The 56,860-nt window shown below is 62.4% G+C and carries 52 protein-coding genes and 1 pseudogene (1 of these 53 cut by a window edge); 31 read left to right on the top strand and 22 right to left on the bottom strand.

Annotation, left to right across the window (positions count from 1 at the left end; all coding sequences use genetic code 11):
• Positions 1–651, bottom strand: the beginning of a protein-coding gene (locus BMX59_RS07760; RefSeq protein WP_071488432.1) for an LPS O-antigen chain length determinant protein WzzB. Its footprint begins 693 nt before the window's first position; only the first 651 of its 1,344 coding nucleotides appear in the window; it begins with the start codon at positions 649–651; its stop codon lies off the left edge, out of view.
• Between the two features lie 283 nt (positions 652–934).
• On the opposite strand from BMX59_RS07760, the gene BMX59_RS07755 reads away from it, so the two are divergent.
• Complete coding sequence (locus tag BMX59_RS07755; protein ID WP_071488433.1) at positions 935–1,324, top strand: TIGR03067 domain-containing protein; 390 nt, start codon at positions 935–937, stop codon at positions 1,322–1,324.
• A 31-nt stretch (positions 1,325–1,355) separates the two neighbouring features.
• On the opposite strand, the gene BMX59_RS07750 is transcribed toward BMX59_RS07755, so the two are convergent.
• Positions 1,356–2,168 (bottom strand): class I SAM-dependent methyltransferase, encoded by an 813-nt coding sequence (locus BMX59_RS07750; protein ID WP_092250181.1) that lies wholly within the window; start codon positions 2,166–2,168, stop codon positions 1,356–1,358.
• 154 nt (positions 2,169–2,322) lie between these two features.
• Between BMX59_RS07750 and BMX59_RS07745 the strand changes: the two genes are divergently transcribed.
• The 3 genes from BMX59_RS07745 to BMX59_RS07735 all read left to right on the top strand — a co-directional run bounded on the left by BMX59_RS07745 (position 2,323) and on the right by BMX59_RS07735 (position 6,660).
• The gene (locus tag BMX59_RS07745) at positions 2,323–3,561 is read left to right on the top strand and encodes an MFS transporter (protein WP_092250282.1); all 1,239 of its coding nucleotides are present in this window, start codon (positions 2,323–2,325) and stop codon (positions 3,559–3,561) included.
• Between the two features lie 142 nt (positions 3,562–3,703).
• Entirely contained in the window at positions 3,704–5,290 is a 1,587-nt protein-coding gene (locus BMX59_RS07740; RefSeq protein ID WP_083351449.1) for an ABC-F family ATPase, read from the top strand.
• Positions 5,291–5,484: 194 nt separating this feature from the next.
• Complete coding sequence (locus BMX59_RS07735) at positions 5,485–6,660, top strand: MFS transporter (protein ID WP_093120939.1); 1,176 nt, start codon at positions 5,485–5,487, stop codon at positions 6,658–6,660.
• Here BMX59_RS07735 and BMX59_RS07730 read toward each other — a convergent pair.
• The 3 genes from BMX59_RS07730 to BMX59_RS07720 form a co-directional block, all read right to left on the bottom strand.
• Complete coding sequence (locus BMX59_RS07730) at positions 6,654–7,691, bottom strand: alpha/beta hydrolase family protein (protein WP_071488437.1); 1,038 nt, start codon at positions 7,689–7,691, stop codon at positions 6,654–6,656. The two genes, BMX59_RS07735 and BMX59_RS07730, sit on opposite strands and share 7 nt — an antisense overlap.
• A 206-nt stretch (positions 7,692–7,897) precedes the next feature.
• Entirely contained in the window at positions 7,898–8,509 is a 612-nt protein-coding gene (locus tag BMX59_RS07725) for an FMN-dependent NADH-azoreductase (protein ID WP_092250187.1), read from the bottom strand.
• 119 nt (positions 8,510–8,628) lie between these two features.
• Entirely contained in the window at positions 8,629–9,555 is a 927-nt protein-coding gene (locus BMX59_RS07720; protein ID WP_093120938.1) for an AraC family transcriptional regulator, read from the bottom strand.
• A gap of 157 nt (positions 9,556–9,712) precedes the next feature.
• On the opposite strand from BMX59_RS07720, the gene BMX59_RS07715 reads away from it, so the two are divergent.
• From BMX59_RS07715 to BMX59_RS07705, 3 genes are read left to right on the top strand one after another with little or no spacing between them, the layout of a single operon-like run.
• Complete coding sequence (locus BMX59_RS07715) at positions 9,713–11,092, top strand: NAD-dependent succinate-semialdehyde dehydrogenase (protein WP_093120937.1); 1,380 nt, start codon at positions 9,713–9,715, stop codon at positions 11,090–11,092.
• Between the two features lie 59 nt (positions 11,093–11,151).
• On the top strand, positions 11,152–12,060 hold the full coding sequence (locus tag BMX59_RS07710) for a LysR substrate-binding domain-containing protein (protein WP_092250195.1): 909 nt from the start codon (positions 11,152–11,154) through the stop codon (positions 12,058–12,060).
• Positions 12,057–12,413 (top strand): MmcQ/YjbR family DNA-binding protein, encoded by a 357-nt coding sequence (locus BMX59_RS07705; protein ID WP_093120936.1) that lies wholly within the window; start codon positions 12,057–12,059, stop codon positions 12,411–12,413. Before BMX59_RS07710 ends, BMX59_RS07705 begins: the two co-directional genes overlap by 4 nt.
• Here BMX59_RS07705 and BMX59_RS07700 read toward each other — a convergent pair.
• Positions 12,402–12,785 (bottom strand): DUF1294 domain-containing protein, encoded by a 384-nt coding sequence (locus tag BMX59_RS07700; protein WP_092250201.1) that lies wholly within the window; start codon positions 12,783–12,785, stop codon positions 12,402–12,404. The genes BMX59_RS07705 and BMX59_RS07700 overlap by 12 nt on opposite strands.
• The gene (locus BMX59_RS07695; protein WP_071488443.1) at positions 12,782–13,612 is read right to left on the bottom strand and encodes an undecaprenyl-diphosphate phosphatase; all 831 of its coding nucleotides are present in this window, start codon (positions 13,610–13,612) and stop codon (positions 12,782–12,784) included. Before BMX59_RS07695 ends, BMX59_RS07700 begins: the two co-directional genes overlap by 4 nt.
• Positions 13,613–13,831: 219 nt before the next feature.
• Here BMX59_RS07695 and BMX59_RS07690 point away from each other — a divergent pair, with 219 nt between their 5' ends.
• From BMX59_RS07690 to BMX59_RS07680, 3 genes are all read left to right on the top strand, one after another.
• Entirely contained in the window at positions 13,832–15,466 is a 1,635-nt protein-coding gene (locus BMX59_RS07690; protein WP_093120935.1) for a methyl-accepting chemotaxis protein, read from the top strand.
• A 228-nt stretch (positions 15,467–15,694) separates the two neighbouring features.
• On the top strand, positions 15,695–16,258 hold the full coding sequence (gene pnuC, locus BMX59_RS07685; protein WP_010210641.1) for a nicotinamide riboside transporter PnuC: 564 nt from the start codon (positions 15,695–15,697) through the stop codon (positions 16,256–16,258).
• Positions 16,255–16,803 (top strand): AAA family ATPase, encoded by a 549-nt coding sequence (locus tag BMX59_RS07680; protein ID WP_092250208.1) that lies wholly within the window; start codon positions 16,255–16,257, stop codon positions 16,801–16,803. The genes pnuC and BMX59_RS07680 overlap by 4 nt, the downstream gene beginning before the upstream one ends.
• On the opposite strand, the gene BMX59_RS07675 is transcribed toward BMX59_RS07680, so the two are convergent.
• Entirely contained in the window at positions 16,765–17,205 is a 441-nt protein-coding gene (locus BMX59_RS07675; protein ID WP_093120934.1) for a MarR family winged helix-turn-helix transcriptional regulator, read from the bottom strand. The genes BMX59_RS07680 and BMX59_RS07675 overlap by 39 nt on opposite strands.
• A gap of 74 nt (positions 17,206–17,279) precedes the next feature.
• Between BMX59_RS07675 and BMX59_RS07670 the strand changes: the two genes are divergently transcribed.
• Positions 17,280–18,401 carry an FAD-dependent oxidoreductase gene (locus tag BMX59_RS07670; RefSeq protein WP_093120933.1) on the top strand — a complete coding sequence of 374 codons (1,122 nt, stop codon included), beginning with the start codon at positions 17,280–17,282 and terminating at the stop codon, positions 18,399–18,401.
• Here the strand turns inward: BMX59_RS07670 and ggt are convergent.
• Positions 18,395–20,119: a gamma-glutamyltransferase gene (gene ggt, locus BMX59_RS07665; protein WP_071488448.1), complete on the bottom strand. Its 1,725-nt coding sequence runs from the start codon at positions 20,117–20,119 to the stop codon at positions 18,395–18,397. The two genes, BMX59_RS07670 and ggt, sit on opposite strands and share 7 nt — an antisense overlap.
• A gap of 160 nt (positions 20,120–20,279) precedes the next feature.
• On the opposite strand from ggt, the gene BMX59_RS07660 reads away from it, so the two are divergent.
• Positions 20,280–20,927 carry a TetR/AcrR family transcriptional regulator gene (locus tag BMX59_RS07660; protein WP_093120932.1) on the top strand — a complete coding sequence of 216 codons (648 nt, stop codon included), beginning with the start codon at positions 20,280–20,282 and terminating at the stop codon, positions 20,925–20,927.
• A gap of 120 nt (positions 20,928–21,047) precedes the next feature.
• Here BMX59_RS07660 and BMX59_RS07655 read toward each other — a convergent pair whose 3' ends face one another.
• The 4 genes from BMX59_RS07655 to BMX59_RS07640 all read right to left on the bottom strand — a co-directional run bounded on the left by BMX59_RS07655 (position 21,048) and on the right by BMX59_RS07640 (position 26,912).
• The gene (locus tag BMX59_RS07655) at positions 21,048–24,581 is read right to left on the bottom strand and encodes a molybdopterin cofactor-binding domain-containing protein (protein WP_093120931.1); all 3,534 of its coding nucleotides are present in this window, start codon (positions 24,579–24,581) and stop codon (positions 21,048–21,050) included.
• Positions 24,581–25,063, bottom strand: a complete 483-nt coding sequence (locus BMX59_RS07650; RefSeq protein ID WP_071488450.1) for a (2Fe-2S)-binding protein — start codon at positions 25,061–25,063, stop codon at positions 24,581–24,583. Before BMX59_RS07650 ends, BMX59_RS07655 begins: the two co-directional genes overlap by 1 nt.
• A gap of 173 nt (positions 25,064–25,236) precedes the next feature.
• Positions 25,237–25,671 carry a MarR family winged helix-turn-helix transcriptional regulator gene (locus BMX59_RS07645; protein WP_092250227.1) on the bottom strand — a complete coding sequence of 145 codons (435 nt, stop codon included), beginning with the start codon at positions 25,669–25,671 and terminating at the stop codon, positions 25,237–25,239.
• Positions 25,672–25,859: 188 nt separating this feature from the next.
• Positions 25,860–26,912 (bottom strand): 2,5-dihydroxypyridine 5,6-dioxygenase, encoded by a 1,053-nt coding sequence (locus BMX59_RS07640; RefSeq protein ID WP_093120930.1) that lies wholly within the window; start codon positions 26,910–26,912, stop codon positions 25,860–25,862.
• 307 nt (positions 26,913–27,219) lie between these two features.
• Here BMX59_RS07640 and BMX59_RS07635 point away from each other — a divergent pair, with 307 nt between their 5' ends.
• The 6 genes and pseudogenes from BMX59_RS07635 to BMX59_RS30055 form a co-directional block, all read left to right on the top strand.
• On the top strand, positions 27,220–28,353 hold the full coding sequence (locus BMX59_RS07635) for an FAD-dependent monooxygenase (protein ID WP_092250233.1): 1,134 nt from the start codon (positions 27,220–27,222) through the stop codon (positions 28,351–28,353).
• Positions 28,350–29,147: an alpha/beta fold hydrolase gene (locus BMX59_RS07630; RefSeq protein ID WP_093120929.1), complete on the top strand. Its 798-nt coding sequence runs from the start codon at positions 28,350–28,352 to the stop codon at positions 29,145–29,147. Before BMX59_RS07635 ends, BMX59_RS07630 begins: the two co-directional genes overlap by 4 nt.
• Before the next feature lie 14 nt (positions 29,148–29,161).
• A complete protein-coding gene (locus BMX59_RS07625) occupies positions 29,162–29,914 on the top strand; it encodes a maleate cis-trans isomerase family protein (protein ID WP_016977977.1) in 753 nt (250 codons plus the stop codon).
• 171 nt (positions 29,915–30,085) lie between these two features.
• Entirely contained in the window at positions 30,086–30,718 is a 633-nt protein-coding gene (locus tag BMX59_RS07620; RefSeq protein WP_058426134.1) for an N-carbamoylsarcosine amidohydrolase, read from the top strand.
• Positions 30,719–30,879: 161 nt separating this feature from the next.
• On the top strand, positions 30,880–32,190 hold the full coding sequence (locus BMX59_RS07615; RefSeq protein WP_071489532.1) for an MFS transporter: 1,311 nt from the start codon (positions 30,880–30,882) through the stop codon (positions 32,188–32,190).
• A 31-nt stretch (positions 32,191–32,221) separates the two neighbouring features.
• A pseudogene (locus BMX59_RS30055) lies at positions 32,222–32,335 on the top strand (nucleoside hydrolase); the annotation flags it as partial.
• Between the two features lie 70 nt (positions 32,336–32,405).
• Here BMX59_RS30055 and BMX59_RS07610 read toward each other — a convergent pair.
• Positions 32,406–33,782 carry a MocR-like pyridoxine biosynthesis transcription factor PdxR gene (locus BMX59_RS07610; RefSeq protein ID WP_093120928.1) on the bottom strand — a complete coding sequence of 459 codons (1,377 nt, stop codon included), beginning with the start codon at positions 33,780–33,782 and terminating at the stop codon, positions 32,406–32,408.
• Between the two features lie 131 nt (positions 33,783–33,913).
• Between BMX59_RS07610 and BMX59_RS07605 the strand changes: the two genes are divergently transcribed.
• From BMX59_RS07605 to BMX59_RS07585, 5 genes are all read left to right on the top strand, one after another.
• Positions 33,914–34,390, top strand: a complete 477-nt coding sequence (locus BMX59_RS07605; protein WP_093120927.1) for a carboxymuconolactone decarboxylase family protein — start codon at positions 33,914–33,916, stop codon at positions 34,388–34,390.
• Positions 34,383–34,823 (top strand): GNAT family N-acetyltransferase, encoded by a 441-nt coding sequence (locus BMX59_RS07600; RefSeq protein ID WP_093120926.1) that lies wholly within the window; start codon positions 34,383–34,385, stop codon positions 34,821–34,823. The genes BMX59_RS07605 and BMX59_RS07600 overlap by 8 nt, the downstream gene beginning before the upstream one ends.
• Positions 34,820–35,413: an FMN-dependent NADH-azoreductase gene (locus BMX59_RS07595; protein WP_078048273.1), complete on the top strand. Its 594-nt coding sequence runs from the start codon at positions 34,820–34,822 to the stop codon at positions 35,411–35,413. Before BMX59_RS07600 ends, BMX59_RS07595 begins: the two co-directional genes overlap by 4 nt.
• Positions 35,414–35,472: 59 nt before the next feature.
• Positions 35,473–36,624, top strand: a complete 1,152-nt coding sequence (locus tag BMX59_RS07590) for a MalY/PatB family protein (protein WP_093120925.1) — start codon at positions 35,473–35,475, stop codon at positions 36,622–36,624.
• An 87-nt stretch (positions 36,625–36,711) separates the two neighbouring features.
• On the top strand, positions 36,712–40,062 hold the full coding sequence (locus BMX59_RS07585) for a hypothetical protein (protein ID WP_092250248.1): 3,351 nt from the start codon (positions 36,712–36,714) through the stop codon (positions 40,060–40,062).
• Positions 40,063–40,099: 37 nt separating this feature from the next.
• Here the strand turns inward: BMX59_RS07585 and BMX59_RS07580 are convergent, their stop codons facing one another.
• The gene (locus BMX59_RS07580; RefSeq protein WP_060752785.1) at positions 40,100–40,315 is read right to left on the bottom strand and encodes a TOBE domain-containing protein; all 216 of its coding nucleotides are present in this window, start codon (positions 40,313–40,315) and stop codon (positions 40,100–40,102) included.
• Positions 40,316–40,634: 319 nt separating this feature from the next.
• Here BMX59_RS07580 and BMX59_RS07575 point away from each other — a divergent pair, with 319 nt between their 5' ends.
• From BMX59_RS07575 to BMX59_RS07565, 3 genes are read left to right on the top strand one after another with little or no spacing between them, the layout of a single operon-like run.
• The gene (locus tag BMX59_RS07575; protein ID WP_093120924.1) at positions 40,635–41,591 is read left to right on the top strand and encodes an aliphatic sulfonate ABC transporter substrate-binding protein; all 957 of its coding nucleotides are present in this window, start codon (positions 40,635–40,637) and stop codon (positions 41,589–41,591) included.
• Positions 41,592–41,601: 10 nt separating this feature from the next.
• Complete coding sequence (locus BMX59_RS07570; protein WP_093120923.1) at positions 41,602–42,423, top strand: ABC transporter permease; 822 nt, start codon at positions 41,602–41,604, stop codon at positions 42,421–42,423.
• On the top strand, positions 42,420–43,136 hold the full coding sequence (locus BMX59_RS07565; RefSeq protein ID WP_092250256.1) for an ABC transporter ATP-binding protein: 717 nt from the start codon (positions 42,420–42,422) through the stop codon (positions 43,134–43,136). Before BMX59_RS07570 ends, BMX59_RS07565 begins: the two co-directional genes overlap by 4 nt.
• Here the strand turns inward: BMX59_RS07565 and BMX59_RS07560 are convergent.
• The 3 genes from BMX59_RS07560 to BMX59_RS07550 form a co-directional block, all read right to left on the bottom strand.
• Positions 43,133–44,050 carry a FecR domain-containing protein gene (locus tag BMX59_RS07560; protein WP_093120922.1) on the bottom strand — a complete coding sequence of 306 codons (918 nt, stop codon included), beginning with the start codon at positions 44,048–44,050 and terminating at the stop codon, positions 43,133–43,135. The two genes, BMX59_RS07565 and BMX59_RS07560, sit on opposite strands and share 4 nt — an antisense overlap.
• On the bottom strand, positions 44,047–44,565 hold the full coding sequence (locus tag BMX59_RS07555) for a sigma-70 family RNA polymerase sigma factor (RefSeq protein WP_093120921.1): 519 nt from the start codon (positions 44,563–44,565) through the stop codon (positions 44,047–44,049). The genes BMX59_RS07560 and BMX59_RS07555 overlap by 4 nt, the downstream gene beginning before the upstream one ends.
• Positions 44,566–44,657: 92 nt before the next feature.
• The gene (locus BMX59_RS07550; protein ID WP_093120920.1) at positions 44,658–45,275 is read right to left on the bottom strand and encodes an LbetaH domain-containing protein; all 618 of its coding nucleotides are present in this window, start codon (positions 45,273–45,275) and stop codon (positions 44,658–44,660) included.
• Positions 45,276–45,388: 113 nt separating this feature from the next.
• Between BMX59_RS07550 and BMX59_RS07545 the strand changes: the two genes are divergently transcribed.
• Both BMX59_RS07545 and BMX59_RS07540 read left to right on the top strand, forming a co-directional pair.
• Positions 45,389–46,354 carry a threo-3-hydroxy-L-aspartate ammonia-lyase gene (locus tag BMX59_RS07545; RefSeq protein ID WP_093120919.1) on the top strand — a complete coding sequence of 322 codons (966 nt, stop codon included), beginning with the start codon at positions 45,389–45,391 and terminating at the stop codon, positions 46,352–46,354.
• The gene (locus BMX59_RS07540) at positions 46,351–46,731 is read left to right on the top strand and encodes a RidA family protein (RefSeq protein WP_071489547.1); all 381 of its coding nucleotides are present in this window, start codon (positions 46,351–46,353) and stop codon (positions 46,729–46,731) included. The genes BMX59_RS07545 and BMX59_RS07540 overlap by 4 nt, the downstream gene beginning before the upstream one ends.
• Here the strand turns inward: BMX59_RS07540 and BMX59_RS07535 are convergent.
• From BMX59_RS07535 to BMX59_RS07520, 4 genes are all read right to left on the bottom strand, one after another.
• Positions 46,719–47,345 (bottom strand): helix-turn-helix transcriptional regulator, encoded by a 627-nt coding sequence (locus BMX59_RS07535; protein WP_071489548.1) that lies wholly within the window; start codon positions 47,343–47,345, stop codon positions 46,719–46,721. The two genes, BMX59_RS07540 and BMX59_RS07535, sit on opposite strands and share 13 nt — an antisense overlap.
• An 82-nt stretch (positions 47,346–47,427) precedes the next feature.
• Positions 47,428–48,873 carry a mechanosensitive ion channel family protein gene (locus tag BMX59_RS07530; protein ID WP_092250268.1) on the bottom strand — a complete coding sequence of 482 codons (1,446 nt, stop codon included), beginning with the start codon at positions 48,871–48,873 and terminating at the stop codon, positions 47,428–47,430.
• Positions 48,874–48,941: 68 nt separating this feature from the next.
• A complete protein-coding gene (locus BMX59_RS07525) occupies positions 48,942–49,802 on the bottom strand; it encodes a pirin family protein (protein WP_071489550.1) in 861 nt (286 codons plus the stop codon).
• A gap of 76 nt (positions 49,803–49,878) precedes the next feature.
• Positions 49,879–51,084: a multidrug effflux MFS transporter gene (locus BMX59_RS07520; protein WP_093120918.1), complete on the bottom strand. Its 1,206-nt coding sequence runs from the start codon at positions 51,082–51,084 to the stop codon at positions 49,879–49,881.
• Positions 51,085–51,184: 100 nt separating this feature from the next.
• Here BMX59_RS07520 and BMX59_RS07515 point away from each other — a divergent pair, with 100 nt between their 5' ends.
• From BMX59_RS07515 to BMX59_RS07505, 3 genes are all read left to right on the top strand, one after another.
• Positions 51,185–52,291 (top strand): efflux RND transporter periplasmic adaptor subunit, encoded by a 1,107-nt coding sequence (locus BMX59_RS07515; RefSeq protein WP_093120917.1) that lies wholly within the window; start codon positions 51,185–51,187, stop codon positions 52,289–52,291.
• A 2-nt stretch (positions 52,292–52,293) separates the two neighbouring features.
• Positions 52,294–55,377: an efflux RND transporter permease subunit gene (locus tag BMX59_RS07510; RefSeq protein WP_093120916.1), complete on the top strand. Its 3,084-nt coding sequence runs from the start codon at positions 52,294–52,296 to the stop codon at positions 55,375–55,377.
• Positions 55,378–55,475: 98 nt separating this feature from the next.
• Positions 55,476–56,860, top strand: a 1,385-nt coding sequence (locus BMX59_RS07505; RefSeq protein ID WP_371914366.1) for a DUF6531 domain-containing protein, incomplete at its 3' end; no start/stop codon positions are given.

Below are 56,860 nucleotides of genomic sequence, written 5' to 3'. Positions count from 1 at the left end.
CAGCAGTGAGGCGATCTTCGACTCTTTCTCGTTCTCATAATTGGCGCGAGCGGCATCAATCTTGCCCTTGAGCTCGTTCAAGCGGTTATTGACGATCACCTTGAGGTCCGCGCCCACTTGCTCGCGCTCGGCGCCAATAGCGTAATCGACAAACCCGTTGAGAATCGCCACACCATCGACATCGGCGGGGTACTGCAACTCCAGGCGGATGTAACTGCTCAACGAGTCAGCCTTTTTGGGGTCAGGCAGAATGAGGTTGACCGCGTTGCGATTGAAGTCTTCGAAAGACTGCTCCAGGCTTTGGCCTGGTTTCTGAAATGCCTTGAACAATTGCTGGTGCGACTTGAAAAATTCCAGCCGTGTTTCGTAAGAGTCCAATTGCGACCCCACCTTTGACAGCGCATCGGCGGGCGGTAGCTTATAAACCTCGGAACGGTTCAACGCGTCCAGCTCATTCAGCGCGGCAGGACGCAATACACTACTGACCTCATAAGTCCGGGGCGCCAAAAGCGCGTAACCGCCCCCCAAAACCCCCGCAATGATCGCACACCCAAGGACCAGTCTTTTTTGCCGCCAGATCGAATGAAAGAGGTCGTACAGGTCAATTTCATCTGAAGAAGGAGTCACATGAAGCGGGACGTTTCGATTCAAAATTAGCTCACCTAAAAAAATGACATTAAACGGCCATCACCGCAAATGTTTGGAAAGCCCGTTGAAGGGCCAGGGGCAACGCCCTGCGACACCGATGTACAAGTCTTCGGAGCAATCTGACAACTCAGGGTAATGAAAAATCCCAACCCATTAAACTATGTTCGCCGCGCGTTGCGTAAATATTCCTACAGACATCAACGACTGGAAATATGCTTGTCATAAGAATAGACAACTTCAGTTGAATAATTGCCTTGAAACCGAAATAAACCCGAAAGGACTCTCTATGCCGATTACTCGCGATCCGGATTACCAACTGCTCCAAGGCGTCTGGGAGCAAATCGCCCTTGAAGACAACGGCGTGCCAAACCCCGTTGACGATGCCCATAGCGCGCCCGGTGCACTGACCACCATCAGCGGTGACCAATTTGAAGTGCTTACGGTCAATGGTGAAGTGCTCCTGGCTGGCCAGTTTTTCCTCGACAGCCGCACACTTCCTAAAAGCATCACTTGGATCGATTCCATCGGCGAAGATGCCGGCAAGCGATTGCCCGCAAGCTATCGCCTGGAAGGGGATGAATTCGTTTTTATCGCTGCAGATGAAGGCATGCCCAGGCCAATCATATTCAATACCGGCCCAGGTCAAACCATGCGTACTTTCGTGCGTCGCGCCTGACCAGCGCGTTTTTGCTTTTGGAAAAGCCCTCTCACTCAAGACGCCTGGTGGCGGTCAAGGTAAAGCACATCGGCAATTGTGCGGGCTGGTGCTCGTACTGGTCGTACAGTTCTTCGCGATTGGAATGGGGATATTCCTGCAGGTGGCCGATCTGCAACTGCGCGCCGATCGCGGCACTGACTATGTCGCCTAAGGTATGCACGTACCAATAGGAGGTCGGTCCGGCCACTTCACCCTGGCCTTCATAGACAATCGACTCCTGCAGCACGAACGGCTCGCGCTGAAAGTAGGAACTGGCCGGCAGGAATGGGTTTTGCGCCCGGGGATCGAACACCTCCAGAAACGGGTGGGTTTCATACATCACCAACGTGCCCCCCGGCTTGAGGGTGCGCGCAACATGCTGCATGAACAGCGCTGCATCCGGCATCCAGCCCAACACCCCAATCGTAACCAGGGCAATATCGAAGCGCCCGTGCAACGCTGGCGGCAGATGATGGATGTCACTCTCGATGAACTCAGGGTTGTGCGGCGAGACATCGGCCAACTCCCGGGCCTGCTGGAGGAACGCCGGGGATTGATCCACCCCTACCACCGAACGTGCGCCCAGGCCAAACAGCGACAGGCTTTCGCGGCCATTGTTGCAGCACAGCTGCACCACGTCCTTGCCGGCCACGCCAATGTCTTGCAGCAGCCCGGTAATCGTGGGGTCCAGGCAGGAAAAGTCCGCCTGGCCGACGCTGTTGAGCAACGCGTTCCAGGTGTCGGTGGTCTTGTGCAGGCCGGCCGATTGATCCCAGGCGTCTTTGTTGCAGGCAATTGCCTGTTGAGCTGAGGGCATGTCCATTGCGTCTCCAGGTAATCCATAAAAAGGGGCTCAGAAAATAAGCCATGTCCCCACGGAATAAAACCCAGCTAATGCACGAAACTTAACGCAAGGCCAACGGGTCACTAACGCAATGCGTGTTCAGTCCTTGAACACCGCTTGCGAAGTGCTCGCCGTGGCCAACCATTCCGACCTGCGTAATACCTTGTCCCTCGACAGCCTGAATTTCTTCCTCGCGGATGTGCGCGACGGCCTCGGTCCCTACCTGGCCATTTACCTGCTGGCCGTGCACAAATGGGACCCGGCCAGCATCGGCGTGGTCATGACCCTGGCAGGCATCGCGGCATTGATCACCCAAGGCCCGGCGGGCGCGTTGATCGACCGCACCCGCAGCAAGCGCGCGGTGATTGCGCTGGCCGCCATTGTGGTAACCGTCAGTTGCCTGATGCTGCCCTTTGTCAGCTCGTTCAGCCTGGTGGCATTGACACAGGCAGCCAGCGCTGTCGCTGCCTCGGTGTTCGCGCCGGCGATTTCCGCGATTTCCCTGGGAATCACCGGACCGCGCGCGTTCACCCGCCGCACCGGACGCAACGAAACCTTCAACCACGCCGGCAATGCCGTGGCTGCCCTGTTGGCCGGCGGCCTGGCCTACTTGTTTGGTCCGGTGGTGGTGTTTTACCTGATGGCGTTCATGGCGCTCGCCAGCATCATTGCGATCAGCTGTGTGTCCGCCGAGGCCATCGACCATGAAGTGGCCCGCGGCTTCGACCCGGAACATCACACCGACCATGAACAACCATCCGGGATGAAAGTGCTGCTGGCCAATCGTCCGCTGTTGCTGTTTGCCATTTGCTGCGCCCTGTTTCACTTGGCCAACGCCGCCATGCTGCCGCTGGTCAGCCAGAAACTGTCGCAGATCAACCTGCAGATGGCCACGCCGCTGACCTCGGCGTGCATCGTCGCCGCGCAGTTGGTGATGGTACCGATGGCCTGGCTGGTCGGACTCAAGGCTGACCTGTGGGGGCGCAAACCGTTGTTGATGATCGGCTTCATGATCCTGCCGCTGCGCGGCGTGCTCTACACCTTGTCCAATGATCCTTACTGGCTGGTGGCCGTGCAAATGCTCGACGGCATTGGCGCGGGGATCTTCGGCGCGCTGTTCCCGGTGATCGTCAAGGACCTGACCCAAGGCACCGGCCGCTTCAACGTCAGCCTGGGCGCCCTCTCCACCGTGTTTGGCCTGGGCGCGGCGTTGAGCAGCAGCCTGGCGGGTTTCGTGGTGCAGCAAGCCGGCTACAACGCTGCCTTCCTGACGCTTGCCGGCGTTGCGGCGCTGGCCTTGGCGTTGTTATGGCTGGCGATGCCGGAGACCTTGGAGAAACCTTCCTTCGCCGGACATACAACTGTCGCCTGACATATGCGACAATGCGCGCCAAATTCCAACACACATCCCCCATTTTCTGCTCAGCGACCGGGTTTCGCGCCTTGATGTCGCTGTTGACGCATGCCTGAAGGCTCTTGCCAACACGCTCGCAACCCATTGATAGGTAAAGTAATTGATCTCCACAGCTAACATCACCATGCAGTTCGGCGCCAAGCCGCTCTTCGAGAATGTCTCGGTCAAGTTCGGCGCTGGCAACCGTTATGGCTTGATCGGTGCCAACGGTTGCGGCAAGTCGACCTTCATGAAAATCCTCGGCGGCGACCTCGACCCGTCCGGCGGCCAGGTCATGCTGGAACCGAACGTACGCCTGGGTAAACTGCGCCAGGACCAGTTCGCGTACGAAGAATTCACCGTGCTCGACACCGTGATCATGGGCCATGAAGAGCTGTGGAAGGTCAAGGCCGAGCGCGACCGCATCTACTCGTTGCCGGAAATGAGCGAAGAAGACGGCATGGCCGTGGCCGAGCTGGAAACCGAGTTCGCCGAGATGGACGGCTACACCGCCGAATCCCGCGCCGGTGAGCTGCTGCTGGGCCTGGGCATTCCCCTGGAACAGCACTTCGGCCCGATGAGCGAAGTGTCTCCAGGCTGGAAACTGCGCGTATTGCTGGCCCAGGCGCTGTTCTCCGATCCTGAAGTGCTGTTGCTCGACGAACCGACCAACCACCTGGACATCAACACCATCCGCTGGCTGGAAAACATCCTGACCCAGCGCTCCAGCCTGATGATCATCATCTCTCACGACCGTCACTTTCTGAACAGCGTGTGCACCCACATGGCTGACCTGGACTACGGCGAGCTGCGCCTGTTCCCGGGCAACTACGACGAGTACATGACCGTGGCGACCCAGTCCCGCGAGCAACTGCTGTCGGACAACGCCAAGAAGAAGGCGCAGATCTCCGAACTGCAATCCTTCGTCAGCCGCTTCTCGGCCAACGCCTCCAAAGCCAAGCAGGCCACCTCCCGTGCCAAGGCGATCGACAAGATCCAGCTGGCCGAAGTCAAGCCGTCGAGCCGGGTCAGCCCGTTCATCCGTTTCGAGCAGAACAAGAAGCTGCACCGCCAGGCAGTCATGGTCGAAAAAATGGCCAAGGGCTTCGACGGCAAGCCGCTGTTCAAGGACTTCAGCTTCCAGGTCGAAGCTGGCGAACGCGTGGCGATCATCGGCCCGAACGGTATCGGCAAGACCACCCTGCTGCGCACCCTGGTCAACGAACTGACCCCGGACGCCGGCAGCATCAAGTGGACCGACGCCGCGGAACTGGGCTACTACGCCCAGGACCATGCGCATGACTTCGAAGACGACGTGACCCTGTTCGACTGGATGGGCCAGTGGACCCAGGGCGAGCAAATGATCCGTGGCACCCTGGGCCGTATGCTGTTCTCCAACGACGAGATCCAGAAGTCGGTCAAGGTGATTTCCGGTGGTGAGCAAGGCCGCATGTTGTTCGGCAAGCTGATCCTGCAAAAGCCGAACGTACTGATCATGGACGAACCGACCAACCACTTGGACATGGAATCCATCGAAGCGCTGAACCTGGCGCTGGAGAACTACCCGGGCACGCTGATCTTCGTCAGCCACGACCGTGAGTTCGTCTCGTCCCTGGCCACCCGTATCATCGAGTTGAGCGCCACCGGCGTGATCGACTTCAGCGGCAGCTATGACGACTACCTGCGTAGCCAGGGTGTGGTGTTCTAAAGCACTCCGCCAAAAAGCCGTGCCAAGCGGGCCCGTTGTGATTGAACGGGCCCGCTCGCCACAACAAGCCCGCTCGCCACAACAGCATCGTTTACCGCACAAAGCCTATTCATCAGACAAAGTCGTTAGCCAGCTTCCTTTTCCCCCGCGCCCTTGCCATCATGCCCGCACCGCCCGCCCGCGAACGAGTGCCCATGCCTGCCGCCGCCCCCAGCTCGATATCGATCACCCTGCAGATCGTTTCCATTGTCTTCTACACCTTCATCGCATTTATCTGCATCGGCCTGCCGATTGCGGTGATTCCTGGCTATGTACACGAACAACTGGGTTTCAGCGCGGTAGTGGCCGGGATCACCATCGGCTCGCAGTACCTGGCGACGCTGCTCAGCCGCCCCATGGCCGGGCGCATGTCAGACAACGTCGGCACCAAGCGTGCGATCGTGCTGGGCCTGGCCGGGATTCTAGTGAGTGGCGTACTGACGTTCTTCGCCACGCTGGTGGCAAGCCTGCCATCGTTGAGCCTGGGCATCCTGATCGTCGCGCGGCTGCTGCTGGGGGTGGCCCAGGGGCTGATCGGCGTGGGCACCATCAGTTGGTGCATGGGCGCGGTGGGTGCGGAACACACCGCACGGTCGATCTCGTGGAATGGTATTGCCTCCTACGGTGCCATCGCGATTGGGGCACCGCTTGGCGTGGTGATGGTCGCGGAATATGGCTACCACAGCCTCGGCATCGCACTGACGGTATTGTCCGCGCTAGGGCTGGTGCTGATCCGCAATAAACCCTCGGTGCCGGTGGTACGTGGCGAACGGCTGCCGTTCTGGGCGGTATTCGGACGTATCGCGCCGTTTGGCGCCAGCCTGTGCCTGGCTTCGATTGGCTACGGCACCCTCACCACCTTTATCACCCTGTACTACCTCAATCGTGGCTGGGCCGGCGCGGCTTACTGCCTCACGGTATTCGGCGTGTGCTTTATCCTGTCGCGACTGGTGTTTATCTCTGCCATCAGCCGTTTCGGCGGTTTTCGCGCAGCCGTTGCCTGCATGACCATCGAGACCCTCGGCCTGACCCTGCTGTGGCTGGCGCCGTCCACCGGGGTGGCATTGATCGGCGCCGGGCTGACCGGCTTTGGCTTGTCGCTGGTGTACCCGGCGCTGGGTGTGGAAGCCATCAAGCAGGTGCCCAACAGCAGCCGTGGCGCGGGGCTGAGTGCGTATGCGGTGTTTTTTGACCTGGCCCTGGCGATTGCCGGGCCGTTGATGGGCGCCGTGGCGCTGAACCTCGGCTACGGCTGGATCTTCTTCTGTGCCGCACTGTTGTCGGTCACGGCCCTGGGCGTGACCCTGCTGCTTATGCGCCGCGCTTACTGATCAGCGGTCTGCAAGCCTGCCCGGGTAGATTGGCCGAGGGTGTGACTGAAGAACCGCCCCGCCTCGGAGATCAGGTCGCGGTGAATGCCTTCACGGTCAACCCCATCGGCATCCGTGCAGATCGCCGGCATTGTTGCCAACTGATCGCTGTCGCACGGCGCCATGAACACGAAGTGCCCTGCCCCGGCCAAGAGCTTGAAGTCCGGCGGCTCCGGCAGTTTGCGCGCCAGCGCGGCGGCGTTCTTGTCCACCGCCACCAACTTGTCGCCGTCGCCGCTGTAGAGCAGCACGGGCACATGCACATCGGCCAGGGTGTGACGGCCGAACATCAGGCTCAGCGGCGCCATCAACATCAAGGCATGAATGCGCGGGTCGGATTGCGGTTGCAGGTCATCACGGTCCACCACCAGTTCGCCCTTGGTGGTGCAGGCGTCGCGATCTTCCGGACGCTCCTGGCAATACCGGCGCAGGCGGTCGAAATCCGGCTTGGCGCCGGCCAGGATCAACGCGGTCTCACCCCCGGCTGAATAGCCAATGACACCCACCTGGTCCACGTTGACGAATGGCGAGAGCATCGGGTCGCCCAGGGTGGCGGTAATCGCTTCGGAAATCTGGATCGGTCGCCCGTACAGGTTGCTCACCGTGCCCAGGCGACTGTGATCCTTGTAATTGTCGCCAGGGTGCAGCACCGCTACCACTACAAAGCCCTTGCGCGCCAGGGAGGTGGCCAGGTCATGCAGCGCCAGCGGCGTGCCGGTGTTGCCGTGGGACAGCATCAGCATCGGGAAACGGCCGATGGCGATCTTGGCATCTTCGGTAGCGGCGACGTGGTAGGCGCCCAGTTGCGTGGTGTGCTCAAGGCCGGTGGACGGGTAGAACGCCACGGCTTTCATCGGCTGCAGATCCAACGGATCCAGAAACGTCATGCGATGGAAGCCCACACTCCAATGCGGGTGCGGCGCAGGTGCGGCGTGCACTGAAATCAGGCCGCCGAGCAGGGAAAGAACCATAACGGCACAAAGACGCATCATGGGGATGTCCACCTTTGCTGCGTGAGAACCGACATATCGAAAAAAGTCCAGGGTGTTAAACCCACGCTTGCACAACCTGGGCCAAAGTAATGACAGCGCACAAACGAAAAAACTCCGTACTCCGTTCGCTTTGAGGCGAGCAGAATACAGAGTTTAGGCGCCCGGCTTCAGAATGAAACCGAGGGAAGGCGGAATTTACACAAGCCTTACGCGGTGGCGAACAATTGTTCGTTGATGACTGCGTTGGCGTCGTTCAGGGCTTTGCTGCGCACTTCATCACCGTAGGCCAGGCCTTCGGCGCGTACGATTTCGATATCGGTGATACCCAGGAAGCCAAACAGCAGCTTCAGGTAGCCTTCATGGGCAGCACCCGAGGCCTGGCCGGCGTGCAGGCCGCCTGCGGTGGACACGATGATGACCTTCTTGTTGCCGCACAGGCCTTCAGGGCCGGCTTCGCTGTAGCGAAAAGTCTGGCCGGCGACGGCGATACGGTCGATCCAGGCTTTCAACTGGGTCGGAATGGTGAAGTTGTACATCGGTGCGCCAACTACTACTGCGTCGGCGGCGAGGAATTCAGCCAGCGACGAAGCGCTCAGGTCAGCCTCATGCTTCTGCGCGGCATCACGCAGTTCGGCGGCGGTGCCTAGGGCGCCGAGGGTTGCGCCGGAAAAGTGGTTGATGCCTTCGCTGGCCAGGTCACGGTAGGTCACTTCCACACCCGGTTCAGCCGCTTGCCAGGCCTTGACCACGCCCGCGCTGAGCTGACGGGACGCCGAGTTGTCGCCGAGGATGCTGGAATCGATATGCAACAGTTTCATGCGGAATCTCCAAGTGAGGATCGCCGTGGGGCGTTCGAGTGAGGTTCATCCTACAGATGATCCGAATAAAGGATTAGACCATTGAAACGCGACTGTTTGTCCCGCCAGCAGGACAATGTTCAATGGGACGACACGTAAATCGACGCCGACGTAGGCGCCGGCAACGCATAGGTGCGTTTCATCCACTGGATTTCCGCCTGGGGTGTGCGCCCGAAGAAGCGCTTGAACTCGCGACTGAACTGCGAAGGGCTTTCATAGCCGACCTTGGCACTTGCCGTGGCGGCGCTGATATCGCTGCGCAGCATCAGCAAACGCGCCTGGTGCAGGCGCGTGGACTTGAGGTACTGCATCGGCGAGGTGTCGGTGACCGTGCGGAAATGCGCGTGAAAGCTCGGCACGCTCATCATCGCCTCCCGGGCCAACGCCTCCACGTCCAGGTGCTGGGCATAACACCCATGGATCTTGCGAATCGCCCGCGCCACCTTGCCGAACTGCCCCTGGCGATTCAACGCGGCGCGCATCGAACCGCCCTGCTCGCCCGTGAGGATCCGGTAGTAGATTTCGCGCATCAACGCCGGGCCAAGGATGTGCGCGTCCATCGGCGTGCCCATGGCTTGCAGGAAGCGCAACAGCGACTCGCTGAGCAAGTCATCCATGGGCGATGAATACATGCCCCGCGGTTTGGCGTCGACCAGCGCCGGAAACTCATCCAGCGCCACCATCAGTTCGGCCGCGAGGGTGAAGTCCAGGCGCAGGTACACCGCCAGCATGGGCTCGGCTTCGCTGGCGTCGGTCTCCATGGTGAACGGCACCGGCACTGACACCACCAGGTAATGCCGGGCGTCGTACAGGTAAACCTCCTCCCCCAGGTAACCGCGCTTGCGCCCCTGGCAGACCATCACGATGCCGGGGTCATACAGCACCGGCACCCGCTGCAAGGGGCGGTTGGAGCGCAGGAAGCGCACGTCATCCAGAGCGCTGAGGTTATAGCCCTCGACAGGCGCCAGGGTGTCCATCAGCGCGATGATTCTGTCTGTACGGTCCATGGATCCTGGCCTCTGTGCAAAGTGCCACGGTAGCGCGCAATCCGCATCCAGGCTACGGCCTCATAGGAATAGGCAATCAGCACATTGGAATGGATATTCGCTCAAACACTGTCTCTGCGTAGCCTGGAACCGCACTTTCAGCCCTCGGAGACTCCCCATGCTTATCGTCTACAACCCTGCTACCGGCGAAGAAGTCGGCCGCGTCGCCCAGAACACCACCCACCAGGTCAAGGCCGCCGTCGACCGTGCCTGTGCCGCCTTTCCCGCATGGTCGTCCAGGCTGGCCAAGGAGCGCAGCGACCTCCTGCGCCACTGGCATGACGCGGTCAAGGCCGACAAGGAAGCCTTCGCCGAATTGCTCTGCCGCGAAAACGGCAAATGCCTCAGTGAAGCCCGTGGCGAGATCGACTACGGCCTGGGCTTTATCGAGTGGTATGCCGAAGAGGCCAAGCGCGTGTACGGCGACACGATCCCCACCCATGACCGCAACGCCAACGTGCTGGTGACCAAGGAGGCCATCGGCCCGGTCGCCGCCATCACCCCGTGGAATTTCCCGTTCATGATGATCACCCGCAAGGTCGCCACGGCCCTGGCCGCCGGTTGCACCATGGTGATCAAGCCTGCCGAGGATACACCGCTGACGGCCTTCAAATTGCTGGAGTACGCACGCAAGGCTGGCATCCCGGAAGGCGTGCTGGAGGTGGTAGCGGGCGACCCCAGGGAGATCGGCCTGATCCTCACGGGCGACCCGCGTATCCGCAAGATCTCGTTTACCGGTTCCACCGGCGTTGGCAAATTGCTTGCCGCACAATGCGCGGCAAGCATCAAGAAGATGACCCTGGAGCTGGGCGGCAACGCCCCGTTTATCGTGTTCCAGGACGCCGATCTGGATGAGGCAGTGAAGGGACTGGTCGGTGCCAAGCTGCGCAACTCAGGCCAGGTATGCATCTCGCCGAACCGGATATTTGTGCAGCACAGCATCCTCGAGGACTTCATCCAGCGCGTGCAGCATGCAGTGGCCGGGATCGAAGTGGACCAGGGCCTGCGTGAAGGTTTTGTGGTCGGCCCGCTGGTCAATCAAGCGGGCTTTGACAAGGTCGTGCGCCTGGTGGAAGCCGCCAAGGCTGCCGGAGCCAGCGTGCTGATGGGCGGCAGGCCCCACGCCAGGGGCGGCCTGTTCTACGAGCCGACGGTGTTGACCGGTTTGCGGGACGACTCCCCCCTGGCGACCGAGGAGATCTTCGGGCCGGTGTTCGCCATCTACTCGTTCAAGGACGAAGAAGAAGTGATCGCCCGCGCTAACCAGACGGAGTTCGGCCTGGTCGCCTATGCCTACACCAGCGCGCTGGGGCGATCGTTGCGCCTGTCGCACCAGTTGGAGGCCGGGATGGTGATTCTCAACTCAGGCTCGGTCGGCACCGCGTCGGTGCCGTTTGGCGGGATCAAGCAGTCCGGGTATGGCCGCGAAGGCAGCTATTACGGGATCGAAGAGTATGTGCAGGTGAAGTATGTGTTGATGGGCGGTGCGCATTTGTAGTGGATTTGCCCTCGTCAGGCGCGGATAGTTCGTCCCATTGACAGGACAATGGGCTGACCATGCAAGACCTCAACGACCTCTATTATTTCGCCAAAGTCGTCGAAGCCGGCGGTTTCGCCGCCGCCGGCCGGCTGCTGGGAATTCCCAAGTCGCGGCTGTCGCGGCGCATCGCCGAGCTGGAAGAGCGCCTCGGTGCACGCCTGCTGCAACGTACCACCCGCCAGCTTACCCTCACCGCCGTCGGCGAACGCTACCTGCGCCATTGCCAGGCCATGCTGCTGGAGGCGGAAATGGCCGATGAGGCCGTAGCCAGCATGTCCAGCGAGCCCCGTGGGCGACTGCGGGTGAGCTGCCCGGTGGGCATGGCCCAGCACATCCTGCCGGAGCTGGTCGCCGGTTTTCTTGCCGCCCACCCTCAGGTGCAGTTGGAGATGACCCTGGTCAACCGCCGCGTCGACCTGGTGGCCGAAGGCATCGATGTGGCCTTGCGCGTGCGTGAGCTGGGCGATGAGGACCCGCTGTTGGTGACCAAACGCCTGCGCCAGGCCCAGACCGTGCTGGTGGCCAGCCCCGCACTGATGCTCGGGCGTCAGGTCACGACCCTGGACGACCTCAAGCAGCTGCCGATCCTCGGTGCACTGGAGGCGGACCGGCTGGTGCACCAGCGCATTCTCGATCCCCTGGGCAACGCCCACGACCTGGCGATGGAAGCCCGCCTGGGTATCGACGACTTTATCGTGCGCAAAGCCAGCGCCATCATGGGCCTGGGCTTTACCGTACTGCCGATGATGTACTGTGAAGAGGAACTGGCAAACGGCCGGTTGGTGCAACTGTTGCCCGAATGGTCGTTGCCGGGCGGTTGGCTCCAGGCCGTCTACCCGCATCGGCGCGGCGTGCTGCCGGCGATCCGGGCCTGGATCGACTACCTCGAAGAAGGTTTCAAAGGCTGTGGAGACCGCTTGCTATGAAGATGACCGAAGCACAAGTCGCGGCGTTCTGCCTGGCGCTGCCCGGCGCGCGCGAAGACTACAAATGGGGCGGCGTGCGGGTGTTCTCGATTGCCGGCAACAAGATGTTCGCCCTGCAAAACCTGCGCGGTGACTCGCTGGCGTTCAAGGTCGACAAGGAACTGTTCCTGGGCCATGTGGATCGCCCCGGCATCCACCCGGCGCCGTACCTGGCGCGTGCACAGTGGATCATCATGAACACGCCCTACCCACTGGGCGCCGAAGAACTGCGCGGCTTGTTGCAGCGTTCCCACCAGTTGGTGGTGAGCAAGTTGCCCAAGCGCACGCAGGTCGGGTTGCGGCTAGAGGACTGAGAGCAAGGTGCCGCCGAGGAACAACTGGTCCAGCCAGAACACCTCATGCAACAGCACGATCACCCAGAACAGCACCTGGTACGACACCTTGCGCGTCTTGTGCCGGAACACCTGCTGGGCAATCAACGCTCCCGGCCAGCCACCCGCCAGCTCCACGGCGTGCAGGATGTTTTCCGGGGTGCGCCAGCGGTCGGTCTGCGCTTTGCGCTTGTCGCTCCAGTACAGGAAAAACGCGATCACGCTGACGACACCATAGGCGGCCAGCGGGATCAGCGTCTCGCCGCGATACCAGACCAGCGCGGCCCCTATCAACGGCGGCGCGCACAACAGCGCGAAGATCGCCGCCTTCAAACGCGGATACTGGATGTTCAAGGCTTGACCGCCGTCCAGTCGATCCAGCCGAACTGCCAGGTCGCCAGGATCAGCAGGCCGAATGCGATGCGGTACCAGGCAAATGCCGCGTAGCTGTGGCTGGCGATGAACTTGAGCAAGCCCTTGACCGCAATCATCGCGAAGATGAACGAGGTCACGAAGCCGATGGCGAACACCGGGAAATCCGCTGGCTGGAACAGGTCACGGTACTTGTAGCCCGAGTACAGCGCAGCACCGACCATGGTCGGCATGGCCAGGAAGAACGAGAACTCGGTCGCGGTCTTGCGCGACAGGCCGAACAACAGGCCGCCAATGATGGTCGCACCGGAGCGCGACGTGCCGGGGATCATGGCCAGGCACTGGGCGAAGCCGATCTTGACCGCGTCTTTCCAGGTGATCTCGTCGACGGTGTTGGCGTGGCTACGGTGCTGACGCTGCTCGGCCCACAACATGATGATGCCACCTACCACCAAGGCGGTTGCCACGGTGATCGGGTTGAACAGGTAGTGCTTGATCAGGTCGGCGAAGATCACCCCCAACACCACTGCCGGCAACACGGCAATGATCAGGTTGATGGTAAAGCGCTGGGCATTGCGCTGGGTCGGCAAACCGATGACCACGTCGAGAATCTTGCGGCGAAACTCCCAGACCACGGCAAGGATCGCACCCAGCTGGATGATGATGTTGAAGGCTTCGAAACGCTCGCCGCCGAAGCCGATCAAGTCGGCGACGATGATCTGGTGGCCGGTGCTGGAAATCGGCAGGAACTCGGTCAGCCCCTCCACAACGCCAAGAATCAATGCCTGTATGGCGGTCCAAAAATCCATGCTTCCCCCAAAGGTCTTGCTCTATGGCAAGCCTTGTTGATCTTTTTAATGGTTCACTGACGACAAGACCCGGGGGTGACTCTCACACCCGGTACGCAAAAATCTTGTGAAAAATCAGACAGTACTCAGGTTTTCCGAATACAGGCCGAAAGCCTATCAGACAAGGCGGAAAAGTCGATGCAGCGCCCACAATTATAAAAAGCACGGAGTGACAGGACGATGAACAGTTTGCGCAATATGTCGATCAGCCGGCGCCTCTGGCTGATCCTGATAGTCGCCGTGCTGATGCTGCTGGCCCTGGGTTTATTGATGCTCAAGCAGATCCACGACGACCTTTACCAGGCCAAGCGCCAACAGACCCAACACGTGGTCCAGACCGCCAGCGGGATCCTGACGTTTTATCACGGCCTGGAAACTACCGGCGTCATGACCCGCGAAGCCGCCCAGAAACAGGCCCTGAGTGCCGTGCGCGGTTTGCGCTATGACCATGACGACTACTTCTGGATCAACGACCTCACGCCGGTGATGATCATGCACCCGGCCAACCCCAAGCTCGACGGCCAGAACCTCTCGGCCATCCGCGACCCCGACGGGTTTGCGGTGTTCAATGAATTCGTGAGCCTGGCCAAGGCCAAGGGCGCCGGCATCGTCAACTATCGCTGGCCGAAACCGGGTGCCGAAGCGCCGGTGGCCAAGACCTCGTATATCCAGTTGTTCGAGCCGTGGGGCTGGATCATCGGCTCCGGCGTGTACGTGGACGATGTGCAGGCCGAGTTCAGCGGCCAGGTGTGGAAAGCCTCGTTTATCGGCCTGGGTATCGCGGTGCTCATGGCATTGCTGGTAGCGCTGATCGCCCGCAGCATCGTGCGGCCGTTGCAGGATGCGGTGAACGCCATGGGCAACATCGCCAGCGGCGAAAGCGACCTGACCCGCAGCCTCGACACCCATGGCCAGGACGAAGTCACCCAACTGGCCCGGCACTTCAACAGCTTCACCGCCAAGCTGCGCCAGGTGGCCAGCCAGTTGCAGGAATGCGCCAACGCCTTGGGCCAGTCGTCCCAGGAACTGGGCACCAATGCGACCCAGGCCCATGATCGCAGCCAGCAGCAGTCCCAGCAGATGGAGCTGGTGGCTACTGCCATCAACGAAGTCACCTACGGCGTGCAGGACGTAGCCAAGAACGCCGAACACGCCGCCAGCGAAATGCGCGACGCCCAGGCCCAGGCGCAACAAGGCCAGGTCAATATCGACGGCAGCCTGCAACAGATCGACCAGCTCTCCGGCACCATCAGCCAGGCGGTGGAGGTGATCCGTACCCTGTCCGCCGAAAGCACCCAGATCGGCAGCGTGCTCGAAGTGATCCGCTCGATCGCCGACCAGACCAACCTGCTGGCCCTCAACGCGGCAATTGAAGCGGCGCGTGCCGGCGAGCAAGGCCGCGGCTTTGCCGTGGTGGCCGATGAAGTGCGGCTGCTGGCCCAGCGCACACAAAAGTCCACCGCCGAGATCCAGGGCATGATCGAGCGCCTGCAGGGCCACTCGGAAGCGGCGGTCAAGGTGATCAGCGACAGCCACAGCGCCTCCCAACTGACCATCGAACAAGCCGGCCAGGCCGGGGCCAGCCTGACCGCCATCGGCCAGGCATTGCGCAACCTCAACGGCCTCAACGCCTCGATTGCCAGCGCGACGCTGCAACAGGCCCATGTGGTGGAAGACATCAACCAGAACGTCACCCAGGCGGCCGGGTTGTCCCACAGCACGGCACTGGCGGCGGAGCAGTCGAGTCTGGCAAGTGCACAGTTGCGTGGCCTGAGCGACCAGCTCGACGGCCTGCTGCGCCAATTCAAGATCTGATGCTGCTTGTGGCGAGCCCGCTTAATGTGGCGAGCGGGCTCGCCCCGCGTTGGGCTGCACAGCAGCCCTAAAACCAGACACCGCATACTGTCAGACAGTACGCGGCGTATTTATTGGGGCTGCTACGCAGCCCAACGCGGGGCAAGCCCGCTCGCCACAGAGATAATGCCCGCAGCATTCTTCTTTGGTTACAATCCCCGCCCTCTCCCACTCTCCCAAGGAACCACCATGTCCGGGCTTGAACTGTTCGCCGCCGCCCTCGGGGTGATCGCGGTGTGGCTGACCGTCAAGCAAAACCCCTGGTGCTGGCCCATCGGCCTGGTCATGGTGCTGCTGTACACCTGGGTGTTCTTCGATGTGAAGCTCTATTCCGACATGCTCTTGCAGGTGGTCTACGCCGCGCTGCAGGTCTACGGGTGGTGGCAGTGGACCCGCGCCGGCGAGGTCAAGCAAGGGCGCCAGGTCACCAGCCTGGGAGTGCCGGCGATCATGGCCAGCCTGGCCGTGGGCGCAGTGGGCAGCCTGTTGCTCGGCGCCGCCATGGCGCACTGGACCGATGCCGCCCAGCCCTGGCTGGACGCCGCCCTCACCGGCTTCAGCCTGGTGGCGCAGATGTGGATGGCGCAGAAACGCGTGCAGTGCTGGCCACTGTGGATCGCAGTGGATGTGATCTTCGTCGGGCTGTTCCTCTACAAAGGCCTGTACCTTACCGCCGCGCTCTATGCACTGTTTACCGTGATCGCCGTGCAAGGCTGGCGTGAATGGCGCGCCGATCCGGCGTTGCACGCATGAAGGTGGTGGTACTGGCCGGCCCGGAATCCAGCGGCAAAAGCTGGCTGGCCGCAGAGTTGCAGGCGCATTTCGGCGGGTTGATGGTCGGTGAATATGTGCGCCATTTCATCGATCACCATCAGCGCGACACCACCCTGGCCGATATCCCGGCCATTGCCCGTGGTCAACTGGCCTGGGAAGACGCCGCCCGCGCCCAACAGCCTGCGCTGTTGATCCTCGACACGCATTTGCTGACCAACAAGCTCTGGAGCCAGACCCTGTTCGGCGACTACCCGGCCTGGCTCGACAGCGAACTGCTGGCCCGCCATTACGACCTGCACTTGTTATTATCGCCGGAGGATGTGGAATGGACCGCCGACGGGCAGCGCTGCCAGCCGGACCTGGCGGATCGCCGAGCGTTCTTCCGTGGCAGCCTGGAGTGGCTCGAGCACCATCAGCAGCCCGCCCTGGTGATTCGTGGTCATTGGGCACAGCGCCGCGCCACCGCGTTGGCCGCGGTTGAACAGCTACTCGCCGGCACGCTCCAGGTTGGCATTCACCCTTAGCAGCAACGCCAGCAAGGTCGCCTCTTCCTCTTCACTGAACCCCTCCAGCGCCTGCGCGCTGCCTTGCAGCATGATCGCGCGGGCGGCGGGCATGCGTTCGCGCGCCGCATCGGTCAGGGTAATCAAGCGGCTGCGTTTATCAGCCGGGTCAGCCACCCGCTCGATCATGCCGTCACGCTCCATACGGCCCAGCAACTGGGCCATGCTCGACTGCTCGACACGGGCAATGCGCACCAGTTCGGCCTGGGGCAAACCCTCGCTGTGCTTGAGCGCCGCCAGCACCGGAATCTGCGCGACAGCAAAGCCCAGCTCTCTCAGGCGACCTTCGTAGAGGCGGATGAAACCGCGGTTCGCCAGGCCGATCTGTTGCATGGGGTTTGGAGCAGGCGTTTGAGTCTTCATGAGGGCGTTGACTTTCCATAGGATCCTATGAACTAAATGTATAGGATCCTATAAACATCGCCAAGGACAATTTCATGAATACCTCATTGCGCATCGCCATCGTCGGCGCCGGCCCCGGCGGGTTGACCTTGGCGCGAATCCTTTACCGCCATGGCGTCCACGCCAGCGTATTTGAACGTGAACGCAGCCCGCTGGAGCGCCCACAAGGTGGCACGCTGGACCTGCATGCCGAATCCGGCCAACTCGCCTTGCAGCGTGCCGGCCTGGAGGATGCATTCAAACGCATCGCCCGTTACGAAGACCAAGGCTCGCGCTTGATGGATCAGCACGGTCGCTTGCTGTTCGAAGCCCCCAACCCGGACGCGGGCGACCGCCCTGAAGTCGACCGTACCGCCTTGCGCCAGGCGCTGCTGGACTCACTGCCGCCAGACTGTGTGAGCTGGGGTGTCAGCGTCACCGACGTTCGCCCGACCGGTGATGAACGCTGGACACTGCATCAAGGCGCCCTCACCCACGGCCCCTTCGACCTGGTGGTGGGTGCCGACGGCGCCTGGTCGAAAATACGCCCGCTGCTGTCGACCTATCAGCCGCAATACAGCGGGTTGACCTTCATCGAGTTCGGCATCGACGATGCAGACCGTCAGCACCCGCACCTCGCCGCACTGGTCGGCCGAGGCACCCTGCAGGTTGCCGGCGAAGCCAGGGCGATCATCGTGCAGCGCAACGCCAACGCGCATTTGCGCGGCTATGCGATCTTTCGCGTGCCTTCAGACTGGTGCGCCGATCACCTCAGCCTGCCCGCACTGAAAGCCCAGTTCCATGGCTGGCACCCGCAGGTATTGGCATTGTTTGATGCGGCGAACGAGACGCTACTGGCGAGACCGATCCACGCCCTGCCCGTCGGCCATCGCTGGTCCCACCGCCAGGGGTTGACGCTGATCGGCGATGCGGCCCATCTGATGTCGCCGTTTGGCGGCGAAGGGGTGAACGCGGCGATGCTGGATGCGGCCGAACTGGCGCGGCACCTGCTGGAGACACCCGACTGCTCATCAGCAGTGCAGGCCTATGAAAACCACATGTTCGAACGAGTGATACCGGCGGCCCAGGGCAGCGCCGAAGCCGCCGCCATCCAGTTATCCCACGACAGCCTGGCGCTGTCCCTGGCCCACCTGCATCACCACCTCACGCCTCAGTAGCCCAACGACAGCCCCGTATTGCGACGCGGGTCATTCGCCCCATAGAAGCGGTTGTTACCCACCGGCTTGCCATCCAGGGACGGCGCGCCCACCAGGATCGCCGCCAGGTGGTTGGCATCCTGCGGGCCGGCAAACTTGTGGCCCCAGCTTTCGAGGATCTTCTGGGTATCCGGGCTCACTGCAAACCGCTCGAGGTTGGTGGTTTCCGGCATCCACTGCTGGTGGAAACGCGGTGCGTCCACGGCTTCCTGGATGTTCATCTTGTAGTCGATGACATTCAGGATGGTCAGCAAGGTCGCCGTGATGATGCGACTGCCACCCGGCGTACCGACCACCATCACCGCCTTGCCATCCTTGGTCACGATGGTCGGGCTCATCGACGACAGCGGCGCCTTGCCCGGTGCGATGGCGTTGGCTTCACCCTGGACCAGGCCGTACATGTTCGGCACGCCGACCTTGACGGTGAAGTCGTCCATTTCATCGTTGAGGATCACCCCGGTCTTGCTCGCCATTACGCCCGCACCGAACCAGTCGTTGAGGGTGTAAGTGACCGACACCGCGTTGCCCCACTTGTCGACGATGGAGTAGTGAGTGGTGTTGTTGCCTTCATGGGGCGACACGCCCGGCTTGATCGCCTGGGAATCGCCAGCTTTTTGCGGTTCGATGGCGTCACGCAGTTTGGCTGCGTAGTTTTTGTCCAGCAGGTGCTCGATCGGGTTCTTCACGAAGTCCGGGTCGCCGAGGTAGCTGTTGCGGTCCACGTAGGCGTGGCGCATGGCTTCGATCTGGTAGTGCAGGCCCTGGGCCGAGTGATAGCCCAGGTCGGCCATCGGGTAGCCTTCGAGAATGTTCATGATCTGGCAGATCACTACGCCACCCGAGCTTGGAGGCGGTGCCGAGACCACGTGGTAGCCACGGTAGTCGCACTCGATGGGTGCCAGTTCGCGGGTCTTGTACTTGTCGAGGTCCGCCTGGGTGATGATGCCCTTGCCGGCCTGGCTGGAATCCACCAGCGCCTTGGCCACCCAGCCTTTATAGAAACCATCGCTGCCCTTGGCCGAGATTTCCTTGAGGGTCTTGGCCAGGTCTTTCTGCACCAGCTTCTGGCCGACCTGCATCGGCTGGCCGTTGTGCAGGAAGATTGCGCGCATGTCCTTGTCTTTTTCGAATTCGCCGGTGGCGGTGTGCAGCAGGTCGATATCGCCCTGCTCCAGGGCAAAGCCGTTTTCCGCCAGCTTGATCGCCGGGGCGATGACCTGGGCGCGCTTGAGGGTGCCGTATTTGCTCAGCGCCAGTTCCATGCCCGACACGGTGCCGGGGACGCCGACAGCCAGGTGGCCCTTGGCGCTGAGGCCGTCGATGACGTTGCCGTCCTTGTCCAGGTACATGTCGGCGGTCGCCGCCAACGGGGCTTTTTCGCGGAAGTCGAGGAAGGTCTTGCGCCCGTCCGCCAGTTGCACGGTCATGAAACCGCCGCCGCCCAGGTTACCCGCCGCCGGGTACACCACCGCCAGCGCATAGCCCACGGCCACAGCAGCGTCGACCGCATTACCGCCGGCCTTGAGCACGTCTACCCCCACATGAGTGGCCAAATGCTGGGCCGTTACCACCATGCCGTTTTCACCGGCCACCGGGGCCTGGGAAGCGGCCTGCACACCACTGACGGTCAACACCAGGGCGGTGGCAATCAAGGTACGGCTGAAAGGTTGGTATTTCATCCATGGCTACTCTAGTTATTGAGACGCACCAAAATAGCCCGTTGCGGATTTAATCCCCAGCGCAATGGCGTTTTTATTACAGAACTTGTCGGTCATGGAACGGACGTGAAAAAGCCCATGCTATATTTCGCGCCCTGACTGTCCTGCAAGGCGCTCTGACATGGTGATCAAGAAGACCGGCATTCGCGCCCAACAGGCCGACCAGACCCGCGCGCGCATCCTCCAGGCGGCGGTCAAGGTGTTCACCCGTGACGGTTATTCCGGCGGGCGCGTCGACAGCATTTCCAAGGAAGCCGACTCCAACGACCGCATGCTTTATTACTATTTCGGCAGCAAGGAACACCTGTTCGTCTGCGTGCTGGAACACATCTATGAGCAGTTCAACCAAGCCGAAAGCAAGCTCAAGCTGGACCTGGGCGCACCGGAGCAGGCCCTGCGCGACCTGGTGGCGTTTATCTGGAATTACTACGTCAAGCACCCGGAATTCGTGGCGATCCTGAGCATCGAGAACCTGCACCAGGGCAAGCATGCCCAGCAATCCGGCGAGATGCGCAGGTTGTCGGGGGAGGCCGTGGGCGTCTTGAAGCCGATCATCGAAGCCGGCCAGGCCCAGGGCGTGTTTCGCCAGGATGTCGACCTCAAGCACGTGTACCTGATGATCGCCTCGCTCTGCTACTTCTATAACTCCAACCGGCATACCCTCAGCTCATTCCTCGGTGAAGACCTGGCGAACAAAGGGCAGCAGCAGGATTGGCTGGGGTTTATCAGCGATTTAGTGGTACGCGGCGTCACCCCGACCTCCCTGTAAGAACCGAATCCAACTGTGGGAGAGGGCTTGCCCGCGATAGCGGTGGGTCAGCTAAACATAGGCTGGCTGATGCACCGCCATCGGGGGCAAGCCCCCTCCCACATGTTTTACCCCATTGCGTCAATGGGTGCCGGGGTTGGCGCGCAGATGCGCCACCTTCTGCTCCAACCCCTTCCACTGCGGCGCATTCGGCGCAAATTGCCCGCGCAGATACGCCGCCAGATCCGCCACCTGGCTGTTCGACAGACTGTCCTTGAATCCCGGCATATACCCCAGGTCCTTGGTCGCCGGGTGGCTGATGCCTTGCAGAATCACCTTGATCAAGTTATCCGGCTGGTCGCTGTGCACATTGGTATTGGTCGCCAGCGACGGGCTTACCCCAAACAGCTTCGGCCCCAGCCCCTCGGCATGGCAGGCCTTGCATGAACCTTCAAATACGCGTCGGCCATTGGGATTCGGCACGCTGACGGCGGCCGCCACCTGGGCCTCGGCTGCGGCTTCGCCATTGAGCGACGCCAGGTACACCGCCATGGCGCGGATATCCGCCTTGGGCAGTTTGGACAATTCACTCACCACCGGTCCCATCGGACCTGCGGCCACGCCATGGGCGTCGGAATAGCCGGTACTCAAATAGGTGAACAACTGGTCTTCGGTCCATGGCGTCGGCGCCTTGGACAGGCCGGTCAGTGCCGGTGCTTCCCATCCATCGACCATGCCCCCGGCCAGGAACGCCTTGCCGCCCTTCTCCGCTCCCATCACATTGCGAGGGGAATGACAGGCCGCACAATGCCCCAGGCCATTGACCAGGTAGTTGCCACGATTCCATTGCTCGCCACGCTCCGGCTGCGGGGTGATTTCGCCACGTCGCAGGTTCAGTGCATTCCACCCCGCCATCAACGGCCTGATGTTGAACGGAAAGCCCATGGCATTCGGCGTCGGCGCCTGACTCACCGGCGCCTGGGACATCAGGTAGGCGTACAGCGCCTGCATGTCCGCATCGTTGATATTACGGAACGCCGTGTAGGGAAACGCCGGGTATAGGTTGCGCCCGTCGCGGCCGATACCGTCGCGCATCGCACGCTCGAACGCCGGGTACGACCAGGCACCGATGCCGGTCTCCACGTCCGGGGTGATATTGCTGCTGTACAGCGTGCCGAAGGGGGTTTGCATCGCCAGCCCACCGGCATTGGTCGCGCCGCCCGGCGCCGTATGGCACACCGCGCAATCGCCGACTGCCGCGAGCAAGCGCCCGCGTTCCAGAGTGGCCTTGGACCAGGTGCCGGCGCTGGGCGGCGCAATCGGGGCGATTTCATTGTGGAATGGCCAGGCCGTCGCCAGCACCGCGCCCAGGGTGGCGAACAGCGCGCCGAACCACCATTTGCGCCGTTTCTCCGGCGACTTGGCCGGCTCGCCCAGGGTGCCGGCATTCAGCGCCGCCAACACCCGCTCCGGGGTGATCGGCAACTCGCGAAAACGAATGCCGGTGGCGTCGTAGATCGCATTGGCAATCGCCGCCGCGCTGGGCACCGATGCCGACTCACCGGCGCCCAGGGGCGGCTGGTCCTGGCGCGGCATCATCATCACGTCAATCTGCGGCACTTCAGGGAAGGTCAGGATCGGGTAACCGCCCCACTCCTTGCTCGCCACCGTCGATTCTTCAAAGGTCACGCGCTCTTTCAGCACACGGCTGGTGGACTGGATCACATTGCCGTGGATCTGATGCTGCACCCCGGTCGGGTTGATCATCATCCCCGAGTCATGGCCGATCACCACGCGGGTCACCGACACATCGCCGGTCTGCTTGTCGATGGCCACGTCCGCCACCCACGCCGCCCACGCCGCGCCGAAACCGGGGAACTTGCTGTGGATGTAGCGCGCGTAGGCAAAGCCCCGGCCACGCAGCAGGTGGTCCTCATTGGCGGTCTGCATCGGCGCGGTGCGCGGGGCCCAATTGGCGCGCTCGGCGGTGGATTTGACCAAGTCGATGGCGCGTTCGTCCTTGAGGTAGCGCAGGCGATACTCCACCGGGTCGACACCGGCGGCGAAGGCCAGTTCATCGATATAGGATTCGTGGGCAAAGGTGTTGGGCAACGCCGACACGCCGCGCATCCACGAGGCGCGCACAATGGGCGCCATGTCGTTGATGCTCACGCGCATGTTGTCGATGTCGTAGGGCGGAATCGAGGTGCGGTCGCCCATCTCAAACATCGCCGCCACCGGTTCCACGCGGCCGGTCAGCAACAACGCCAGGGTTGGCGCGCCGTTGGAGGGGTAGCTGGTTTCAAAGTCGTAGGCGGCAATGCTGCCATCGGCGTTCAGGCCGCCATCCACATCCATCAACTGCGCAGTGCCCTTGGGCTCCCACAGGTGTTCCTGTTCACGGCTCAATTGCACGCGTACCGGTTTGCCGACTGCACGGGACAGCAACAAGGCATCGGCACACACATCATCCGCGCAATTGCGCCCATAACAGCCGGCGGCTTCCATGCGGATCACATCGATCAGCGCCTCATCACACTCCAACAGCCACGCCAGGTCGGCGCGCAGCAGGTGCGGGTTCTGGCTGCCCGACCACACCCGGCTGCCGGCCGGCGAGTAATCCGCCACGCCACAGGAGGGGCCGATCGAGCCGTGCATCTGGTACGGCCACAGGTAACTGCGCGGCATGCGCTGGCTGGCACCCGCCAGGGCTTCATCGACATTGCCCTGGTCAAGCACGGTGCGGCGCACGCGAGGGTTGTCGCGGATGGCCTGCTCGACATCACGCATGTCCGGCAAGGCGTTGTTCCAGGGTTTCCAGTGCACCTGCAAGGCGCTGGCGGCCTTGATCGCCTGCTCCTCACGCAACGCGACCACGCCGACAAAATCGCGGATGACCACCACCGCAACAATGCCGGGAATATGGGCGATGGACGACTCATCCACGCTCAACAGGCTGTTGCCGACAAAATCGCCGCAATCCAGCCCCGCATACGGTGGGCGGATCACCCGGCCATGGAGCATGCCCGGTACGCGCATGTCGTGCACGTAAGTCAGCTCACCGGTGGCCTTACCGGGGATATCCACCCGTGCGGCGCCCTTGCCCACCAAGCGATAGTCCTCAGTGGCCTTTAGCGGCGCGTCGCCGCTGATGCGCAGTTGGTCGTGCTGGCCGCTGACCAGTTCGCTATAGGTGGTGGTGCGCCCATCCGGCGCTTGAATAACGCCAGCATCCACTTTCAGGCCGGCTGTACTCACGCCCCAGCGCCCCGCTGCCCGCGCCAACAGAAAACGCCGGGCTTCGGCGGCCGCGTTGCGCAGGGGGATTGCTGATATCTGCAACGTAGCGCTGGCAATCGTCGCGCCCTGGTTGGGCACGCGCTCGGTATCCCCAAGCACCATCTGCACCTGGTCCATCGCCAGGTCCAGTTCCTCGGCCACGATCTGCGCCAGCGACGTACGGATGCCGGTGCCCAGGTCCACATGGCCGTTGAACGCATACACCAGGCCGTCATCGTTGACCGCAATAAACAGCCCAAGCTCCTTGGGCTTGACCGTGGGCGTGCCACCCTTGGCCACCGGCCCCGAGGGCGGCAGCACATCATCGACGATCAACAGGACACCGGCCTTGGCCAGCCATTGGTCACGGGAAAGCGGAATGTTCGGCATGGTCATCACTCCACGGTCATCAGGCGGGCCGCACGCAGCACGGCGCGCAGGATTTCGATATGGGTGCCGCAGCGGCAGAGGTTGCCCGACAGCTCGTTGCGCACCTGGGCTTCGCTGGGGTTGGGGTTACGGTCGAGCAAGGCCTTGGCGGTCATGATCATGCCGTTGAGGCAGTAGCCACATTGCGCGGCCTGCTCGTCGATAAAGGCTTGTTGCACCGGGTGCGGCGCCTGGCGCGTGCCCAGGCCTTCGAGGGTGACAATCTCGCGGCCCACGGTCCCCGACAACGGAAACACGCAGGCGCGCGCCGCCACCCCATCGATGATCACGGTGCAGGCACCGCACTCCCCCAGGCCACAGCCATATTTGGGACCATTGAGTTCCAGGTCATTGCGCAGCACCAGCAACAGCGGCGTGTCCGCCATGGCGCTGACTTCGTGTGTTTGCCCGTTGACCTCAAGCGCTACTGTGATGTGCTGGCTGATCATGTGCTTCGCCCGTAACAGTTGATGAAGTACCCACTACATGAAACAGTCAAAAAAAAGCGTCGCGGACCTGGGGCCTCGCGACACACTTGACTGGTGAAGTGATTACTACACGAACTTAGAGCAAGATCGGTGCCAGAGGATGTTGTGGTGAGGGGGGGGCGCGCCCACCCCAATCAGTCCTGGGGATCGTCAATCATCTTGCGCAGCAGGAACAGCACCGCCACCCGTTCGGCGGGGTTGAGATTGCTCATGGTCAATTCACTGATCTGCGCGGCACGGGGCGTGGTCTGGGCGACCAGTTCGGCGCCTGCCGGGGACAGGTCCACCACCACCTTGCGCTTGTCCTGCGGGTCCGGTTCCAGGCTGATCAGTGCCTTGGCCTTGAGCCGCTCGACGATCCCACGGATGGTCGCCTGGTCCACCGCAGTCGCCTTGACCAACTCGGTCAGCGAACTTGCACCGTGATCGCGCAGTGCGCACAGGGTCACGAACTGCACGGCGGTGAGCTGTGAGTCGCCGACATTCTGCTGAAAGATCGCCAGGTGGCGCTGGTAGGCCTTGCGCAGCAGGTGGCCAACTTGTTCAGAAAAGACGTAGGAATCAGGCACGGCTTGGCTCGGTGGATGGCTGGCGATGGGGAAGCATGATGGCTTCGTTGTTGGATGCACTCAAGTTTCTCATGCTCGAATGTAGTCTACATGTGGGAGGGGGCTTGCCCCCGATGGCGGTGTATCAGCGAGCTAATTTCCAGCTGCTCCTCCGCCATCGGGGGCAAGCCCCCTCCCACACGGGTTAATCAGCGGGCCAGGGAGCCTGCTGGGGCAACCACATCCCCTGCAATCACGACGGCCTCATCATCCAGGTACACATCGCAATTGCGCAGCGGAATGTCCATATGGCACGGCGTCTTGCGTGTCCCGCCGACTTCGGTGTTCGGCCCGGTGGAGAACAGGAAATTGCCATAGAACGCCCGCGCATCCATGCACATGCCGTCGTTCTTGTCGTGCAGGCCCATGGCGGTCCACTGCGCCCGTGGCTGCAGGCCCCAGCCGATATGGGAGATGCCGTACACCTCGGGGTCGTTGAAGTACTTCATGTAGTCACGCAGGTACTCGGCCTCGAACCCCCCGTGGATCTTCGTGATGAAGCCCTTCTCGATCTCCAGGGTGATCTTCTCGCGGGTGTAGGTCTTGAAGGGCAGCAGGATGTCGCCGATGTCCAGCACCAGCACGCCCTCGGCGGTTTCTTCGTTGGGCCAGGAAAACAGGAAACCGCTGGGCCAGTGGTCCCAGCGCCCCGGTTCATCGGCAAAGCCGTATTCGGTCACGCAGGGGTATTGCCCCAGGGCGGCACGGAAGTCACTGCCGGCGCGGGATTTGACATGGATCGAACGCGCCTTCTTCAACAACTGCTCGGCCGCCAGCACACGCACCTTGTCCTCTTCGGTGGGCAGCATGCGCGCCAGCACTTCCGGAGGTTCCACGGCCAGCAGAATGCGCGTGCCGGTCTTGAGGATCTGCTCCTGCTCCGGCGAGTGCAGCAGCATCATGGTGTCGACGATCAGATCCGCCGCCTCCAGGGCGCGCTGGGCGGCGATATTACCGGTGAGCGCGGTGTCGCCGCAGTAGGCGGTCATGTCGTTGCCCATGGCCTTGGGATGGTTGAACGATGGCAACTCCACCGCATACACCTTGGCCCCCAGGCGCTGCGCGGCGTCCATCGCGGCGCGCACGGTGCGCGGGTCGGAATAATGGCTCTTGAGCACGGCGACGCTCTGGGTCGGGTCGACCCTGGACAGCTTCAACACGTGCTCGAACATCTGGGTCAATTCGCAATCGCTTACCGGCATTTTCCTGTCTCCTGTGGGCCCGCACCAAGTTCAGGCACTGCGCTTCACTCTAGTGCACTTTTATAGCGTATACGCCATTTAATAACGATAAGACCCGAATTGCGAACAGACTGCAAGCGGCGCGCCACAACGTTACCTATCGGAACAACTCCAATGTTAATTGGCTACATACCGTTACACAGGAGCCGTACGGCCAGAAAATAAATTTTCAGAGACAGGCTTCCCATTTCAAAAAATGAGCGTATACACTTTAAAAACCTTGCGGACAGACGCTACCGAAAATCACAAAGACAGAGGAATACGCCCCATGGGAAGCACGCAAAAAATCGCCATCGTCGGCGCAGGCCTGGGCGGTGCCGCCGCTGCCACCCTGTTGCAGCAAGCCGGCTTCGACGTGGATGTATATGAGCAGGCGTCGGAGTTTTCCCGATTGGGCGCGGGGATCCACATGGGCCCCAATATCATGAAAATCTTTCGCCGCATGGGCATCGAAAAGCAGTTGGACCTGATGGGCTCGCACCCCGAGCACTGGTTCAGCCGCTGCGGCGAAACCGGCGACTACCTCTCGCGCATCCCGCTCACCGGCTACGGCGCGTCCTACATCACGGTGCACCGTGGCGACCTGCATGCGCTGCAAATGTCCACCCTCAAGCCCGGCACCCTGCACTTCAACAAGCGCCTGGAAAGCCTTGAGGAAACCGACACCCAGGTGCGCCTGACCTTCGCCGACGGCCAAGTGACCTACGCCGACATCGTGATCGGCGCCGACGGCATCAATTCCAAGATCCGCGAAGAACTGCTGGGCGTGGAAAAACCGCTGTACAGCGGCTGGGTCGCACACCGCGCACTGATCCGTGGCGACCAACTCGCCAAGTACGACTTGAAGTTCGAAGACTGCATCAAGTGGTGGACCGAGGACCGCCACATGATGGTCTACTACACCACCGGCAAACGCGACGAGTACTACTACGTGACCGGCGTACCCCACGCTGAATGGGACTTCCAGGGCGCGTTCGTCGACAGCAGCCGCGAAGAGATGTTCGACGCCTTCAAGGGCTACCACCCCACTGTGCAAGCCTTGATCGAATCCACCGACAGCGTGACCAAATGGCCGCTGCGCAACCGCAACCCACTGCCGCTGTGGAGCCGTGGTCGCCTGGTATTGCTCGGCGACGCCTGTCACCCGATGAAACCGCACATGGCCCAGGGCGCCGGCATGGCCATCGAAGACGCCGCCATGCTCACCCGCTGCCTGCAGGAAACCGGCATCAGCGACTACCGCACCGCCTTCGAGCTGTACGAAGCCAACCGCAAGGAACGTGCCTCCCGGGTGCAGGCAGTGTCCAACGCCAACACCTGGCTGCGCACCCAGGAAGACCCGGCCTGGGTCTACGGCTATGACCTGTACGCCCAGGAACTGAAATCGGGGGTGGCCGCGTGAGCACCTTCCTCTACGGTGGCAACGTGCAGGCCAACGGCATTCGCCAGCATTACTTGCGTTACGGCGGCAAAGGCCCGGCGTTGATCCTGATCCCGGGCATCACCAGCCCGGCGATCACCTGGGGGTTCGTCGCGGAGCGCCTGGGCGCACAGTTCGACACCTATGTGCTGGACGTGCGCGGTCGCGGGCTGTCCTCCACCGGCCCCGAACTCGACTACAGCGCGGACACCTGCGCCGACGACATCGGTGCCTTTGCCGATGCGCTGAACCTGGACAGCTATCACCTGATGGGCCATTCCATGGGCGCCCGTTTTGCCTTGCGCAGTGCGGTCAAACATCCGCAGGGCGTGAAGCGCGTGGTGCTGATCGACCCGCCGGTGTCTGGCCCGGGTCGGCGTGAGTACCCGAGCAAACTGCCGTGGTACGTGGATTCGATCCGCCAATCCCTGGTCGGCATGGATGCCGAGGCGATGCGCGCCTTCTGTGCCACCTGGACCGACGAACAACTGCAACTGCGTGCCGAATGGCTGCACACCTGTTTTGAGCCCGCCATCGTGCGCGCCTTCAATGATTTCCACACCGTGGATTTCCACCAGGACCTGCCCCACCTCAAGGCCCCTGCCCTGTTGATGGTGGCCGGTCGCGGCGGGGTGATCCTCGATGAGGACATTGCCGAAATCCAGGGCCTGCAACCGCGCATCCAGGTCGCCCGCGTACCCAACGCCGGGCACATGATTCCGTGGGATGACTTCGACGGTTTCTTCCACGCCCTCGGCGACTTCCTCACACAATAAAAACGGAGACCACCATGCAGAAGCCTTACCGCATCGGCCAGATCGTGCCGAGCTCCAACACCACCATGGAAACCGAAATCCCGGCGATGCTCACCGCGCGCCAGGCGATCCGTCCCGAGCGTTTTACCTTTCACTCCAGCCGCATGCGCATGAAGCAGGTGCGCAAGGAAGAACTGGCGGCCATGGACGGTGAGTCCGACCGTTGCGCCGTCGAGTTGTCCGACGCCAAGGTAGACGTGCTGGGTTATGCGTGCCTGGTGGCGATCATGGCCATGGGGCTGGGGTATCACCGCAACTCCGAACAACGCCTGCGCAAGGCCACTGCCGACAACGATGCCAACGCCCCGGTCATCACCAGCGCCGGCGCCTTGATCGAAGGCCTGAAAGTCATGGGCGCCAAGCGCATCGCGATTGTTGCACCGTACATGAAGCCGTTGACCGAACTGGTGGTGAACTACATCCGCGAAGAAGGCTTTGATGTGGTGGACTGGCGCGCCCTGGAGATCCCCGACAACCTCGAAGTGGCCCGCCACGACCCGGCCAACCTGCCGGCCATCGTCGCCGGCATGAACCTGGAAGGTGTCGACGTGATCGTGCTGTCCGCCTGCGTGCAGATGCAGTCGCTGCCGGTGGTGGCCAAGGTCGAGGCGCAAACCGGCAAGCCGGTGCTCACCGCCGCTATCGCCACCACCTACGCCATGCTCAAGGCCCTGGACCTGGAGCCCATCGTACCCGGCGCGGGAGCCCTGCTCTCCGGCGCCTATTAATGTGTGGCGAGCGGGCTTCTGTGGCAAGCGGGCAAGTTGTGGCGAGCGGGCTTGCCCCGCGTTGGGCTGCGAAGCGGCCCAAAAAAAAGCGGGAGCGCTACGCACTCCAACGCGGGACAAGCCCGCTCGCCACAAGGTAAGTGCACTGTCCAGAAATGAGGGGGTTAAACGATGAGCGAACAATCCGCCGACGCCAATTACCAGGGCGTATGGGGCAACCGCATCGGCTTTGGCAAAAAGGCCGCGCTGTTGATGATCGATTTCATGCAAGGCTACACCACCGAAGGCGCGCCGCTGTTCGCGCCGGGTGTGGTCACAGCCGTGGCTGAAAGCGTGGAGCTGCTGGCCAGCGCGCGCCAGCACGGGATTGCAGTCGTCCACACCAATATCCGCTACCATCCCGGCCATTTCCTGGATGGAGGCATATGGGTCAAGAAGGCCCCGGTGATGAAAGACATGGTCGAAGGCAACCCACTGGCCGCGTTCTGCGCCGAGGTACTGCCCCAGGCCGATGAAGTGGTGATCACCAAACAGTACGCCAGTGCGTTTTTCGGCAGCAGCCTGGCGCCGATGCTGCATGCACAGGGCATCGACACCGTGGTACTGGCCGGGTGTTCCACCAGCGGCTGCATCCGCGCCACAGCGGTGGATGCAGTGCAACACGGGTTTCGCACCATCGTCGTGCGCGAATGCGTCGGCGACCGGCACCCGGCCCCCCATGAAGCCAATCTGTTCGATATCGACAGCAAGTATGGCGACGTGGTGAGCAAGCAGGAGGCAATGCGCAAATTCAGGGAGCAATAAACGGTACCGAGAATCGCGCCATAGAGTGCGGTCTCGCCTAAAACTGGGGTACACGCCCCAGTCTTCTGACACTGCCTTTGGACGTCGCTTCTACAGCACTCCGAAGTGCTGGAACAAAAGCGGCTGTATAAAAACCATAAGTCACCGCCAGGAGACACCCCATGCCCATTGCGAATGCAGCGCCGGCGACCACGGTCGCCGATCCCGTCAACACGCTTTACCACAAGATCACCTGGAAACTGATTCCGTTCCTGTGCTTCTGTTATCTGGCCGCCTATCTGGACCGGATCAATATCGGTTTCGCCAAATTGCAGATGCTCGACCAGTTGCAGTTCAGCGAAACCGCGTTCGGCCTCGGTGCCGGCCTGTTCTTTGTCGGCTACATCATCTTTGAAGTGCCAAGCAACCTGGTGCTGGAACGGGTCGGCGCGAAGATCTGGATCGCGCGCATCATGATCACCTGGGGCCTGCTCTCGGCCTGCACCATGCTGGTCACCTCCACCACCCAGTTCTACATCCTGCGCTTTTTGCTCGGCGCGGCCGAAGCGGGCTTTCTACCGGGCGTGCTGTACTACCTGACCACCTGGTTCCCCACCCACCGACGTGGGCGCATCATCGCGCTGTTCATGATCGGCCTGCCGCTGTCCAGCGTGATCGGCGGCCCGCTGTCCGGCTGGATCATGGGTCACTTCGACCACATCGGCGGTCTGCGCGGCTGGCAGTGGCTGTTCCTGATCGAGGCGGTGCCCAGCGTATTGCTCGGCGTGCTGACCTTCTGGGCGCTGCCCAACACCTACCAGCAAGCCAAATGGCTGTCGGACGAGGAAAAGGCCCTGCTGGAAACCGAACTGCACAAGGACGACGCCGATGGCACCGCCAGCAAGCACAGCTTCCGCGACGGGTTCTTCAACCTCAAGGTGTGGATGCTCGGCGGTATCGACTTCTCGATCCTGCTCAGCGCCTACGCCATGGGTTTCTGGATGCCGACGTTCATCCGCAACGCCGGGGTCACCGACACCTTCCATATCGGTGTGCTCACCGCCTTGCCGAGCGTCGCCGCCCTGCTCGGCATGCTGTTGATCGGCGCCAGTTCCGACAAACACCGCGAACGCCGCTGGCACATCATCGTGCCGTTCTTCATCGGCGCGGCGGCGATGGCCACCAGCACCTTCTTCACCCATAACGTAGCGGCTACCGTGGCGCTGTTCGCAATTGCTTCGGCGGCGATCATCGGCGCGGTGCCGGTGTTTTTCAGCCTGCCGGCGACGTTCCTCAAAGGCACCGCGGCGGCCACCGGCTTTGCCCTGGCCTGTTCGGTGGCGAATATTGCCGGTCTGGTGAGCAACTCGTTGATGGGCGTTGCGATTGACGTCACAGGCAGCAGCGCGGGTGCCTTGTGGTTTTTCGCCGGCTGCCTGATTCTCAGCAGCTTCCTGGTCATCGCCTTGCCGGCGAAACTGGTGAACCGCTGATAACCCCAATTATTCCGGATGAACCACCATGCAAGGCTTCTTGATAGGCACGCAGAAGGCCAAGGTGGTGTTCGGTGTCGACCAGAAGAAATTCCGGGATGGCTACGTCAACCTCGTGACCCTGCCGACGCCGGTCAAGCACTGACCGGCCGGGCGCTCTCACCTTGCGTGGGAGCGCATTCTTTTTCAGTCGCTCAGCGTTGAGTACATATCCGTTATTGGTCAACGGTTATGCACTTATCAATCACCTCACGCAAAACCACTACAATCCCCACCGCATCCGACATAGAAGCCACATTGGTAAACCCCATCAACACCCCCTGCCCCCGCCCAGTCTCAAGCGTCCAGGAAGACAGTGCCTGCACCGCCAACCCCGCTCTACCAGCGGCCTCAGCCACGACAAGGTCCGGCACATCCACCACCAACCGCGCCAGCAAATTAATCCCGCCCGCCTGCTCATCCACCCGCAGATACCCCGCACAATGCACGCGCAACGCCTCCACCAGATACGCCCTGCGCTGCGCATACAACAGGCGCATCTTCTTCAAATGCCGGGTGAAATGCCCCTGCTCGAGAAAATCCGCCGCAGTCAATTGCAACAACTGCGCCCCACGCTGCTGCAACGCCTCGGCCGCACGTTCAAACGCCGACACCAACGACACAGGCACCACCAGATACCCCAAGCGCAACCCCGGGAACAGCATCTTGCTGAAGCTTCCGGCATAGATCACTCGGTCATCCGTATCCTGGCTCTTGAGCGCCGCCAACGGCTGCCCGCGATAGCGAAATTCACTGTCATAGTCATCCTCTACCACCCAACTGCCCTGCTCTCGCGCCCATTCCAGCAAGGCCTGCCGCCGCAGCGGGTTCAACGCCACACCCAAGGGGCTCTGATGCGCCGGGGTGACTATCGCCAGTCGCGCCCCACGCCCCCGTGCAATGCCCTGCGCGACATCCAGCCCATCGCGATCCACCGGCACCGGCACCAGTTCCACACCGCGATGCCTCAACAACTGCCGCGCATGCAAGTACCCGGGATCTTCGAACCAGCAGCGCTGCCCCGCCATCGCCAGCGTTTCGCAGACCAGGGTGAGGCCGCCCGCATACCCGGCACACACAAACACCTGCTGGGGCGTGCACTCCACGCCGCGATACAACGCCAGGTAGCTGGCAATCGCCACACGCAGCGCCTGGGTGCCGCGCACGTCGCCCATCGCCAGGCTGTCCGCATCGGTGCGGCGCACTTGCTGGGTCACCAGGCGTGCCCACAATTTGCGGGGGAACGCATCCAGGGCGGGCAGGCCCATTTGCAACGGCCGAGGGCCTGAAGTCACCGGCAGCGCAACCGGCATGGGTTTCACCGACACCTGCGGCAGCGCCTCGGCAATCACGGTCCCCGCTTGCCCGCGCGCCTCGAAGAAACCTTCGCTGACCAGCAGTTGATACGCCGCCTCCACCGTGCCCCGCGCCACCTTGAGCTCCTGGGCCAGCGCCCGCACCGAGGGCACGCGCTCGCCGGCGCGCAATTGGCCCTGGTCGATGGCCTGGCGAAAACGCCGGTAGATTTCCTGGTATTTGGGCAGCGACGACATCGCAAGTGGCTCGGCGGGAAGACAGGCCGAAGTCTGATCATGTCCCAACCCACTTGTCCAATCATGCCCCTGTCAGGCCACCTGGCCAGCCACGAAAATGGCGCATCTCTTCACCGCAATAAGGATCGCCCATGAAACACCGTCTCGACTACGCCCTGGCCGCCCCCGCCGGTTATAAAGCCCTGGGCTCGGTGCACAGCTATATCCACGGCTGCGGCTTGGAAAAAGAACTGATCGACCTGGTGTACCTGCGAGTCTCGCAACTCAACGGCTGCGCCTATTGCCTGGATAGCCATTCCCGCGACCTGCTCAAGCTGGGCGTAAGCCTGGAAAAAATCATGCTGCTGGCCGCCTGGCGCGAAGGTCTGCCGCTGTACACCCCGCGTGAGCAGGCCGCCCTGGCCTGGGCCGAAGTGGTGACGCCGGTCGCGCAAACCCAGGTGCCGGATGCGGATTACGCACAGGTCGCGGCGGTGTTCAGCGACAAGGAACTCGCCGACCTGACCCTGGCCATCGGCTTGATGAACGCCCTCAATCGTGTCGCCATCAGCTTTCGCAAAGTGCCGGCGGCAATCAAGGCTCACCTGGAGAACCACGGCCATGAATGAACACGTCGAGTTCGTCCAGATGGAAACCGAGGCCGATTGCGTCGCCAGCTTTGCAGTGATGCAGCAGCTGCGCCCGCACCTCACCGACGCCAAGGCGTTCGCCGAGCAAGTCCAGCGCCAACGGCAAAACGGGTATCGCCTGCTCGCCGCGCGGGAACACGGCCAGGTGATCGGCCTGGCCGGCTACCGGTTGACCGAGAACACCCTGTATGGCCGCTTTATCTACGTCGATGACCTGGTGGTAGACGCCACGTTGCAGCGGCGCCGCCTCGGTGAACGACTGCTTGACCACGTGCGTGACGCAACCCGCGCCCACGGCTATCGCTGGCTGGTGCTGGACACCGGCATGCACATGGCCCTGGCCCAACGCTTCTATTTCCGCCAGGGCCTGTTGCCCCTGGGCATGCACTTTTCCCAGGACCTCAGCCAATGACTCGCGCCCTGCTCCTCGGTTTCAGCCCCCACGGTAAAGCCGCGCAGACCTTCAAACTGGCCCGTGCCCTGCTGCGCGACCTGGTACCGGATGCCGAGGTGACCGAGCGTGACTATGGCGGCCAGGCGCTGCCGCCGCTGACCCGTGAATATGCCAACGCACTCACCACAGCGGGGGGCTTGAGCGGCAAGGCGACGGCACTCTCGGAACAGTTGATCGTGGAACTGGAAGCCTGCGACCTGCTGATCCTGTGCACCCCGGTGCACAATTTCACCGTGCCGGCGGCGCTCAAGGCCTGGATCGACCACGTGGTGCGCATCCAGCGCAGCTTTACGGTGAATGCGCAATTGGCCAAGGTCGGCTTGCTGGAGGACCGGCGCACCTTTGTGCTGGTCAGCTCGGGTAACGCCCGCAAAGGCCATGAACCGGACTTCCTTACCCCGTACATGACCGCGATCCTGGCGACGGTGGGTATTGAGTCGGTAGATTTTGTGTACCTGCCGGCCATGGTGCGCGGTGAAGAAGCGGTCAATCGCGCGCTGGAACAGGCGCACCGGCAACTGTCGCTCGCAATCAGCTCTGGCCTATAAAAATAATGGCGCTAGAATCAGCGCCATTCCTGCGCCTGACGCCCTGATACGAGCCCCCCATGAGCTTTGATTTCGACACGATCCACCCCCGCCTCGGCACCGGCAGCACCAAGTGGAACCGCTACCCGCAAGACGTTTTGCCGATGTGGATCGCCGACATGGACATCGCCGCCCCACCCGCCGTGCTGAAGGCCCTGCACGCACGCCTCGACCAACAGGTGCTGGGCTACAGCGTCGCGGGGCCGGATGTGCGCGAGGCGATCATTGCCGACCTGTGGAACAAGTACGCCTGGCGCGTGCAGCCGGATGAGTTGCTGTTTTTGCCGGGTGTGGAGCCGGGTTTCAATATGGCGCTGCATGCATTTGTAGAGCCGGGCCAGCCGGTGGTGCTGCAAACCCCCAACTACCGGCCGATCCGCCTGGCGCCGGGGCACTGGAACCTGCCGCGCATCGAAGTGCCGTTCGAGTGGGTCAACGGTGAATACCTCACGCCAATGCCAGCAATGCGCCAGGCGCTGACCGGCGCCGGCGCGCTGTTGTTGAGCAACCCGCACAACCCTATGGGCAAAGTCTTCCCTCGCGATGAACTGCTGGCCGTGGCCAATGCCTGCCTGGAACACGGCGCGTTGATCATCTCCGACGAAATCCACGCCGAGCTGTGCTTTGACGGTCGTCGCCATATCCCCACCGCCAGCCTCAGCCCCGAGATTGCCCAGCGCACCATCACGCTGATGTCGGCGAGCAAGGCCTATAACGTCGCCGGCCTGAAGACCTGCTTTGCCGTGGTGCAGAACGCCGAGATCCGCGAGCGCTTCAACCAGGCCCGGTGCGGCATGGTCGACAGCGTCAGCCCCCTGGGCCTGGAAGCCACCCGCGCCGCCTACAGTGAATGCGCCGACTGGCTCGATGCCTTGGTGCAGTACCTGCAAGCCAACCGCGACTACCTGCTCGACGCCGTGCAGACCCGCCTGCCCGGCGTGGTCATGCACGCGCCGCAAGGCACCTTCCTGGCCTGGCTGGATTGCAGCGCGTTGGGCCTGGATGACCCGCAGCAGTTCTTCCTGGAACAGGCCAAGGTTGGCTTGAGCGCAGGGATCGAATTCGGTGACGACAGCCAGCAATTCGTGCGCCTTAACTTCGGCTGCCCACGGGCGATGCTGGAGGAAGGCTTGCAGCGCATGGAGCGCGCCCTGCGTCACCGCCAAGCCTAATTCACAATTTTTCGCAACGCGTGCCGAACGCCTGCTGTTACTGTTTTTGCCGATACGCCCCACCGGTAACAGCAGGAGTTTCATGGCATGACGACCCAGCCCCTCGATCGCTCGTCCGACCCCAAAGTCCTCCCCCGCACGCCGCCCAAGTCAGGCACGCAGTTCCATGCGTTGCTCAAGCAAAGCGCCAACAACAAAAAGGTCGAGGCCCAGGACAAGACACCATCGGGGCTGGAGGCCAGTAAAAAAGACGGCTATGAGTTGGCCGCCAAGGATGCCACGCCGCCAGAGACGTTGGCCGACTACAAGGCCATCGGCCCGCCCGATGAAGTCGGCCCCGGGTTGATTCGCTATGAGACCCAGGACGGCAAGAAAATCATCGTCAGCGAACAGGACAGCCCCGAGCTGTTCAAGCAGGTCAGCCAGGATTTCAAGGCACTGACCGGCGTGGTCGCCAGCCAGAATGCCGGCTACCAGAGCCTCGGCGCCGACGGCACTGCGCCGGGCAAACTCGCCGATTACAAATCCCTCGGCCCACCGGATGAAACCGGACCGGGTGTGATCCGCTACGAGACCCAGGACGGCACCAAGGTCGTCATCAGCCAGCGTGACAACCCCGAAGCCTTCCAGAAAGCCAAGGACGCCTATGCCAGCTTTACCGGCCTGTCCAGCAGTGAAGACGCCGGGTACAAGCGCGCCAGCGACAATGAAGTGTGGCCGCCCTACGCGGGTACCACGGTGGGCCCTGTGGATGAAGTCGGCCCGGGCCTGATCCGCTTTGAAAGCAACGGCCAGAAAATGGTGGTGGCCCGCGACGACAACCCCAAGCTGTTCGACTACCTGGCAGGCCTGCACGCGGTCTACACCGACCCCGGCAAGAAAGCCGTGGTGGAAGGCGAACTGAACAACGGCGCGGTACTGGCCGATGCCAACACCCCGTTGCCGGGCCTGAACGACTACAAGAACTTCAGTTGGAACAACGACCAGAAAGACCACATCCTCACCTACGAGCTGCATGACGGCACCAAGGTGGTGGTGTCGTCCGACGTCAGCCCCGAGCTGTTCAAGAGCGTCGCCACCGCCAATGACACCTGGGCCAAGATCCACACCAGCGAGGGCGAAGGCTACAAGCTGGCCGGGCCGAATGACTTCCTGAAAAACACCGATATCACCTTCGGCTCCCCGGATGAACTGGGCGACGGCCTGATCCGCTATGAAACCAGCGAAGGCAAGGTGATCGTCTCCAAGGAGCTCAGCCCGCAGCTCTACGACGACGTGGCGGCCAAATGGGAAGCCTGGAGCGCCAGCTCGGTGGACGATACCCGCGCCAAGCACAACCTGCCCAAGGCCGACGACCTGGATGTGCTGAACCTGGACACCGGCGTGCACGCCGATGAAAAGGACGACAAATCGCCGACCCTCAGCGTCAGCGAGCTGGCCACCACGCAACTGATCGACACCTACCGCGAAGGCGTGAAGAACGGCTCGATCCCCAAGGACGACCCGCGTGCGAAGCTGGTCCGGGCCCTCGAAGCGCAAGCCGCGTACCAGAACGGCCATGGCATCACCGGCTACGAAGAAGCCAAGCGCCCATTCGGCACGACCTGGCGCGAGTTCGATGACAAGCAGACCGAGCTGACCTCGGCCGACATGCACGACATCATCGACGGCAAGGCCGTGCAGAAGCAGATCGGCGAACTGTTCAACGACCCCACCGTGCAGGCCGACTATAAGTCGAAGATGGACGAGGCGATCAACAAGCTGCCGAACAAGGACGAGATCAAACAGAAGCTGCTCGACCTCACCTCCAACCCGGACTACGTGCTGTACCTCAAGGACCTGCAAAGCCAGGGCAAGACCTACGAGGCGCAGAAAGACCTCAGCGACACCCTGACGTCGCTGTCGCTGTTCGACCCGGCGGCCGCCAGCAAAGCCGCGCAGAACATCCAGGCGGACGGCTTGACCACCGACCTGAATGCCATTCTGTCGGACCCGAGCAAAATCTCCGACGAGAACAAGGAGCTGGCGACCAAGGACCTGTTCGGCCTGCTCAAAGGCGTGCTCAAGGGCAACGTGCTGGACTTGCCGCGCCGCACCCAGGAAACCCTGGAGAAATTCCTTAACGAAGGCCTGCAAGGCAAGGAAAAATCCGCCGCTGTCACCAAGGCCCTGGAAGAGCTGGGCGCCGTGTACCAGAAAAACGGCGTGATCAGCGAAGCCGACCTGAAAACCGCCCTGAGCAAACCCTACATTCCGGTGGCCGATCGCGGCATGCTCGGCGAGGTGTTCAACACCCTCAACAGCAAAGGCATCCTCGGTTCACTGGGCGCCGGTGTGAGCCTGTTTTCCGGGATTTACCAACTGGTGGGCAAAGGCGGCAAGCTCGGCGAAACCCCAGCGCAACGCATGACCATCGCCAAGGACTTCCTGAGTTTTGCCGGCGGCTCCAGCCACTTTGTGCGCCTGGGCGACAAGATCGGCGAGAGCCTGGGCAAAGGCGGCCTGGTGGATTTCCTCGGGCTGGACAAGACTCTGCCGGAGATCTGGGGCAAGACCGGCATGCAGGAGCCGAACTTCGAATTCCGCGTCAGCGAACTGCCCTCGGATGTCAAAGCCAAGATCGCCACGGCCCTCGATGCGGTGCCGGACAGCCAGTACGACGGCATCGCCAAGATGTTCGGCGAGGGCGACAAGGCCGTCACCGAGGCCACCGAAGGCCTGGCCACCCACCTGGATGACGGCCTGGCCGCTGCGGGCGCGGCCAAGCTCGGCGCGTCCAAATCGGCGAAGATCGCCGGTTCCGTGATCAAGGTGCTGGGCCCGGCCACGGACATTGCCGGCGGTTTTGCCGACATCGTACTGGGCGCACTGGCGATCAAGAGCGGCGTGAAGGACAAAGACCCCTTGGCCCAGGCGGCCGGCGGCCTGCAAGTGGCCGGCGGTGCGTTCGGTGCATCGGCCGGGGTACTGGGGGCTGCGGCCCTGTTTGGCGCGGGCACGGCGGCGGCGTTGACCGGGCCGTTGTTCCTGGTGGGTGTGGTGCTGGCGGTGGTCGGCGGGATCATCGGCTACTTTGTCGACCACAACAAAAAGCAGAAGGCCACCGAGAAGGAAAACGACTGGTACCGCGACCTGGCGGGCGACGGTCTGTTGCAGGACAACTGGGCCGACAAGGTCGAATACGCCCACTACGAAATCCACCATTACGGTGGCCGTGACGCGCCGACCGACGACAGCATCTTCCGCTTCCAGCAATCGGAGTGGGAACACTTCGACCAGACGCCACAAAAAGGCGGCTCGTCGAGCAACCGCCTGGATGGCGGCTTGCACAAGGGCTACAAGGACCCGAACGAGAAACCCAAGAGCCTGCCGACGGATGCGCCGCCGGAGAGACCGCAGCCGCATCCACCGGGTGGCAGTGGCCCGAAGATCGCTTGAGTCATGCCAGCCCCCGCCTGAGTGCGGGGGCTGTCATTTACAACTTGGCGATGGACACTTCGGTGGACTTCACAAAGGCAATCACTTCACTGCCTACTTTCAATTCCAGGTCACGCACCGAACGGGTGGTGATCACCGATGTGACGATGCCGGACGCGGTCTGCACGTCGATTTCCGACACCACTTCCCCTTGCAGGATTTCCTTGATCACGCCCTTGAACTGGTTGCGCACATTGATGGCTTTAATGGTCATGTCGGCTTTCCTTCAGGCTGTTGGGTCAATCCGCACGAATGCGCAGGCCCTCAAAATGCGCCATCGACGAAGATATTAAAAGGAATATATATCTCTTTATTTATTCTTTATTGATATATAAAAGCTGTTGCACCATAAACAGCTGATCAACAGTTTGCCCTCTCCCACCACAGCCCTTCCCCCTCGAAGCCCCCGTGATTAGGCGTCAAAAGCCAATGGCACAGAGACTGCATATTCTTTAAAAGCATGATAGAGCATGCGGTGTTATTTTTCTGAATATAAGAAAAACCTTCTCTCAACGCCTTGCCGGAGCTGTTCCATGAACCCCTTCACCCAACGTCTATTGGGCGCCTGCGCCCTTGCCCTGTGCATGCAACCGCTGGCCCACGCCACCGAAACCGATCCAGCCGAAGTCAACCTGGACTACGCGTACTACTCGCCTGTCAGCCTGGTGCTCAAGCATTTCGGCTGGCTCGAACAAGCCTTGCCGGACTCCAAAGTGGGCTGGGTATTGAGCCAGGGCAGTAACCGGTCCCTGGAATACCTCAACAGTGGCGGCGTGGATTTCGCTTCTTCGGCCAGCCTGTCCGCAGTACTGAGCCGCGCCAACGGCAGCCCGATCAAGTCTGTGTACGTCTACAGCCGCGCCGAATGGACCGCCCTGGTGGTGCGCAAGGATTCACCGCTCAACAGCGTCACCGACCTCAAGGGCAAGAAAATCGCCGCCACCAAAGGCACCGACCCGTACCTGTTCACCTTGCGCAGCCTGCAAAAGGCCGGGCTGAAAAAGGACGACGTGGAGCTGGTGCACCTGCAACACCCGGACGGCCGCACCGCCCTGGAAAAAGGTGACGTGGATGCCTGGGCCGGTCTCGACCCGCACATGGCCGCCAGTCAAATCCAGGCTGGTTCGCGCCTGTTGTACCGCAACAAGGACTTCAACAGCTACGGTGTGGTGAGCGTCACCGAGAAGTTCGCCAAGGCTCATCCGCAAACCATCACCAAGGTCATCGGCGCCTATGAAAAGGCCCGGGACTGGGCGGTCAAGCACCCGGATGAATTTGCCAGGCTGCTGGCCGACGAGTCCGGCCTGCCGTTGGAAGTGGCCAGGCTGCAACTCTCGCGTACCGACCTGAGCACGCCGTTCTTGAGCAGCAAGGACGTGGTGTCGTCCAAGGCCGCCGCACCGATCCTGGTGTCCGAAGAGTTGGTGCGCAAAGGCGTGAATGTGGACCAGGTGATCGACCAGTTGATCGACACTTCGTTCGGCCACTGAGGAGCACGTGATGACCAGCAAAACCCAAGCAGTGCCTCTTGCCACGCCCTTGGCGATCAATCGCAGTGCCTGGCCGAGGCGCCTCAAGGGCCTGGTGTTGCCGGTGCTGATCCTGCTGGTGCTGGAGGTAGTGGTTCGAGTGGGCTGGCTGCCGTCCTACCAGATGCCGGCGCCCAGCGAAATTGCGCTGACCCTCACCGACCTGGCCGAAGGCGCACTGTGGAAACACATCAGCGCCAGCCTCGGCCGGGTAGTGCTGGGGTTCGTCATTGGTGCCAGCCTGGCGTTGGTGTTTGCCTCCTGGGTGGGGTTGAGCCGTGAAGCCGAGGCCTATCTGGAACCGACCTTCGCCGGCTTGCGCTCGATCCCCAGCCTGGCCTGGGTGCCGCTGTTGCTGCTGTGGTTGGGCATCGACGAAACCTCGAAGATCGTACTGATCGCAATTGGCGCGTTTTTCCCGGTGTACCTCAACGGCGTGGCGGCCATCCGCGACATCGACCGCAAGCTGGTGGAAGTCGGGCAGATGCACGGTTTCAGTCGGCGGCGCCTGGTGCGTCGTATCCTGTTGCCGGCCGCCCTGCCCGGCCTGTTCACCGGGTTGCGCAGCGGCTTGAGCCTGGCGTGGATGTTTCTGGTGGCAGCCGAGTTGATCGCCGCCACCAAAGGCTTGGGTTACCTGCTCAGCGATGGGCGGGAGACCTCGCGGCCGGACATCGTGCTGGCGGCGATCATCGTGTTGGCGCTGCTGGGCAAGGTCAGCGATGGCCTGCTCGCCGCGCTGGAAAAGCGTTGCCTGGCCTGGCGCGATACCTTCCAGGGAGCTGGGCAATGAGCGTGCGAGCGTTGTTGGATATTCATGTAGCGCGCAAGCGTTTCGCCGACACCACCGTGCTGAAAGACGTGCGCCTGGCCCTGCAACCTCGCGAAGCCGTGAGCCTGCTGGGGCCCAGTGGTTGCGGCAAAAGCACCTTGCTGCGCATCGTCGCCGGCCTGGAACAGGACTTCCAGGGCGAACTGCGCAGCCCCGACGGCGAAGTCGCCTTTGTGTTCCAGGAACCCCGACTGATGCCCTGGCTCACGGTGGAACAGAACATCGGTTTCAGCGACGACAACCATTACGACAGGGCCTGGGTCACGCAACTGATAGAGGAAGTCGGCCTCAAGGGCTTTGCCCAGGCGTTGCCCAAGGCATTGTCCGGCGGCATGGCGCAGCGAGTAGCCATCGCACGCGGTTTGTACTCACGCCCACAGGTATTGCTGCTGGATGAACCGTTCAGCGCGGTGGATGCGTTTACCCGCATGAAGCTGCAGGACCTGCTGCTGCAACTGGCCGAACACCATGCCATCGCCTTGTTGCTGGTGACCCATGATGTCGACGAGGCGTTGTATTTGAGTGATCGGGTGCTGGTGATGGATAACCGGCCGAGCAGCATTCGCCAGGCGCTTGCAGTGGAATTGCCACACCCCAGGGACCGGCGTGATCCGCGGCTGGCGCAACTGAAGGCGCTGTCACTGACGGCGTTGCAGCAGGCACACGTGATCTAGGCGATCTTGCGCAAGGTCACCCAGTACCGCGTCCGCGCCTGCACCTCGAGCCCCAGGGTCTGGGCCAGCAGGTTGAGGATGCGGTCAGTGTCGTCCAGGCGAAAACTGCCGGTCACTCGCAATGTTTCCAGGCTCGGATCCCAGCGCAACACACCGGGACGATAACGCTCCAACTCCCGTAAAAAGTCGCCCAGTGCCTGGTTCTGTGCGGTCAGCACACCGTCGCGCCAGCCCGGTTGCAACACATCGAACGGAGCCCAGGCGCCGAGCCCCTCGGCTTGCAGCGAGGCTTGCCGACCACCCGGCAACGACGCCATTTGCCCGGTCAAGTCGCGTACTTGAACCGAGCCCTGGAGCACCGACACTAGACAGCCCTTGGTCATCTGACGGACACACATCTCAGCCTGGCTGACCCGCAACTCGCCATAGCGGGTCTGCACCGTCATCGCCGCCGCCCCTGGCACATTCAGCGCCAGCTCACCGTTCACCAGTGTGATGCGCCGCTGTGCAAGGTCCATGTCCACCGCTGTCGCCGTGTTGAGCTGCAAGCTGCCGCCATCGGCCAAGGACATGCGCCTGCGCTCGCCGGTGGCGGTGTGCAGGTCGGCGCGCCACGCCTCGATGGGCAACTGGCGGCTGACCAGCCAGGCCGTCGGCACCAAGGCTGCGATACCCAATGCGCGCTTGAGCACCGCGCGCCGCCCCAGTTGCGGACGGTCGAGGCTGGCCATCGCCAGGGCCTGGGGCAAGTCACTGAAACGCTGGCGCAGGGCCTGGGCTTTTTGCCAGGTCTGCTCGTGCTGGGGGTGGCTGTCTCGCCAGTGCTGCAACGCGGCGTGGTCACGCTCAGTGGCCGCGCCGGATTCGAGCAGCGCCAGCCATTGGGCAGCGGCGCGGGCGACGTCACGGCTCACAGGTCCACCAGCAGGCAATGTTCGTAGGCCTGGGCCATGTAGCGTTTGACCGTGCGCTCAGACACCTCGAGCCGATCGGCGATCTCCCGATAGCCCAGGCCTTCCAGCTGGCTCCACAGGAAGGCACGGCGCACCAGCACCGGCAAGCCATCGAGCAACTCGTCCAGGGCTTGCAGGGTCTCGAGCACCAGCCAGCGCTGTTCGGGCGATGGCACGCAGGCTTCCGGCAGGCTCGCCAGCGCGTTCAAATAGGCCTGCTCAAGGCTGCGTCGCTGATGGAAATTGACCAGCAGGCGTTTGCCGACGGTCACCAGATAAGCACGCGGCTCCTGCATCTGCGCAATCGGCTGGGCGCTGGCGAGTACGCGCAGGAACGTATCCTGGCTCAGGTCGGCAGCATCCCAGGCATTGCCCAGGCGCCGGCGCAGCCAGCTTTCCAGCCAACTGCGATGGTCGCGGTACAGGCTCGACAAGGTCAGTTCGGGGGCGTGGGTCGGAACAACAGCATCATTCATGGCAAGCGACCTGCGCGGCGCGAGTGAGTCTCAAATGAGATTCATTCTATTTAATATCGCGCTGACTGACCATGATCTTTTCAACACTGTGTTTATAGGGAGGCTTCAGCATCGAACAGCTGCCCACGCCCCACCACACTCCCCGGCTTGAGCACCGCCCCCGGCGCCAACACCGCATTGGCGCCGATACGGCACTGGTCGCCGAGCAACGCGCCAAACTTGTCGCAACCGGTACGCTGCAAGGTGCCGTCGACCCGCACTCGCACCTCCTTGTCATCACGCTCGTTACGGTAGTTGGCGACGATGCTCCCCGCCTCCAGGTTGATGCCGTGCCCCAGCACCGAATCACCGACGAAATTGAAGTGCGCCAGCTTGCTGCCGCTGAACATGAAGGAGGTCTTCAACTCGGCACCCGGGCCGATGATGCAGTGTTCCTCCAGCCAGCAGCCGCCGCGCAGCAGCGAACCGCTGGCGATAAAGCAATGGGCGCCGATGATCAGGGGTGGCTTGAGCAGCGCGCCCGGTTCGACGGTGGCGGTACGGTGGATGGCGATCTCGCCCTGGATGACGTACTGGTCTGCCGGCAGTTCGGCCAGGAGTTGGCGAACAACGGCTGGCGCCTGGGCGGCCAGCGCCCAGGGCGCGAGATCAGCCCAGGGTGCAAGAGGAGAGTGGGCGAAGTCTGAAATATAGTCGGTGAGGCGGATCAATGTTGAATCCTCCGGTGGTCAGAGAAGTGCAAAACGCTAACATGCGCACACCAGACTTTACTGTTTGTCTTGTTATGGATATTTTATCCAGATCAGTCAATGAGGTCCGTCCCATGCCATTGCCGACTTACCAAGATGTCATCGCTGCCGCCCAACGCCTTGACGGTGTCGCCCATCACACCCCTGTGTTCACCTCGCGCACCCTCGACGCACTGACCGGCGCCCAAGTGTTCATCAAGTGCGAAAACCTGCAACGCGCCGGTTCCTTCAAGTTCCGGGGTGCGTTCAATGCCCTGTCGCAGTTCGATGCACAGCAGCGCAAGGCCGGGGTGGTGGCGTTCTCGTCCGGCAACCACGCCCAGGGCATTGCCCTGGCGGCGCAGTTGCTGGGCATGCCGGCAACCATCGTGATGCCCAGCGATGCGCCGGCGGCCAAGGTCGCGGCGACCCGTGGCTACGGCGCCAGTGTGGTGCTGTATGACCGCTTCACCGAAGACCGCGAACAGATCGGCCGCGACCTGGCCACCGAGCAGGGCCTGACCCTGATCCCGCCCTACGACCACCCGCATATCCTTGCCGGGCAAGGCACCGCCGCCAAGGAACTGCTGGAGTTCACCGGCCCGCTGGATGGATTGTTCGTTGGCCTGGGTGGTGGCGGCATGCTCTCGGGCACGGCGTTGTCGACCCGTGCCCTGGCGCCGGATTGCCAGCTGTACGGCGTGGAACCCGAAGCCGGCAATGACGGCCAGCGCTCGTTCCGCAGCGGCAGCATCGTGCACATCGATACGCCGGCGACCATTGCCGATGGTGCCCAGACCCAGCACCTGGGCAACTGCACCTTCCCGATCATCCGCGACCAGGTCAATGACATCCTCACCGTGTCGGATGCCGAGTTGGTCGGCGCCATGAAGTTCTTTATGCAACGCATGAAAATGGTGGTCGAGCCCACCGGCTGCCTGGGCCTGGCCGCGTTGCTCAACGAGGGTGAACGTTTCAAGGGCCAGCGCGTGGGCATTATCGTCACCGGTGGCAACGTCGATATCGAAAAGTACGCGGCCCTGCTCTGCGAGGCCTCATGAACATCATCCAGACCGCCCATGCGGCACAGCCTGCCGGCCATTACTCGCAAGCCATCCGCCACGGCGACACGCTGTATATCTCCGGCCAATTGCCGGTGAGCCCGGATGGGCGGCACAACCTGGCAGCGTCATTTGCCGAACAGGCGCGGATTGCCCTGGATAATCTATTGGCCATCCTCAACGCCGCCGGCGGAACCGCGCAGGACCTGGTGAAGGTCACCGTGTACGTAGCCGGCGTCGAGCATTGGCCGGCCTTCGATGGCCTTTATGCTGCCGCGCTGGGCGAGCACCGCCCTGCCCGTGCGGTGGTGCCGGTGCCGGAGTTGCACCACGGTTACCTGATCGAGATCGAGGCCATGGCACGCTACTTGGCGTAGGTGTAGACCGCCGCACGCGACACGCCCAGATGGGACGCCACCGTTTCCATGGCCCGGCGGATGTCCAGGCAACCCGAGTCCTTGAGTTCCTGCATCAGCACACGCCGGTCGGCCGTCTTCAGCGCGCGCGGAGTGGTGGCCAGGCGTGCGGCGAACTGGTCGATGCGCGCACGGATCACGTCGGCGCCGGAAGGGTCCAGGGACTCGATGAGTTTGTCGCCGCTGACCGAGCCGAATTGTTCGAGCATGCCTTGCAAGCCCCGGAACAACGAGAGGTCGACGTTCATGCACAAGGCCGCGACGTACTCGCCGCCGGCGCCCTTGATGCCGATCGACGTGCTCTTGACCTGGCGGCCGTCGCTGAACTGGTTCTGGTAGTTGGCGATGACTTGCGGGTAGTCGGGGTCGGCAATGCGCGCCAGGCCCAGCTCGGTGGTCGGGTCGCCCGGTGCACGCCCGGACAAGTTGTTGTGGATGGCCAGGATCGAGTGCCGGGGGTCGCGCAAGTCGTGCAGGACCACTTCGCAGAAGGGGCTGAAGGTCTTGCTCAGGCCCTCGGCGATCTGTTCGAGCTGGCTGATCAAGTGAGTATCGTCGGGAGAGGTGGTTTTCATGCAAGACAACATATCCAGTCCTGGACAGGGCGTCAATTTACCCCCTGCCCCTCAGTGTGGCGCCCGTACCCGAGGCGTGCGGTCAGAGACCACGCTGGCGCAACCACTGCAGAAAGCCTTTCTTGACGGGCACCACCGGTGCCTCTTGCGTCAGCGCCTGCGCGGCGTGCACACGGAAATCCAGCAAGGCCTTCATCGCTTCGCCGATGTCGTGGCGCGCATCCAGGCACGGCTTCAAGTATTCCTTCTCGATGCGGTACAGGGTGCAGAACGTCTTGGCCGAGAAATCCGCCAGCGTCGCCTGGTCCGACAGGATCCCGGCCTCGCCGATCACCTCACCCGGCCCCATGCGCCCGGCTTCGAATTTGTGCCCGCCCTTGGTCAGCATCACCGAGACCACACCGGACTCAACGATGAACAAATGATCGCTGACCTCCCCGGCCGGCAGGATCATCTCGCCGGCGCGATAGGTGTGCAGGGTCATGTTCTGGCTGAAGGTGTCTTTCTCTTCCTGGCGCAGGGTGGAAAAAATCGACGAACGCTCCAATAAAGCGCGCGCTGCGGACATGGCCGGTGGCGCGCTGCTTTCAGTGGCCGACAGCACGCCGACGCCCGCCGCCTGCAAATGCCGGAAAGCCAGGTCGTAAAGCTGGTTGCGCACTTCGCGCTTGAGGGCCATGGCCGGTACGAATCCGCTGATTTCATACTCGACGCCACCACTGGCCGACGTCTTGAACGCCACACTTGGCGCCGGCGTGCCCAGCAGCGGCCGACACCCTTGCATCGCCCGCTCCAGGGCTTCGATCACCGTTTGCGGCCGCGCATGGGGGCTGACCTGCAGGCTGACCGCCAGGCCGAACATGTCCGCCGGGCGCGAGAAATTGATGATCTTGGCCTTGGCCGCCAGGGAGTTGGGAATCACCGCCATGCTGCCCTGGGAGGTTTGCAGGCGCGTGGCGCGCCAATCGATGTCCGTCACCCGGCCTTCGGTGCCGTCGATGGAGATCCAGTCATCGATTTGATAAGGCTTGGTGGTGTTGAGGACGATCCCGGAGAACACGTCACTCAAGGTACTTTGCAGCGCCAGGCCGACAATGATCGCTACCGCGCCGGAGGTGGCGAGCACACCCTTGACCGGCAAGTCGAGCACGTAGGCCATGGCGGCAATGATCGCGATCAGGAAGATCACCGCCCCCATCAGGTCCTGCAACAGGCGGCCGGTATGCCCGACCCTCTGCATCATGAGCGTGCCGAGCAACACGGTCAGCGTACGCGCCGCGAACAGCCACCAGCCGATCTGCAACGCTGTGGCGGCCAGGTGCAAGGCGGTGTTGTCCGCATAGGGCGCCAGTTGCATGGGGTTCATGCCGTCGTTGAACAGCACCGCGCTGAACACCGCGAAGATCACCAACCGCGCCGCCAGCTTCCAGTTGGCGAGGTTGGCGGAAATCAGGCGCCACACGGCGATGTCGATCAAGATCAGCGCCAGGGCGCACAGCATCGGGTGATCAGCGATAAATGAGGGCATCCAGGCGACTCCAGGGCGAATGCCGTGAAGATCGCATGAAATGCCGCGCCAGGGTATAGCGGGTGTGCTTACATCTGCCCGAAACGACCCGACTGAAAGTCCACGAACGCCTGGTGAATCTCCTGCTCGGTATTCATCACAAACGGCCCGTGCCCGACGATCGGCTCGTCAATCGGCTCACCGCTGAGCAGCAGCACCTTGGCGTCATCATTGGACTCCAGTGTCAGTTGGCTACCCTCGCGCTCGAACAACGCCAATTGCCCCTGCCGCGCAACTTGCTCGCCATTGACCAGTACCGTGCCGCGCAGGATCACCAGGGCGGTGTTGCGCCCTTCGTGCAGGTCCAGGGTGACGGGCTTGCCGGGGTTCAGGCGCAGGTCCCACACGTCAATCGGCGTAAAGGTACGGGCCGGGCCCTGGGTGCCGGCAAACTCACCGGCAATCAGGCGCAGTTGCCCGGCGTCGTCGGCCAAGGGCAGTACCGGGATGTCGCCATCCACAATCGTCTGGTAACCGGCATCGGCCATTTTGTCCTTGGCCGGCAGGTTGACCCACAGTTGCACCATCTCCAGCGCGCCGCCCTGGCGGGCGAAGGCGGCGGAGTGGAACTCTTCGTGGAGGATGCCTTTGGCAGCGGTCATCCATTGCACGTCGCCGGGGCCGATGGTGCCGCCGGCACCCGTGGAATCGCGGTGTTCGACTTCGCCGTCGTAGACGATGGTCACGGTTTCAAAGCCGCGATGGGGGTGCTGGCCGACGCCGCGACGTTGCTCGGTCGGGGTGAAATCGGCCGGGCCGGCGTGGTCCAGCAACAGGAATGGGCTGATGTGCTTGCCCATGGCGTCGTAGGAAAACAACGTGCGCACCGGGAAGCCGTCGCCGACCCAATGGGCGCGGGGGCTGGTGTAGATGCCGATAAGCTTTTTCATGGTGTACCTCCAAAGTGCATACACCATAAGGCTGCTGGCGGTTGAGCACTAGCCGGCAAAAGCAGCCCTGTTCGTCCTACGTATAGGACAATCCCTTGGCCTGACGTTGCCGCAGCAGGTGAAACGCCACGAACGCCGTCAGCGCGAAGCTGGCCTGGATGATGATCATCGGCGCGGCACTGCCGTCCCGCAACTGGCTCAACAAGACACCGCTGCAGGTGGCGCCGAACATCTGCGCAAACCCCATCAGTCCCGCCGCCAGGCCTGCACGATGCGCATTGGGCATTACCCCACCGGTCACCGCGCCCGGCAACACCAGACCACCGCCCAGGGTGACCAGCGCAATCGGGATGTCCAGGCCGAGCACCGACAGGCCGAACAGTTCATAAATGACCACGGCCGACACCCCGCCGGCGGCGACCATCGTCACGCCCATCGCCACAATCCGCTGAGGCCCCAGACGCATGATGTTGCGGCGGGTATAGGTGGACCCCACGATCAGCATCGATACGATCAGGCCGAAATTGATGCCGTACTCCAGGCTGCTGAAGCCCAGCAGGTTGATGAACACCGCCGACGAACCGGCGATTACCGCAAACATGGCGCCATAGGTGCACGCCAATGCCACGGCGAACGCCCGGTACTGGCGCCCCTTGAGCAGGTCCAGGTATTGCCCGCCGAGGGTACGCCAGTGACCGGCCTTGGGGTCTAGGTAGTGGTTGCTCTCGCGAAAGAACAGCAACGCCAGCAACAGCACCACGCTGCCAATCGCCAGCGCCAGGAGGATCGGCGCGTGCCAGCCGAACAGATTGATCAGCAGGCCACCGACCATCGGCGCCACCACGATGGCGTAGAGCATGCCGATCATGGTCAGCGCCAGGGCCGGCCCGGCTTCGGCCTTCCACACATCCCGCACCACCGTGCGCGCCAGCACCAGCGCAGCACAGGCGCCCAGGCCTTGCAGCACGCGGGCGGCAATGAACTGGTGGATGTCGTGGACCAGCAGCATCGACAAGGTTGCCAGCACGTACAGCACCAGGCCGCCGATCAGCACCGGGCGCCGGCCGATACGGTCCGACAGCGGGCCGAACAACAGTTGCCCAAGGCCGAAAGCGGCGACAAATGCCGAGAGCGCCATCAGTGCCGAACCCGCCGGCGCCGCCAGCGCCTGCTCGATGGCGCCCAGGCCGGGAATGATCAATTGGGTCGAGACCTCACCCAGTGCCGTCAGGGCCACCAGTAAAAACAGCAGGCTTCGCGATGGGAGCGGGGCGTTTGTCATGGGGAGCATCCGGGGGCTGGATTAATTTATATTTCGACCATAATATGCGTAAAAAATTATGTCCATAATTTTTTGCCCAATGGTTACCCCGGAGCCCGCCATGCACCCTCTCCCCCTGCGTCTTCTCACGCCCTTGGCCCTGTTGATCGTCCTCAATGGCTGCAACAGCAAGGCCGACACCGCCGCCGAAGTTCCTCAACCTCGCCCTGTCCTGGCCGCCAAAGTCGAAGCGGCCGACACCCAGCAAAGCGCCTATACCGGCGTGGTCGCGGCGCGTACCGAAAGCGACCTGGGGTTCCGGGTCGGCGGCAAGGTCATCGAACGCAAGGTCGACCCCGGCCAGCATGCGTCCCGTGGCGACACCCTGCTGGTGCTGGATATCGGCGACTTCGAACTGGCCCTGCGCTCGGCAAAAAACCGCGTCAGCGCCGCCCAGGCACAATTGCGCCAACGCCGTGACGACGAAAACCGCTATCAGCGCCTGGCCAGCACCGGCGCCGTGTCGCGGCAGATCTTCGACCAATCGGCAACCAACCTGCGCGTGGCCGAAGCCGAACTGGCCGCGGCGCAATCCGACGCCAGCCAGATCGAAAACCGCCGCACCTACTCGGTGCTCAAGGCCGATGGCGACGGCATCATCACCGATGTGCGGGCAGACCGCGGCCAGGTGGTCGCCGAAGGACAGATCGTCGCGCGCCTGGCCCACGACGGTGCCCGTGAAGCTATCGTCAACCTGCCGGAAAACCAACGCGAACAAGCCTCGCAGAAAGCCCTGGCCTTCGCCTTCGGCGCCCCGGACCAAGCGGTGACCGCCACCTTGCGCGAACTGTCCGCCAGCGCTGACCCGACCACCCGCACCTACCGCGCCCGCTACGTATTGCATGGCGCCGTCGATCGCTTCGCCCTCGGCTCGACCATCACCGTGCGCCTGCAAGGCAACGGCCAGGCCCAGCAAACTCGCGTGCCCATCGGCGCCTTGCAGGATGCCGGGCAAGGCACCGGTGTCTGGGTAATCGGCACAGACGACAAGGTCAGTTTCGCCCCGGTGAAAGTCGCCAGCCTCGGCCAGGAAGACGCGCTGCTCGACAGTGGTGTAACCCCCGGTCAAATCGTCGTCGCCCTGGGTGCGCACCTGCTGCACGACGGTGACGCCGTACGCCTGCTGCCCGCCCAGGTCCTGGCCCTCAACCGCAAACAGGACAACTGAGCATGCGTGGTATCAACCTCTCTGAACTGGCGGTCAAGCACCGTGCGGTCACGTTGTTCCTGATCATTGCGATCCTGGCCGCCGGGGTGTTCTCGTTTGGCAAGCTCGGTCGCGCCGAAGACCCGTCCTTCACCGTCAAGGTGATGACCATCACTGCCGCCTGGCCCGGCGCCACCGCCCAGGAAATGCAGGAGCAAGTGGCCGACCGCCTGGAAAAACGCCTGCAGGAACTGGACTACTACGACCGCGTCGAGACCATCGCCCAGCCGGGTTTCGTGTCGATGCGCATGACGTACAAGGAGTCCACGCGGCCCAGCGAAATCCAGGACCTGTTCTACCAGACCCGAAAAAAACTCAGCGATGAAGCCGCCAGACTGCCCAAGGGCGTGAGCGGGCCGTTCTTCAACGATGAATATTCCGATGTGTATTTTGCGCTGTACGCCCTGGAGGCCGAACACCTGCCCCATCGACAGCAGGTGCAGATGGCTGAGGAACTGCGCCAGGGTTTCCTCAACCTGCCAGGGGTGAAGAAGGTCAATATCCTCGGCGAGCAGGCGCAACGGGTGTTCGTGGAGTTTTCCTATGAGCGCCTGGCGACCCTGGGCATCAAGCCGGATCAGATTTTCTCGGCGTTGGCCGCGCAGAACGCCGTGGCGCCGTCGGGCTTTGTCGAGACCGCCGGCGCCCGTGCCTACATCCGTATCGACGGCGCGTTCGACAGCCTGTCACTGATCGAAAACGTGCCGCTGGAAGTCAACGGCCGCGTGCTGCGCATCGCCGATGTGGCCACCGTCAGCCGAGGTTATGAAGACCCGCCCAGCTACCGCATCCGCCACCAGGGCGACCCGGCGCTGATGCTCGGCGTGATCATGGAGAAACACTGGAACGGCCTGGAACTGGACAAGAGCCTCAAGGCCCAGGAAGCCAGAATCCAGGCCGACCTGCCGCTCGGGGTCAACTTCGCCAAAGTCTCCGACCAGGCGAAAAACATCAGCCTGGCGGTCAACGAGTTCATGCTCAAGTTCTTCGTTGCCCTCGCCGTGGTGATGGTCATCAGCCTGTTGGCCTTGGGCTTTCGTGTCGGCCTGGTGGTGGCCGCTGCGGTGCCGCTGACCTTGTCGGTGGTGTTTGTGATCATGCTGCTGACCGGGCGTGAATTCGACCGCATTACCCTGGGCGCGCTGATTATTTCCCTGGGGTTGTTGGTGGATGACGCGATCATCGCCATCGAGATGATGGTGGTGAAACTGGAGGAAGGTTTCGACCGCATCCACGCCGCCACCTTTGCCTGGAGCTCCACGGCGGCGCCGATGCTCACCGGCACGCTGGTGACCATCATCGGCTTTCTACCGGTGGGTTTTGCGCGCTCCGGCGCCGGGGAATATGCCGGCAATATCTTCTGGATCGTCGGTTTTGCGCTGATTTCATCCTGGCTGGTGGCGGTGGTGTTCACACCTTACCTGGGCGTGAAGCTGCTACCGCAGATCAAGCCGGTGCCCGGCGGGCATGACGCAATCTACGCCGGGCGCTACTACCAGAAACTGCGCACGCTGGTGGAGGCCTGTGTGCGCAGGCGCTGGCTGGTGACCGGGCTGGTGGTGGCGGCGTTTGTGCTGTGCGGGCTGGGCATGGGTGTGGTGAAGAAGCAGTTCTTTCCCAACTCCGACCGTTCCGAACTGATTCTTGAGGTGTACATGCCGCCGGGCAGCGCCTTTAAAAGTACCGAAGCGGTAGCCGCACAGTTGGAAAAAGCCCTGCTGCAAGAGCCTCAAACCACGATGGTCGACACCTATGTGGGCGGCGGTGCGCCACGCTTTTTCCTGTCGCTGAACCCTGAACTGCCGGACCCGGCGTTTGCCAAGCTGATCGTGCAGACCCCGGACTCCCATGCCCGCGATGCATTGAAACTGCGCATGCGCGAGCGGATTGCGGCCGGTGAGTTCCCGGCGGCGCGGGTACGCGTCACGCAGTTGCTGTTCGGCCCGCCTGTGCCGTTCCCGGTGGTGTTCCGTGTGTCCGGCCCGAATGTGGATGTGCTGCGTGGCGTGTCCGAAGCCGTGCGCAAAGTCGTCGCCGCCAACAAGTTGACCAAGGATGCCTTCCTCGATTGGGGCGAGCGCACCAGCGGCTATCGCCTGGTACTGGATCAGGACCGCCTGCGTTTGCTGGGCTTCACCCCCAACGAGGTCAAATCCCAGCTCAACGCACTGCTCAGCGGCAATCCCATCACCGAAGTGCGCGAAGGCAACCGTACCGTCTCCGTGGTCGCTCGCGCCCAGGGCAGCCAGCGCGAAGACCTCGGCAACCTCAACAACATGACCCTCACCAACAGCGCCGGCACCTCCGTGCCGCTGGCCCAGGTCGGGCATTTCCAGGCGGTGATGGAAGAACCGATCCTCAAGCGCCGCAACCGCGCGACCACCGTCGAAGTGCGCGCCGACATCATCGACGGCGTGCAACCGCCCGACGTGGAAATGGCCGTGTACAAAGACCTGCAGCCGCTGATTGCCACACTGCCCGCCGGTTACCAGATCGACATCGGCGGCCCGGTGGAAGAAAGCGCCAAGGCCAACGTCGCCCTGGCCGCGCTGTTCCCGATCATGATCCTGCTGACCCTCACGGTGATCATGTTCCAGGTGCGCTCGTTCGGCGTGATGTTCATGGTCTTCGCCACGACGCCGCTGGGCTTGATCGGTGCGGTGCCGACCTTGCTGCTGTTCAACCAGCCGTTCGGGTTCAACGCAATCCTGGGCTTGATCGGGATTGGCGGGATACTGATGCGCAACACGCTGATCTTTACCGACCAGATTCGCCAGAACCAGGACCACGGCATGGCCATTCGCGAGGCAATCATCGAAGCCACCGTGCGGCGTGCACGGCCGGTGATCCTGACCGCGCTGGCGGCGGCGCTGGCGTTTATTCCGCTGACGTTGTCGGTCTTCTGGTCGTCCCTGGCCTACGTGCTGATCGGTGGGGTGCTGGTGGGCACCGTGTTGACGCTGTTGTTCTTGCCGGCGCTGTGCAGCCTGGTGCTGGGGCGGGAGAAGACGAGAGTTGTCGAAACGTCCCACGTAAGCGCCGGATAAGCTCTACTCCCCTCCCCTGAAAAGGTCCGCAAAGTCCCTCGCCTGACTACACAGTGCGAGGGATTGCAGATGGACTTTCTGGTTGTTGGAGCTGTTTCTTGAACCCGGCCATTGGCAGGCTGGCCCTGACCCCAATGGATGTGAAGACGGTCGATATCGAGCGCGTCTTTCGCGATTTCCGGGAATGCCTGAATACCTTTGACGCGTGGGCTTCAAGCTTTTGGAGCGTTTCGGCGCTGGATGTCGAGCAAGTCTTCAAGGTCGGGGATGAAGTGGCGCTGGTCGCGCCGATCAACCGTTCTCTTTACCCAAGCACCACCGTTGCGACTTGCCAGGCCAACGGCAAGCTGACCCTGGTGCACCTGTTCCAAAGCACGCGATTTGTACCCATCGGCAACACGCCGGTGATGGTGCAGCGTGTCGACCCCAACGGCGGCCCACTGGGCGAGCCGATCCACACGACCATCGGCCCCAGCGGCATCCTCGAAATCGACCAGTGTGAGCGCGACCAGCAATACCGGGTCAGCTTCTATCCCAACGTTTCCGAGGATCACCTCAAGGCGCTGTATGCGTCTTATCAATCGGTGATTGATGGGTTGGAAGTTCGCCTGCGCGAAGAGTGGAAAAACACCTTCGAAGCCCAGTGGAAAGACTACACAGACGCCAGCCCGCTTGATCAACGCAGGCTGCTGGAGAAGGCGTTTCTTCATGGCATGGGTAAGGCGTTCTACAGCCTTTGGGACAATTTCACACAACTGTACGACCTGCTGGCGGACCTCAAGAGCAACAGCCAGAAGTTGCTGCAATACGTCTCCCAGACCGAACTGGATGACCTGCTGAAACTGGGCAAGGACGCCATCGCCCATGGCCTGCTGGTGCTCTGCGACGAGCCGCTGATGTTTATCTACCTGTCGGCGATCTGCAGTTGGATACGGATGTTGCCGCCGCAAGCGATGAGCGAGGTGATGGGGGAAATCACCGGCGACGTGTTGATCGCTTTGCTGTTGGTGAGGGTTGCGGGAGCCATGGGCGTGACCGTGCGCCTGGGTGCCCAAGTGATGAGTCACATCAAGCCTGGCCGGGCTCGCCAGTGGCTGGAGATGCTCGCGGACCAGTTGGTCGGGCCTCGGTTGGAGGCGCATGTCGAGGCGGCCAGGCCGTTGCTGCTGGGTAGCTCCGCGACGCCGGTCCGGGTGATTCCGGATGCGCCGTTGAAGGCTGGGGATCAGGTGGTCTCCAACGCGGTGCCGGTGGTGCGCAACAAGTCCCAGCGAACCGCGTTGGTGCGGCAGGAGACCGTGGATGACGTGCCGGTTTCTGCTCGCAACCCGAATGGGGATGCGGCGGCATCTTCGGACAAGACCGCGACCAATGGGTGCCCGGTGTCGATGGTCACCGGCGAGGAACTCCTGACCCTCACCGATGGGACGCTGGACGGGATCTTGCCGTTTGAGTGGACGCGGTTGTATCGCACCAGTGCGGT

The sequence above is a fragment of the Pseudomonas sp. NFR09 genome (assembly GCF_900111535.1).
Taxonomy (GTDB): Bacteria; Pseudomonadota; Gammaproteobacteria; order Pseudomonadales; family Pseudomonadaceae; genus Aquipseudomonas; species Aquipseudomonas extremorientalis.
Note: the sequence above shows the minus strand (reverse complement) of the source record. Positions and strands in the feature narration are given on the sequence as shown.

Excerpts from the sequence above, each read along its gene's own strand:
- BMX59_RS07710 (WP_092250195.1), top strand. The coding sequence starts at position 11,152 with ATGCAAGACCTCAACGACCTCTATTATTTCGCCAAAGTCGTCGAAGCC.
- BMX59_RS07705 (WP_093120936.1), top strand. The coding sequence starts at position 12,057 with ATGAAGATGACCGAAGCACAAGTCGCGGCGTTCTGCCTGGCGCTGCCC.
- BMX59_RS07590 (WP_093120925.1), top strand. The coding sequence starts at position 35,473 with ATGAGCTTTGATTTCGACACGATCCACCCCCGCCTCGGCACCGGCAGC.
- BMX59_RS07520 (WP_093120918.1), bottom strand. The coding sequence starts at position 51,084 with ATGACAAACGCCCCGCTCCCATCGCGAAGCCTGCTGTTTTTACTGGTG.
- BMX59_RS07730 (WP_071488437.1), bottom strand. The coding sequence starts at position 7,691 with ATGATGCGTCTTTGTGCCGTTATGGTTCTTTCCCTGCTCGGCGGCCTG.
- BMX59_RS07570 (WP_093120923.1), top strand. The coding sequence starts at position 41,602 with ATGACCAGCAAAACCCAAGCAGTGCCTCTTGCCACGCCCTTGGCGATC.
- BMX59_RS07635 (WP_092250233.1), top strand. The coding sequence starts at position 27,220 with ATGGGAAGCACGCAAAAAATCGCCATCGTCGGCGCAGGCCTGGGCGGT.
- BMX59_RS07650 (WP_071488450.1), bottom strand. The coding sequence starts at position 25,063 with ATGATCAGCCAGCACATCACAGTAGCGCTTGAGGTCAACGGGCAAACA.
- BMX59_RS07720 (WP_093120938.1), bottom strand. The coding sequence starts at position 9,555 with ATGGACCGTACAGACAGAATCATCGCGCTGATGGACACCCTGGCGCCT.
- BMX59_RS07535 (WP_071489548.1), bottom strand. The coding sequence starts at position 47,345 with ATGAAAACCACCTCTCCCGACGATACTCACTTGATCAGCCAGCTCGAA.
- BMX59_RS07640 (WP_093120930.1), bottom strand. The coding sequence starts at position 26,912 with ATGCCGGTAAGCGATTGCGAATTGACCCAGATGTTCGAGCACGTGTTG.
- BMX59_RS07715 (WP_093120937.1), top strand. The coding sequence starts at position 9,713 with ATGCTTATCGTCTACAACCCTGCTACCGGCGAAGAAGTCGGCCGCGTC.
- BMX59_RS07565 (WP_092250256.1), top strand. The coding sequence starts at position 42,420 with ATGAGCGTGCGAGCGTTGTTGGATATTCATGTAGCGCGCAAGCGTTTC.
- BMX59_RS07615 (WP_071489532.1), top strand. The coding sequence starts at position 30,880 with ATGCCCATTGCGAATGCAGCGCCGGCGACCACGGTCGCCGATCCCGTC.
- BMX59_RS07540 (WP_071489547.1), top strand. The coding sequence starts at position 46,351 with ATGAACATCATCCAGACCGCCCATGCGGCACAGCCTGCCGGCCATTAC.
- BMX59_RS07675 (WP_093120934.1), bottom strand. The coding sequence starts at position 17,205 with ATGAAGACTCAAACGCCTGCTCCAAACCCCATGCAACAGATCGGCCTG.
- BMX59_RS07755 (WP_071488433.1), top strand. The coding sequence starts at position 935 with ATGCCGATTACTCGCGATCCGGATTACCAACTGCTCCAAGGCGTCTGG.
- BMX59_RS07605 (WP_093120927.1), top strand. The coding sequence starts at position 33,914 with ATGAAACACCGTCTCGACTACGCCCTGGCCGCCCCCGCCGGTTATAAA.
- BMX59_RS07725 (WP_092250187.1), bottom strand. The coding sequence starts at position 8,509 with ATGAAACTGTTGCATATCGATTCCAGCATCCTCGGCGACAACTCGGCG.
- BMX59_RS07585 (WP_092250248.1), top strand. The coding sequence starts at position 36,712 with ATGACGACCCAGCCCCTCGATCGCTCGTCCGACCCCAAAGTCCTCCCC.
- BMX59_RS07525 (WP_071489550.1), bottom strand. The coding sequence starts at position 49,802 with ATGAAAAAGCTTATCGGCATCTACACCAGCCCCCGCGCCCATTGGGTC.
- BMX59_RS07655 (WP_093120931.1), bottom strand. The coding sequence starts at position 24,581 with ATGACCATGCCGAACATTCCGCTTTCCCGTGACCAATGGCTGGCCAAG.
- BMX59_RS07750 (WP_092250181.1), bottom strand. The coding sequence starts at position 2,168 with ATGGACATGCCCTCAGCTCAACAGGCAATTGCCTGCAACAAAGACGCC.
- pnuC (WP_010210641.1), top strand. The coding sequence starts at position 15,695 with ATGTCCGGGCTTGAACTGTTCGCCGCCGCCCTCGGGGTGATCGCGGTG.
- BMX59_RS07555 (WP_093120921.1), bottom strand. The coding sequence starts at position 44,565 with ATGAATGATGCTGTTGTTCCGACCCACGCCCCCGAACTGACCTTGTCG.
- BMX59_RS07625 (WP_016977977.1), top strand. The coding sequence starts at position 29,162 with ATGCAGAAGCCTTACCGCATCGGCCAGATCGTGCCGAGCTCCAACACC.
- BMX59_RS07610 (WP_093120928.1), bottom strand. The coding sequence starts at position 33,782 with ATGTCGTCGCTGCCCAAATACCAGGAAATCTACCGGCGTTTTCGCCAG.
- BMX59_RS07510 (WP_093120916.1), top strand. The coding sequence starts at position 52,294 with ATGCGTGGTATCAACCTCTCTGAACTGGCGGTCAAGCACCGTGCGGTC.
- BMX59_RS07735 (WP_093120939.1), top strand. The coding sequence starts at position 5,485 with ATGCCTGCCGCCGCCCCCAGCTCGATATCGATCACCCTGCAGATCGTT.
- BMX59_RS07620 (WP_058426134.1), top strand. The coding sequence starts at position 30,086 with ATGAGCGAACAATCCGCCGACGCCAATTACCAGGGCGTATGGGGCAAC.
- BMX59_RS07660 (WP_093120932.1), top strand. The coding sequence starts at position 20,280 with ATGGTGATCAAGAAGACCGGCATTCGCGCCCAACAGGCCGACCAGACC.
- BMX59_RS07580 (WP_060752785.1), bottom strand. The coding sequence starts at position 40,315 with ATGACCATTAAAGCCATCAATGTGCGCAACCAGTTCAAGGGCGTGATC.
- BMX59_RS07515 (WP_093120917.1), top strand. The coding sequence starts at position 51,185 with ATGCACCCTCTCCCCCTGCGTCTTCTCACGCCCTTGGCCCTGTTGATC.
- BMX59_RS07690 (WP_093120935.1), top strand. The coding sequence starts at position 13,832 with ATGAACAGTTTGCGCAATATGTCGATCAGCCGGCGCCTCTGGCTGATC.
- BMX59_RS07695 (WP_071488443.1), bottom strand. The coding sequence starts at position 13,612 with ATGGATTTTTGGACCGCCATACAGGCATTGATTCTTGGCGTTGTGGAG.
- BMX59_RS07545 (WP_093120919.1), top strand. The coding sequence starts at position 45,389 with ATGCCATTGCCGACTTACCAAGATGTCATCGCTGCCGCCCAACGCCTT.
- BMX59_RS07575 (WP_093120924.1), top strand. The coding sequence starts at position 40,635 with ATGAACCCCTTCACCCAACGTCTATTGGGCGCCTGCGCCCTTGCCCTG.
- ggt (WP_071488448.1), bottom strand. The coding sequence starts at position 20,119 with ATGAAATACCAACCTTTCAGCCGTACCTTGATTGCCACCGCCCTGGTG.
- BMX59_RS07680 (WP_092250208.1), top strand. The coding sequence starts at position 16,255 with ATGAAGGTGGTGGTACTGGCCGGCCCGGAATCCAGCGGCAAAAGCTGG.
- BMX59_RS07595 (WP_078048273.1), top strand. The coding sequence starts at position 34,820 with ATGACTCGCGCCCTGCTCCTCGGTTTCAGCCCCCACGGTAAAGCCGCG.
- BMX59_RS07530 (WP_092250268.1), bottom strand. The coding sequence starts at position 48,873 with ATGCCCTCATTTATCGCTGATCACCCGATGCTGTGCGCCCTGGCGCTG.
- BMX59_RS07600 (WP_093120926.1), top strand. The coding sequence starts at position 34,383 with ATGAATGAACACGTCGAGTTCGTCCAGATGGAAACCGAGGCCGATTGC.
- BMX59_RS07670 (WP_093120933.1), top strand. The coding sequence starts at position 17,280 with ATGAATACCTCATTGCGCATCGCCATCGTCGGCGCCGGCCCCGGCGGG.